This is a genomic window from Pseudomaricurvus alcaniphilus, from assembly GCF_011440395.1.
GTDB lineage: Bacteria > Pseudomonadota > Gammaproteobacteria > Pseudomonadales > Cellvibrionaceae > Pseudomaricurvus > Pseudomaricurvus alcaniphilus.
The window spans coordinates 57672-115342 of record NZ_JAAOIX010000001.1 but is presented as its reverse complement, the minus strand read 5'-3'; the positions used below and the strand labels follow the sequence as shown (position 1 = coordinate 115342).

Sequence of the window (57671 nt, the reverse complement as noted above, 5' to 3'; positions counted from 1 at the left end):
GCTTGAACAATTCGCTGGTGCCCAGGGCAGGTACCGATTGGCCGTCGACGCTGACATCACCACTGGTGGGTTTTAGTTGACCGCCAATGAGCTTCAACAAGGTGGTTTTGCCACAGCCGCTGCCACCCATAATAGACACCACCTTGCCCCGCGGTACCTTGAGGGTGATGTCGTGCAAAATGGTGCGTGCACCGTAGGCAAAATCGACATTGCGAATATCGACGAGAGTATCTGAGCCGCTGCTGGCAGTCATGGTGAACCAATGCCGGGTTATTTATAGCTGCGAGTATGAATCTCTTGGCGGCGCGGCGCAATGGCCCAGGCAGGCTCGGGCATCAGTGTGACTGATTGAATCAGTAAAGGAATGGGGGTAAGCCAGGCAGGCAGACCGAGCACTGGCTTAAGGGGGCTTAATTGGCTGCCCCCCTGTAGTTACTTGTAACTTGTGGCTTACTTGATGTTGCTTACCTGATGTTGCTTACCTAAAGTTACGTACTTGAGGTTACCTGCTTGATCACAGCTGCTTGATTTTACTTGCTTGCCGCCAGGCTGGTGACATTGCCTGCATCTGCGCTCGCTACAGTATTCATTTCGAGCAGAGCTTCGGGCTTGCCCTTGCAGGCCTTGGCCAGCAGTTCGCGGTGCTTCGCAAACAGCAGTCCAATCTCTTCCGCAGCGGCTTCATCCACAGACTTCACTTCCCGCTCGATCACGGCCGTGACGTTGGCTGCAAACTCAAGCATTTTATCGTGTTCATCCGCTGCTTTCTTATCGTCAAACATCTTTCCGTCTCTATCGCACTTCCAAACAGCAATGACTGCCATATGGTTCTCCTCGTTAAATACTGTATATAAATCCAGTATACTGATAAAAATTGCTCGCGCAACAAAATCTTTATTTTGCCACCATCAGCGCCTGTTCATGCTGGGAAAGCTTGCTGGATTTCTTGTCACTATTGAGCAGTTCGTCCAGCGTCAATTGATAACTGGGCGCAAACACTCGTAAAAAGTAGTCGACCTCCGGCAATTGATAACTCTTTAAGCGAGTGACAATATCATCGGCAGCCTTGCTGAACTCCTGATTCCCAGTGGCCAACTCCGCCTGGCACTTCAAGTAGGCGGAGAGTGTATCAGCCGCCTTGATCAATTGTAACTGCTCCCGCGGCAACCCCCCTTCCAGCATTACCGCGGCAAAATCCTGCTTGAGCTCCTCGGGCAACAGGCTCAGCAACTCATGCTCGGCCTCCCTTTCAATGGTCTTGTAAGCCTTTTGGATCGCGGATGAATGGTACTTGATTGGCGACGGCATATCCCCGGTAATCACCTCACTGCAGTCGTGGTAGAGAGCGGCGGTAACCATGGCGTGGACGTCCACTGCACCGCCATATACCCGGTTGCGAATCACCCCGAGGGCGTGGGCAATGGTTGCGACCTCCCAACTGTGCTCCATCACGTTTTCGGGGATGGAGTTGCGCTTCAGGCCCCAGCGCACAATCCAGCGAATTTTACTGATATAGGCAAAGAAATGACTTTTCATGCAAGCTCCCTGTAACTCTCTCAATAAACTCTCTCAATAAAAAGAGGCCAACCAACCCACACCCGGACCAATATGAACCACAACACCTATAGACCCGAGCCACTAAACACAAAGACACACTACTGTATATAGAGACAGTATAACGCGATCCCCACGGCAATCAATGGCCAATCGAATGCCGAGATAGATTCCCCCGTCCCGGGAAAGCAGGCGCCAATAATCTCGTGGTAACTGGCAGGAGAAATGTTACCCTGTAACCCAGTATTGAAACCGACCAGAGAGAAGCCGAATGGCCAAGCCCAACTATTCCTTTGAAAAACGCCAGCGAGACATTGCTAAAAAGAAGAAGAAAGAAGAAAAACGCCAACGCAAAGCCGGCACCGAGCCTGAGACTGAAGAAACCACCAGCCCCGAGCAGAGCGAGGCGATAAAAAACATAGTCTGGCCAACCCAGGATAAAACCGAATAAGAAAGCTCTAACTTCTCCTATTTGATCCTGCACTCCTTTTTTACGAATGCCTTTAGTTGAAATATGAGTAATCTGCCCGTCATCGATGGGGGGAGCCCATTGCGGATCGGCCATATCCCCCCGACCACATTTGGCGGCTGCGAAACTCAACCATTTTTTGCGCAAAAAGACGCGCAAAAAATTGGGATTCAGACAGTCCTTGCCGACTACCCCAAATGTGGTCGGGGGGATAAGCATGGCCTGATTGATCCGCAACGGGCTCCCCCCACCGCTGACTACATTGTGCTTTTTAACGGCAGTGTGATTTTTTATCAGCCAGCTACAGCTCATTTTTTGTCATCCCCGTGTAGGCGGCGGTCCGGCATCCCGGGATCCAGTACGTACTTAAAATCAATGGATCCCCGCCTGCGCGGGGATGACCTTAAATGGGCTGTCTTGCAATTACCAGAATCTCGCTCGATGCCTGGTCAAGGCTCGGTGGGTGTGCCCTGCCAGACCAATCAGGTCGCGTTTAGGCTCTCCGCGCTTTTCGGGTTTTCGCGGACGGATGTTTGAGCGCTAGCGAGTTTCCGGGAGCGCGAAAAGCGCGGAGAGCCTGCGGCCGGTCTGGCAGGGTACACCCACCGGGCCGCCGCGCTAAACCATGTTTTCTTACCAACAATTTGCCAAGCAGAGTACAGCTACTATTGAGACATTAACAAGAGGCCGGGAGCGCGAAAAGTGCGGAGAGCCCGCGGCCGCTCAGGCGGGGCTCACCCACCGGGCCGCCGCGCGACACCCTTACCATTAGCGACACCCAGACCATTACTACCCCTCCCCAAAGCACAACCGTGTCAAAGTCCGCATGCATACTTACATCCACTAACACCGTCAACCACTAGCAGAACCCCGCTAACGCACAGCACCACACCTGACAAATAGACAAATACCCTGCCCCTCGACAGCAACTTCTCAACCAGCACCAACAGCCCCAGACCCACAATCCATACCAGATTCATAGCACCGCCGACAAATAACAGTGTCATAAGCGCCCAGCAACAACCGGTACAATAGACCCCGTGCCGCACACCCATCCGAAACGCACCCAATTTACCCGGCTGCCAATGGTTGGCCATAAACTGCACCGGCGACTGACAGTGGCGCAGGCAAACGGTCTTGAGGGACGAAAACTGGTACAGCCCGGCGCCCAGCAACAGCGCTCCGGACAGGGTCGCACTGGTACTCCACATCATCATACTGTGCACCACGCCCAAACGCTCCAGCCACCATTGCAGCAGCACCGCCATCACACTGAATATTAACCACACCGACAAATAGCCGCCGGCAAAGTTCGCGCTGGCAACCATTGGCGCCTGCCCTGCCCCGTCTGCGGCCGTTGAGTTTTTACGCACCACCCGCGCGTACAACAAAATCATCGGCGCAGCGCTGGGCAACATCATGGCAATCATCATGACCCACCACATCAGCAGCATAATCAAGGCATAGTCGAGGTTCCATGGCATTTGCATGGGGCGCAAGGTTTTGCTGGTGGGAAGCTCCCAAGTGGTCATGGCGAGAGTACTCATCCCGGTACCGGCGCCGGAGAGAATATAGAGCCACGCTAAAATAATGACGATGACCAGCGCCGCCAACGTAAGCCAGCGTGACTGGCGCAGGATGCGCTCGGTGAGTGTAGCGCCCGGCGGGATGGCTTGCATGAGCAGGTTTTTTTAATTAACTACTGTCTGATCACACCGTAATTGTTCAAATGAAGCTCGTTAAACTGGCCGTGGGTATCGGTAAAGGCAAGCTTGATGGGACCGTTGACACTGGTTTTTCCGCTGCCGATCTCTGCCCGATCGTACTCAAAACCATTGTCGATATGAATCTGCACTTTGTGCTCGGCGCCAGTGACCGGATTGACAATGGGCTTGCCAGCAGAATTGACCAGGCCGTCCACCATAACTTTGCTTTTGCGCCTGGGGATATCGATCCTGAGGTCGATGGGCAAGAAAGCCGGCTCGAGAATTTCATCGATAGTTGCGGCAAATACATTCCAGATAGTGGCGCCTGGCTCGGTCTCCTGCCCGGTCATAATGGTAAGCAAGGCATTGCGCTGGTCTTCGGTGCTCTCCTCGTCGATGATTACGAACACCCTGCCCTTGCCTTCATGAATCGGCCCCGGCCACCAGAGGGCAGTTACCGCGCGCAGGCCGCCCAGAGGTGTTTCGGCGAAATGCCCTGATTTGATGTGCATACTGTGGAGGGCTTCGCAGTTGCCGTAGGTGGGCAGTGCATTGAATTGGCAAGGACAGCCATAGGCACAATTGCAGTTGGTAAAACTGTCGCCGTTTATTTCCCAGGGAATCATTGTTTTCGCCTCAGTTTTTGCAAGTTATGCATTTTCGGTTGCAACAACCCCAACCTTAGCTAATCACCTTATGTTTGAAAAACTACGCTTGATACCGGAACCTGGCAAGGGTGTTTAATAGACCGAGTGTGGATATAAACGCAACTGCTGAGAACCAGCCGTTGTTTAGGATGAAAACACCAACTTGGGCTGAATACACCAGCCGGTGCACTTAGCGGCGCAACAGGTTGTCCAGTTCTGCTAATAAGTCCCCGGGCGGGCGCTCGGTATTTATCTGCAGCAACTGGCCGGCGGCCAATTCGTCCGGCGCTGAAAATTTCGCCAGCTGGTCCTGGTAGATGGCCCAGCCGGCGTCTGAAATCGCCTCTGGGTCACGGGCCCGCTGCTGCAGTCGCTCCTTAACCGTGGCGGCACTGCAGTCGCAAAAAACAAACACCACATCCAGCCCCAGCTTTGTCGCCAGCTGCAGTACATCCCGTCGATCCTCCAGGCGCATATAGGAGCCATCCAGCACGACGCCGGGAGCGCCGGATTGCACTGCCTGCTCTGCGCGCAACAGCAGCTCGGCGTAGGTGTCCCGGGTCAATTGCTGGTTGTAGATGCCCTCACCCGGCGGAGCGCCTTTGCGGGCAGTCACGGGGAGCCCCAGTATTTCCTTGCGCACGCGATCGGTGTTCAAGTACACATAATTGTGGTGCTCGGCAAATAAGCGGCCCAGTGTCGACTTGCCAGAGGCGGTCAGGCCAAAAAATACCAGGATAGAAGGCAGGCTCACCGTCAGTTGCCCTCTGCCGCCAGGTAGGTTTGCGCCAGCTCCAAATAGCGGCTGGCCCGCAGTTGGCAGCGCTGCTTCAGGGCGGGATCGTCAGCGCCAGCGCTGAGCAAGGCAACCTTGACCAGCACACAGGCTCGATAACACTTGTAAAAATTGAGCACTTGCAGGATGCCCGGGTCGTTGCTCTGCTCAACCAGACTCTCCACAAACAGTGCGGACAGCCGCTGCAGGCCGTGGAAATCCAGGTCCATGGCCAGGAAGGCGATGTCGCAGGCGACGTCTCCGTAACGAAACCGCTGGTTGAATTCGATACAATCAAAGATATGGATGGGCGTGTCCAGGCAGATATTGCCGGAGTGTAAATCACCGTGACAATCGCGAATATGGCCGTCGGCAATGCGCTGGTCAAATAAATCACTGCGCCGTAAAAATGCCCGGTTCCAGGCTTTAATGGCAGCAAAAGCCTCGCTGTCCAGGTTGGCTTCGGCAATAAACGGCTCTATCTGGTCCGTATTTTCCAATACATTGGTCGCCACCTGCGCGCAGCTGCCAAAACGGTCGATGTCACGGCCGCGATCCGCCCGCTCATAGAACGGCACCAGGATCTGCACCAGTTGTTGAATGTGGCTTGCATTCAGCTCGCCCCGGGCAATGACATTGGTCATCATGCTCTGTTCGGGCAGGCGGCGCATTTTTACCCCGTATTCCACCACCGCACCAGGCCCGTTGAGGCCGACAGTGTTTGCCTCTTCATTGATAGTGACGACATCAAGGTAGATGTCCGGACACAGGCGCTGGTTTAATCGCAGCTCCTCGCGGCAGTAGTGCTCGCGCTGTGCCAGGCTGGAAAAATCCAGGAAGCCAAAGTTGACCGGCTTCTTGAATTTGTAAACGTATTGCCCCGCTAATACCACGTAACTGATATGCGTTTGCAGCAGCTGGATATTCTCCGCCGGATGATCGTAGGCCTGTGCTTGCAGCAGCATCTTCAGGTAGCCTGGCAAGTTATTGCCGGAAGCCATCATAACGTCACTCTCTAATCCGGGTGTTTGGTACTGAGCGTCGCGCGCCAATCAGTTCGATACCACAAATCCGCCGTCAGAATAACATGCAGGCAGAGCAACAACATAAAATTCCAGGCAAAGGCATTGCTCAGCGCAGCATACAAGGTGGGGCTGAGCTGGCCGCTGAGGACATTCGCCAGACCGATCAATATGTCCAGCAACAACAGCAGCCACAGCCATAACAGTCGCCGCCGCACACGCCGCCGCAAACCCGGCTGGCGCAGGGGAAGCCGCTGCAGCAACGCGGTGAACAGCACCTGCGCGAAGAAGGTACAAACAGAAAAGACTGCCACTCCCCAATGCCGGGGCTGGCGGTACAGTGCGCTATCCTCCCCTAATAACAGGACGTGAAAAATCAAGCCCGGGCCGGCCAGCAAGCCCAGTACAACCAGGGCGTTATGCCAGTTGCGCTGCCTGCTACCCAGTTGCCGTAGCCACTGCGCATTGAGCAGCCAGTACAGCATCAGTAACAGCGCCGCCGGAATCATCAGGCCTTTAAAGACGAAGCTGGCCGGTGGTGAACGGCCGGTGGCACTGATGGAGGTACAGCTTTCTATATAAGGAATGCACCAGGCCACCTGGCCGGCGTCGGCAGCGAGCAACCAGGTCAGGTTGATGGTGAGCAGTGGTAGCAAGCCGGCCATATACGCCAGCGGGTAAAGGCGCACTGTTTGTTCTCCTGGTCACTCGCGGTGGCAGCGGGCATCGCCTGGCAAGCAATGTGGGATGTGCTGCTTATTTTCCTGTTTTCGCCTTGATCAGGTCGATCAACACAGTGTCAATTTGGCCATTTTCGTCAAGCTGGTTATCCCGCTGAAAGGCTTTTACCGCAGCGATGGTATTGCTGCCCAGCAGGCCATCGGCCTTGCCGGGAGAGTAACCCAGGGCGCTGAGCCTGCGCTGCACATCGGCTACGTCCGCATTGCTGAGCGGCCGGCTCAGGCGCTCGAGCCAGGTGCCGAAATCGGCGGCTAAAACCGGCAGTGGGCGTCCACTGGCCATTGCAATCAGCCGGGTTGCATCTGCCCCCGGGTTGGCGGTCACCTGGCGTATATCACGGGTTCTGAACTGGTTGTAGACCGCGGCCAGGTAGTCGCGGTCCTGCAGGTAGAGAACCCAGTAACGTGCCAGGGCATGATGCACAGCCTGGTGCTCCATGGAACCTTCTTCCGCGTCCAGTTGTTGCCAGTTCATGCCCAGCAGCTCCGCCACCGGCGGTTGGCCGTGCCAGTAACGTTTCAGGATCTCGCCGCGCCAATTGGGCAGGCCGCGCAAGAACTCGCCTTCCAGCCGGGAAACCTCGTACAGCGCAGCCAGCCCCTCATCCAACCAGGGTGGTATATCGCCAAAGTTGCTGCGCACCAGCAGGTGGGTAAGCTCATGTTTGAGAGTGCCGGTAAACGGTCCTTGCACTACGGATGTAACACTTAAATCATTCCTGAAGGAGTAACCGATGGTGCCCTGGGCAACCTCCAGTGCGTGCAGTTTATCGCCGATGGTGCGCATTTGCCGGCCATCGGGTACGAGGTAGACACTGATAAAGTTGGCGGGCCTGCGCACTTCATAGGTGGTCACAAAAAAATCCAGCGCTCGCTCCAGCAGGCGGCCAATTTCCTGCAGGTCGGCATCACTGTGATTGCTGACACTGCCAATGACAAAGTGGGGACTGGCATACACCGCTGGTTGATAGCCCAGTTTGCGCAGTCGCTGGTCCATGGCGGTGGCAGCCGGGCCGGAGTCGCCCAATTTGAACAGCCGGGCCTGCAACTCCGTGGCGGGTATCTCGCCCCGCGCTTGCAGCGGGTCACCGCCAATGGCGCGGTTGGGACCGTCGACGAAATAGAACATCTTGCCGCGCACCCCCGCGTCTCCGCCGCCGGTTGAACGGCTGCTGAGAAACGCCAATTGGTGGGGTTGGCGCAGATCGGGGCAGACGGTCAATTCTTCATGGATTGCGCTGCGGTTTTGGCTGGACAGCTCGTACACCTGGAGAATATTCAGCAAAAAGGCGCGGCCGAGATCGTCGTCCCCCGGGTGACGACAAAAACTGGTCGCCAGCATGTAGTCCACTTCAATGGTTTTGCCAAAGTCCGTGTCCCGATACTGCAGCAGTTCACTGATCACCTGGGCGTAATTGGCGGCGTGCCACTGCTGACGAATCTCTTCCAGGTTGGCGGCCAGTAGTGGCGCAGCGCCAAGCCATAAGAGGAATAGTGCCGACATTGAGCGTTTCATTGAGCCCCCTCCCCGGAAGCTGCATCGACGCCGTGTCGCAACCTGGCTTCCTCCAGCAAACGGGACATCTGGTCCGCGGATGCCGGCTTTCTGGTACTGGCCGAATCGAGATTCAATTGAGCTGGCCTGGAGGATTCGGTCAGCGGAGCTGCGGTCATAGTGACCGAGGTGTAGATGGGCGCATCCGCAACCTCGATGGGATGGTGAACCATAATCGTAATCAGCATTAACACTGTGCCAAGGGTAACCAGCACAATGCCAGGGGATTGGGTGAGCAGTTGTACCTTCAGGTTACCCGGCTGATTAGCAGGTTCGGAGCTGCCGCTGCCGAGACTTAACTCAGTGGTCGGTTCACGCAGCTTGCCCAGTATAAACACCGCACCAATCAGGGCCAGTATCATGCCCGTTACAAACCCCAGGTAGCGCACCCATACCCGGGCCATCAGCAATACATTCGCCTGGTGGTAGCGCTGCTGCAGTACGTGGGATTCAAGCAGCACCAGCGAGCGCCACTGCTTTTCGACCAGTGTCACTGAAGTGTTTGAGCTGGCCAGTAATTCACTGTTGTCGAGCTGGGGTACTTGCTGAATTTTGCTGTTGAGCTGGTAGAGCTGGTGCATGGTTGCAGCAAAAAAGAACAGGGCCAGAGTCAGCACCAGGCCGGTCATAACCGGTAGCAAGCGCAACTGCCAGCTGTGATCCTGGTTTACCGGGGTTACGGTTGAACCGTTTGTGGCGGGACGGCTTGTTACTGGACCGCTAGTTACTGGACTATTTGTTGCTGGACTATTTGTTGCTGGACTATTGCCCTGCTCCACGTTTTGCACGCCTCCGATTAAGCTGCGCGGGTTCGCTGCAGCCCTGCTCGTCAACTTCTGATGCCAGTCCGGCGAGTATGGATGTCAGGCCGGGTAGTCAACTGCCGCCGGCAAGTACCGACGCCTGTCGAGCATTGTTTCAGGCTTTTGGCGAGTTGTACTTACCCTAACCAATATAGTCACATTTAGCGCTGGTTTCTAGAGGCGTTTCGGCGTTATCCTCACAGACAACCCGTACTGATCGACTTGCCAGTGGTGACAGGTTCATCTGGGGGATGAAGAGATCGGACGGGTACCAGTTAACAGTCCTGGCGATTGTGGTTTTTGCAGGTGGCACATCCCAGGGCATTCAATCTACAATGAAGCTATGAAAAGAAAAAGCACTCTCCAGTTAAGTGCGGTGGTCTGGTTACTGACAAGCCCGGTCTTTGCTGGCCAGGTAATCTCCGACCCGGTATTTACCAGTCAAGATTTTACCAGCCGAGTGCTGGCGCAAAGCAAACCAGCCGCAATCTCTGCGACCGGCATTTCTGCGAACGGTATTTCTGCGAACGGTATTTCTGCGAACGGTATTTCTGCGAACAGTATTTCTGCGAACAGTATTGCAGCGGCGCCAACCTATCCCGCTTCGGGCACTATTGATTCGGGTTCTGCCAGTGCAGCTTTACCGGCTCCCCATTACATAAGCCCAGAATACATAAGCCCCGAATACATAAGCCCCGAATACGAAAGCTCAGCTAATAAAAGCACAGCCTACCAGAACCAGGGCCACTCTAATCTGGACTATTCAAGCCTGGACTATTCAAGCCCTAGTTCAGCTTACCCTGCACTAGCCTACGACGATCAGGTCACCCTGCCCGAGGCCTCGGACATAACCGGGGCAAATCATGCAGGAGCGGACGGAACAGGAGCGGACAGCGCTGGGCCAGCCGGCTCCGCTGACCAGACCGATGACCAAAGCTGGGTCGACGACACCCACTCCTACGTCGCCAATTCGGCCCACGAACTGGCCAACTGGATCGACCACTTCTTTGGCTCCCCCCGGGACGATATCGAATCGGCTTATTCCTCGTTGCGACTGACCTTTGAGAGCGAATGGGAGGAAGGCCAGGGGCGCGACAACGCAGTGCGCCTGCGCGGCAAGGTGCACTTGCCCAGAATCAACGAACGGTTGAGTTTGATTTTTACCGATGAGGAAGGTGAGATTTCCGCCACCGACGAGAATGTCAATCGCGTGGCCGGTGAGACCGAAACCACCCGCCTGGCCTTGCAGTACAAGGCCAAGGAAAAAGGCCGCGCCCGGCTCGACTACCGGCTCGGGTTGCGCTCTTCCCTGAAGCTGCGAGCCAGCGCCCGCTACCGCTACGAAATCCCCTGGGGCGAGCACATTACCCAGCGTTTTGTACAAACGCTGTATTTTATCGACGGCGAAGGCTTCGGCAGCCGCTCGCGCTATGAGTATGACCATCTATTGGGCGAGAACTATTTGTTTCGCTGGTCGAACAATGCCCGCTTTTACGAAAAAAGCGACGGCGTTGAATGGTCGTCCCGATTCCTGCTGGGCCAGCGACGCAATGAAAAGTCCGCCATGTCCTATTTTACCTGGGTCAACGGTGACACCCGGCCGAGCTATTTGACCACCTCTTACGGGCTCGGCGTGCGCTACCGCAAAAACTTCTATCGCCCCTGGCTGTTTTACGAACTGGAGCCCGCCTACGCCTGGAAGCGCGAATTGCCCGAGGATGACCGGGAGGGGGTGCTGATCTTTAGTGTGAGACTTGAAATTGCGGTTGAGCAGTTGCCTAAGAAGAAAAAATAGGTTCACCCTCCCCGTCCGGCGCCGCTCGCTGGCGTCATGCCAGCGCTGCTGCCAAGCCAGCAAGTAACATAAAAATTAGACTAATAGCCTATTGCTGCCAGTGCAGTATCTCCAGTAGAATCCGCGCCCGAGCCTCGGCCCTGGTCGTTGCACGTGTCGCCCCCACATAACTGGTTTGAGTTCGTCATATTCCAGTAACACACCATTATTAAACTTTGTGGCACCAAACTGGTGCAGGCGACGAGGCGTGGTTACCACGCTACCTGTCTAACGTCTTGAAAACACTGCGCTACACCCAGTCTTGTGTTTGGCACGTGGCTTGCAGTGCTTGCCATGTAAGTCAAGCAGCTCGAAACAATTAATCAGTACCCTAATGGAGGGTAACCCCACAGGAGTTTCCCATGCCCAAGAACAGTTCTTCCGATCTGGATTTTCGCGCCTATCGCCAGGCGTTGCTGGAACAAGGCTCTGCGTCAGACCAAGCGTCAAAGCAAGGCCCTGGTGGCAACCGGCTGGCTATGTTTGACCTGGATCGCACCCTGGTGGCGGGCTATACCTTCCATGCTTTCGTCTTTGAGATCGCCCGTCGCGGCCGCCCCAACAGCCGGATGGTGTTGAAGAATATTCGCAAAATGCTCGAATACGGTACCCATCGCATCGATTTCACTGAAATGCTGGCCCAGGTCGCTGAAGAGCTCACCGGCGCGGATTGTGAAGCGACCACCCGTATGTCCCGCGAGGTGTTCACCAAATACCTGCAGAGCTCAATTTACCGTGAGGCCGCAGAACTGGTGGCCGCACACCGCCGCCTGGGCCATCGCCTGGTTATGGTCACTTCGGCGACTCGCTATCAGGCCGAACCCATTGCTGAGTACCTGGGCTTCGACGATCTCTATTGTTCGGAGCTGGAATCCAGTGATGGCAAGCTGACCGGGCGTTTGCTCGGCAAGCCCTGCTTTGGTGAAGGCAAGGCTGAGGCCGGGCGTCAGGCGGCCAAGCACTTCAATTGCTCGCTGCAAGACGCCTGGTTCTATACCGACAGTACCGATGACCTGCCGCTGCTCAATATCGTCGGCCGACCGGTGGCGGTTAACCCCCAGCCTGCCCTGGCCAAGATTGCCCGCAAGCGCGCCTGGCCGGCGCTGTCGTTCAAGAGCCGGCGCGCCGCCAGTATCGCCGGCGCCGTGCGCACCGGCATGCTGTGCCAGGGCCTGGTCGGCTCCGCGCTGGCCGGCGCCGCGACCTACGCCCTGACTCTCTCTCCGCAGGAGGCTCGCAACCGCATGACCTCAATGCTGGGTGATATCGGCACCCTCTACGCGGGCATGGACCTGGAGATAGAAGGCCAGGAATTCCTGGAGGCGGCCCGCCCGGCGGTATTTATCTTCAACCACCAGAGCTATCTCGATGCGGTCATCCTGGCGCGCCTGCTGCGTCACGACATCACCGCCTTCTGCAAAAAGGAATTGGCCAATACACCGGTGCTGGGATCGATTATGCGCGCCAATGGTGCAATATTCGTCGACCGCGAAGACGCCCGTGCCGCTCGCTCACAATTGAAGTCAGCCGCGGAAGTCATTCGCGCCGGTCGCTCGGTCGCCATTGCACCGGAAGGCACCCGTTCCATGTCCCAGCAGGTGGCTCCGTTCAAACACGGCGCTTTTGTGCTGGCGCGACAGACCGAGGTGCCGGTAGTGCCGGTTATCCTGCACAACAGTGGTGATGCCCTGCCGCGCGGCAAGATTTGCGTCAACCCGACCACGGTGAAGGTCACAGTGCTGCCGCCGACCCAACTGCACAACTGCAGCCGCGAGGACTTCAACGCTCGCATTGGCAACCTGGAGCAACAGTACCGGGAGACCATTGCCGCGGCTGCGGTATAAGCTGTGCCGCTGGCGCCCTGTTCAAGCAGGGTGTTCGGCGGCCGCCTCTAAATCACAGACCTAAATCACCGACGCCTTGAACGCCTGGCCTGGGCTGAGTGAATTGAACAGCTGCGCCGCTGCGATCAAGTCGAAGGTGCGGCTGTTGTCATTGTCGCCGTCGACAGCCTGGCAGTCCCAGATCAGGCCATCGGCCTCCTTGAACTTGCCTGCCTTTAATTCGTCGGCATAGAGTCGGTGGACAATATTGTGCTCACTCATGCCACAGGCCAGCAAGCGGATTAACCAGTCGGCTTGGGGAGCTTGCATGGGGGGCGCACCAGCGCTGGATTGTGCCGTTACCTTGACGATCACCTGCAGCGCATCCGGCGTGCCGTAGCGACGGGGAAATGCTTGTTGCAGCAGGCAAACGGCGACAAAAATGCCGCGCTGTTGGCTGACCTCGGCGAAATCGGTCCAGGGCTCGTCCTCCTGCAAATCCGCCACCAGGTTCTGCCTGACCCCCGGGCGCATGGCGTCGCCAAATACTGCTTCCAATACCAGCTCACCGGCCTTCTGGTTGCCGAGGTCCTGCAATACCATCAGCACCATATCCAGCAGGTCTGCGTCGGCAATATCACCCAGGTCGTCCACCTCGGCCAGCGCCAGCAGCTCGCGCAGGGCGTCGTTTTCCCAGCTGCCAGGCAGGCTGTGGACTTCTTTGATCGACTCAATGGTTACCGCGTATAAATTGGGCATAGAGGCCTGGCCTTCAGTTACTCAAGGGGCTGGCGGCAACAATGACGCCGTTGTTGTCCGCGTACACATAATGGCCGGGGGTAAATGTCACCCCGCCGAAAGTCACAGGTACGTTGAGGTCGCCAATGCCCCGCTTCTCGGTTTTCAAGGGAATGCTGGCCAGCGCCTGCACGCCGAGGTCCAGCTCCATCAGGGCGTCCACGTCGCGCACACAGCCGTAAATGATCAACCCTTGCCAGCCATTTTGCACGGCGGTCTCGGCGATCATGTCACCCAGCAGCGCCCGCCGCAGGGAGCCGCCACCGTCGACCACCATTACCTTGCCGGCCCCCGGGCGGGCGGCATTCTCCTTGACCAGCGAGTTATCCTCGTGGCATTTAATGGTCACTATCTCGCCGCCAAAGCTGTCCCGGCCGCCAAAGTTGCCGAGCATTGGCTCCAGAACTTGTACCTGGTCGGGGAATTGGTCACACAAATCCGGGGTGGAAAAGCGCTCTGAAACGGGGTTGGTCATGGCTGCACTCGCGATTGGGTTTAAAGCGCAGACCTTAGCACTGCTGTACCTGCGCTGTAAATCGAGGGCTTAGGGGACAGCATTGGTTCAATTGCTGGCGGCCTGCAATAGCTCCCCGCTGACCTCGCACTCGCCGGACTCAGTGGAGACAAAGGCGGAATCGCCGCTCAGCATCAGGGAAAACTCCATGGTGCGTTGAAACAGCCCGGCCAGGTTATTGACCTGGTCCCAGTCAAAGCGATAGACGGCTACCGGCAGCTCGGCAAAGCCGGCTTTGTTCTGCTCCCACCAGACGCCGGACTTGCTGTTAAAGCTGTAAACTTTGACTTGCCTGGCGCGGCGACTGGCCTTCTTGATCCGCTCCACGGCCGGCTCACCTACATCGATCCACAGCAGCAACTGATCGTCCAGCGACCGCGCCCAGATATCCGGCTCGTCCGCCTCCGACAGGCCCCGGCAAAAAGTCAGTAAATCTGTGGCGTTGTGGCAGTAAGCCAGCACCCGGGCCGCCATTCGCGGCAGGCTCTCGGAGGGGTGGCGGGCAACGGTGAGATTGAGGGTGTCGTAGTATTCCCGGTTCAAATCGGAGAGGCTGATTTTCAGTTTGTAGATGGTTGGCTTTAACGCCATAGGTATTTCCAGGGGGCCATAGGTATTTCCAGGGAATTGGGGTAATGGTGTCACTCGCCCTTCTTCATGCGCTCTTTCAGGTCGGCGAAAGGGTTGTGGGTGGCGGGGGCCTTCTCCCGGGCAGTGGTGCTACCGTAGCGAATCAGGTTGCTGAACTTGGTGTGTTCCTCGTCATGACAGTAAATGCAAAGTAGCTCCCAGTTGCTGCCGTCAGACGGGTTGTTGTCGTGGTTGTGGTCCACGTGGTGCACGGTCAGCTCGCTCAGGTTGGCGCGGGTAAATTCCCGGCTGCAGCGGCCGCAGATCCAGGGGTAGAGTTTTAACGCCTTCTCGCGATAGCCTTTTTCCCGCTGGGCGATATAGGCCCGCTGCTCGGCCAGGACGCGATCGAGCTTGCTGGGTCCGGAAGTTTTCGATGCCATAGGGACACTCGGTTGCTGGGTTTTTGCCATTGAATTCGGGTATGCTAGCACCCTTCATTAGCAGCGACCACAACCGCAGCCTTTATTACAACCACAACTGTCACAACCACAACTGTCGTAACCACAACGGTCACAACCACAAGCCCAAGGATCCAGCGTGCAAGCAAAATATTCCGAACACCCCGCCATGTTCAAGAACAAACCCTTCAGCTTTATACTCTCCATCGTATTGATCCCGGTGCTGGTGGGTATGGTTATACTGCTGGTGTGGTACCTGAAGTGTAAATCCACCAAGCTGGAGTTGATCGGCGATGACCTGATCCTGGAAAAGGGTCTGCTCAGTAAAGATCGTACTGAGCTGGACGTAGACAGTATTCGCACTTTCAACGTTTACCAGAGCTTTGCTAATCGCCTGTTCGGGGTCGGCACCGTTTCAGTCTTTACCGCCGGCGACGACCCGGAAATCGAAGTGGCTGGCCTGCCCCGCCCGGACGAGTTGCGCGACCTGGTCAAAGCAGTACAAAAAGACTGAGGGCGCACTGCGGGAACCATGCTTGATCGAGTTCATTTCCTTGCGCTCGATCAGGGCCGTTTGCAGGTTATTGATCGCTGATTAAATCCGGCACGACGTCGGGCTGGCTTTCGTAGTAATTTATCTTTAAAACGAAGTCTTCCATTTTCGGCAGGTAGATTACGATGCCACTTTTATCCGGTGAGTTCAGGACTTCAAACTTTACCGGCTGGGTAATGGGTTTTAGCTTTACCTTTTGGTCAGTGGAGCGCCCGTACACCGTGACCTCTTCGATATCAGCGTCACCGGGTGGCAGGGAAATCCCCACGGCCACGGTGTCGCTGCCCGGCATTGATTCCACGCTCTCGACCCGAGCCCCAAGGCTGGCTTCTTGCTGGCCAACTTCCGGCCGGATCCAGCTGGACTCTACTGAAGAGTTGCTCGGTACCTTTTCAGCCGCGACTGCGCTGGCAGCGGGTGCGGGTTGAACCCTGGCCGTTGCGATGGCGACCGGGTTTTGCCGGTCGGCTTGCGCCGTTTCATCGCCGGGAGGTGACATTGCAGTACAGCCTAAAAAAGCAGCTGCACTAAAGAGAGAAGGTATCAACAGCCTGGTTCTGAGCATCATTATTCCCTATTTATTACTGGCAGTTACTGCCGAGTATACCCCTCCCCGATTCACAAATGCACGGTCCAAATCGAACCTGTTTAGGGGTCACAAACACAGCGCGGCTCAACGAAAAATAATTTTGCCGCTGGACCTGGCCAGGCCGGCGGCCTGGGCCAGAAAGGTCGCTACCAGCGGCACGCTTTGGGCCGCATCGAAGCGCTCGCGATTGAGTTGCGCCGCCCGGGCTTCATCACTCACCTCGAGCAACAACTCCCTCAGGGTATCCAGGTTGTAGGGTTCGGCATCGGGCTTGAGGGCGATGGGCAACACCGGAACCGAATCGTCCAGCCCCAGGGCTTCCCGGGTGTAGTTGCAGGCCGCGGCAATAGTCCGGGCTTTTTTATCCCTGACGCTTATATCCCTGGTACTTTTATTTACGTTGTCGCTATCTGAGTCAAGGCCCAGGTCGTAAGGCGGTTGCCAGTTCCCGGGCGGAGGCAGGCGATCGTTGTGACTGGTGAGCAACAGTAGCGGTGGCTTTTTCCGGCCCAAGTGCTGCTGGAAATACTGATCCCACTCCACCATTAGCGCCTTGTCCAGCGCCTTGGCCGGCTGGTTGGCCTGGCACAGCCACAGCAACATGTCCGCGCTGGTGGCCTGCTGCAACAAGGCCCGGGCGACGGGTTTGCTGCCATCCAGCCCCGGGCTGTCCACCAGAATAATGTCCAGATCGTCAGTCAGGGCCACTTGATAGTGGTGAAAACCCGCGGTGGAGGGCAGCACATCCACCTCCGCCACGCTCTGCGCCCGCAGCGCGTTGACCAGGGAGGATTTGCCGGCGTTCACCTGCCCTACCACCATCACCGTCAGTGGCCGTGTCACCGGCTCGGCCACTGGCTGCAGTGACGCCTGGTAGGCCGCCAGCTCCGTCTCGGCCAGGGTCAAGCGGCCGCTGTACAAATCGATCGCCACCTGGGAGACTTGCTCGAACAACAATTGTTTCATGTTTTTCTGCATGTGCAGCGACAGGCCGCTGCCCACTTCCGACATCAGGGCCGAGGCCAGGCGGCTGGGCACACTGGCGCCGCCGGTCAGCAGCGCGCGGGCAGCATCGATTACCAGGGCGTATTTTTTGTACAGCTTGTAAGTGGCATCGGTGGCGCGGCTAACACCCATAAACTCCGACACCTTGACCTGTCGCGAGAGAGGTACATTGGCCAGTACCTGGGCGCGGTATTTGCGGCTGCAGACTTCCAGCATCAGCATCAATTCCGGCACGGTAAAGGCGTATTCGGCGTCAGTTTTACCTGGGTGATAAGTGCGCGCAACCCAGGTCAACTGGTTGAGCATGGCGCGGGGAACGTCTGCCCAGGGCAGCTGCGTTAATTCCTGTTCATTGATGTTCGCTAGCGCGCTTTGCCAGACCTGGACTTCGTACTCGGACCAGTCCTGCACGGCCGGCAGGTGCTGGTCGGTCGCCCCATCCAGCCGCTCCGGCCCTGTTGAAGCGTCGCGCCCCAGCAGCCAGTGCAGCGCCGCCGTGGCCAGTGCCAAAAGCAGTGAAGCGAGCCCGAACCAGAGCATCAAGCCCTGCTGCCACAGGTGCAGCAAGCCCATTACCAGCAGCACCAGCAATGGCAACAGCACCGTGACACTGGCCAGCAGGTAAAACTGCAGCGCCTTTTCTGCCAGTACCCTGCGCAGGAGAGACATCACTTCGGGTTTGCTTTGCCAGTCGGGGTTGATGCCGGCTCCGCGGCGGGTGTTAGCGGCGGTTGGTCCTTTGGATGCAGCTGCTGCCTGTCCTGCTCGATTTCCCGGCCCGCGGCCTTGCCCTCCTGCATAGCTTCGCGATACAGCGCTTGCAGTGCGCCATCGCTCAGGGGTGTTTTGGTTTTCTGGTGGTACAGGTAACTGCACGCCGCCCTGCCGATGGCGTAGGTACTGGCGTAGCTGACGGTAACCGCGAGCGCCGCCCCGGCAAGCTGACCGTAAGCGGGAATCAGTTTGGCCAGTTGGCGCATGCCGAGGCTGGTGCCATAGCGCAGCGCGAAGCTGCCGCCGAGGGCGGCGCTGAATTCCGAGAAGTTGCGCTTGTCCCACTGGATGTCATAGTGGCGGGCGAGACTGTGCAGCATTTTGCCCTGGATCGCCGGCACACTGATCAGCCCAACCGCCGGAATGGCATCGCTGGCGGCGGCGGTTCCGGCGTACCACAGCACCTGGCTGCGCAAACGTTCGAAATTAGCCCGCTCCAGATCCCGGTGTTGCCGCTTTTGCAGCCACAGGCGCAGTTCGGGCAAGCGCGCGCTGAGCATCTCCTTTAGCTCGGCCTCGCCCAGGTCATTGAGGCCGCCATCGCTATTTACTTGTGTACGATCCATCGGTGAACTATCCACCGGCAAAGAATCCAGCGGTGAAAAATCCACCAGGCAGTGATCCAGCTCCGCCCCCCACACCTGCTCCACCTGCGCCTGCTTGTCCGCCAGCGCTCGGCGGCGGTCGTGCTCACTGTCTATATCGCTGGCGCCGGTGTGCACCACCATCACGTGCTCGCGCTGAATCTGGCGGGCCGAGTTGCGGATCTGGCGCAGTGCGCTCAGTACCGCGCTCTGTTCGCCGTCGCCAAGCCGTATGACGATCAACAGGGCATGGCTGGTCTCACCGAGAAACTGCAGGTCCTCGCTGGCGTCGTAATCCGCCTCCCCCAGCCCGCGGGTATCCATAAAACGCAGGATGGGCAGCTCGGCCGGGTATTGGTAGGCCTGCGCATCCCGGGTGCAGGGCATAAAGCCGTTGCCAATTTCAGCGGCACTGGCGCCGGTCATTTTCTGGACGATGGACGATTTGCCGGCCCCGGTCTTCCCCAGCAACCACAGGGTGGGCAGCTCACCGCCGCCGGCCTGCCAGGCTTTGGCCAGCGCCTCGTCCGCCGAGGGGTTGATGATGTTGCGATAGATGGACTGAAATATTTTCTTCATGGCACAAGGCCCTGGCGGGACATTCCCATGACCATAATTGAACCGGTGAGCAATTGCCAGTGATCTCGAAGCTTAGTTAGAACCCTGATGTAACTGCCTGATAAATTGCGGGATTTCACTGGGGTGCAGCACGGTATGGTGAGGGTCTATGCCCAGTTCCGCATCCAGCGGTTGCGAGTGCTGGATCCAGACCGAGGTGATGCCGGTATTGTGCGCGCCGGCGATATCGGCCGCCAGGCTGTCGCCCACATGAATGGCTTCGTGGGCCTCGCAGTTGGCCAGCTTGAGAGCTTTCAGGAAGATTGACTTGGCCGGCTTTTGCTCCGGCTCTTGGCCGCCGATAAGGATGTGATCCACATAGCGCGCCAGGTGTACGGTCTTCACCTTCGGTACCTGGGAGAACTCCGGCCCGTTGGTGATCACCACCAGGGTAAAAAGCTGGCGCATCTCGGTCAAAAATTCGGCAATCCCGGGGTAGAAGTCAAAGTGTTGCAGCCGGTCCCGGTCAAACTGGTCCTGCAGGCTGCGGGCCTGGTCCTTGCTGACCTCGGTTATACCCTGCTCGGCCAGCAGGTCGCGAATCAGTTGTACCCGAAAGGCCCCCTCGCTCTGCTGTTCGATAATGGGCAGGTAGCGTGCCCGCTGGCTCTCGCTCCACTCCCGGTAAATACCGGCCACATAGGCGTGGGCCACAGCCGCGGCATCCACCCCCGGCCCAAACTGGGCCAGCAGCGACTCGCCCAGCAGGCGCGTGGCTTGCTCGTTGGCGAAACGGGTGTCGCACAGGGTCTCGTCCATATCGAAGAAAAGTGCTTTCAGCAAGGAAACCTCCAGGGATTCGGGTTTTGGGTATCTTTCGGGTTTTGGGTATCTTTCGGGTTTTGGGTATCTATAGGTGTGTATAATAGCGCGCGCAGACGTTTTAAGCAGCGCCCTGTCCGCCCCGTTTACCGGGCCGGGTCGCTACCAGGTTCCAAATTCAATCCCAAAGAGTAATTCAATGTCCAAAAGCTATGAAATCCAGGGAGTAATTCACTCCATTGGCGCCACCACCGAATACGGCAACAACGGCTTCACCAAGAGAGAGTTTGTCATCAAGCTGACCGGCGAGGGAGAAAACTCCGCCTACCCCAACCATGTCGCTCTCGAGCTCATCAAAGACAAGTGTGCCCTGATGGATGCCTACAATGTGGGTGACGAGATCAACGTGCACTTCAACTTTTCCGGCCGGCTCTGGTCTGGCAATGGCAAGCCGGAGCGATGCTTTACCAGCCTGCAAGCCTGGCGCATCGAGGCGGTGGATGCCGGCATGAAGGACCAGGGCCCCTCCTACGCCCATTACGATGCGGCGGACTTTAACCAGTCCAGCGGCGCCAGCTACGACGATGACGTGCCGTTTTAGGATTTGCGTTCAATAGCAGTACAACGGCCCCGGCTTTTCAGCTGGGGCTTCAACGAGCGGACTGGTAAGTTTATCGGCTCGCTGCGCTTCCCTGTCGATGCAAGAAGTCTGTGACCGGTTTGACCAACAGCGGCGTCACATCTGCAGCGTTCGAGCTGTGGGCGATGGTATTGGTAGTGATCAGGGCGTCCAGCCCGGCGGCCATTAATTTCTCATCCGCACCGTCGGCAAAAATGCCGTGCACCGCGGCGCATTGAACCCGCTTCATGCCATTGGCCTGCAACTGCTGCAGGCATTGCAGGATGGTGTGGCCGCTGGAAATCACGTCATCGATGATAACCGCGGTGCGCTGCTTATACTCCTCCAGCGGCGGCAGCACTATCTCCACCTTGCGATCCCCGTGGCGATGCTTGTTTCCGATGATAAAGGGGTGACCGCTTAGCTGGGCAATCTCGGCAACCCATTGCTCGCTTTCTGCATCCGGCCCAACCAGCAACACATCGGGCATTTGCCCCAGGCGCTGGGCCAGGGCTGGAGCCCCGTGCACCACCTGGGCCGGTATTGTGTAGATTTCATCCAGTGAGTTGTAGCGATGCAGATGCGGGTCGACCGTCACCAGCCAGTCAAACTGGCGGGATAACTCCCGGGCAAAAATTTTTGATGTCACCACCTCGCCATCCTGGAAACGGATGTCCTGGCGCATATAGCTCAGGTAGGGCGCCACCAGGCCGACGCTGGCAGCACCAAACTCCCGCAGCGTCGCCGCCAGGAACAGCAGCGGCAGGTATTTACCATTGGGGTGGGACAGCTCGGCCACGATCAGGCAGGGCCGCCCATAGACCGCCGAGGTTATCCGCAAATAAGACTCCCCGTCCGGAAACAGGCGGCTTTCCAGTTTCCCGGCGTCCCCGTAAAGGGCCGCAGCCAGGGGCGCTGTCAGGGGCTGCGGTTGCAGCTCAAAGACAATGGGGACGGGTGCAGAGGAACTTGTTGAACCGGACAAAGTAGCGGACATTATCCTGCGGCCTCCTCGATGGTAAAGATGGCACTTTGGTTGCGATAGTATTCCAGCGCGTAGTTGCGTTCACCGGTGCTGTTGCTGAACAGGGTGAACAGTGGTGTACCGGCGGAGATGGTCGCGCCGACACGCACATGCAGGCGCACCCCGGCCGCCGGAGTGGAAGGTGCACCGGCCAACTTGGCCAGCTGCGCCAATTGCCGATTATCCACCTTGCGGATGGTGCCAGCGGTGAGCGCGTATTCAATGTGCTGGTAAGCCGCGTCTGGCAGGGTTTTCATGCCGCCCTGGGCGATGGCGATGCGCTGGAACTGCAGCCAGGCCTGTTCGCTGTCGAGAATCTTTGCTGCCTTTGCATAGCCGGCTTCGACACCGGCGCCGTCGGCCAGGTCAAACAGGTGGGCGGTCAGGAGCAGCGCCCGTTCGCGCAGGTCTGCCGGGGCCTGGGGCTGGCATTGCAACACCGCCAGCAGATCCCGCGCCTCCTCCACCGGGCCGATGCCCAGCCCCACCGGCCGGGTGCCGTCGGTAATAATACAGCGCACAAAAATCCCGCAAGCCGCGCCCACCTGGGTGAACAGCGACGCCAACCGGTTGGCGTCCCGCTCAGTGCGGACTTTTGCCGTCTCCCCCACCGGGATATCAATAATGACATGGGTGGAGCCGGCGGCAATTTTCTTCGACAGCACCGAGGCAATCAACTGGCCCTCGCCGTCCAGGTCCAGGGCGCGCTCGATCCGGATCATCAGGTCATCCGCCGGACTCAGGTTGACCGCCCCACCCCAGGCCAGGCAGGCACCGGTGGCAGTAACCGTGTGCTGTATTTCGGCCAGTTCAAGATTGACCGTGGTCAGGGCCTCCATGGTATCCGCCGTGCCCGCCGGAGAGGTTATGGCTCGCGACGAGGTCTTGGGCATCACCAGGCCGGCGGCACTGGCGATGGACACCAACAGGGGTGTGGTGCGGTTACCCGGCAGGCCGCCGATACAATGTTTATCAAAGACTCGCCGGTGTTGTGGCCACTGCAAGCGTTTCCCGCAGGCAACCATGGCATCGGTGAGGTCGATGATTTCCTCCACATCCAGGCGGCTGCCGGCGCAGACGCTTAAAAAGCTGGCGATTTCGATATCGCTGTAGCGGTGGGCACTGATGTCCTCGATGATCTCTGTGATCTCGGCTTCGCTTAACTTGTGGCCGAAAATCTTTTTGCGCACGCTTTGCATGGATTCCAGCACCGGCGCATGGCCAACGGTGACATAGTCACCTTCTGCCGCCTGCAAGCGCTCCAGGGCGGCCTTGGAAAACCCCGCGTAGCCCTGTTCCAGGACCGCCTCGTCCACCACGTTCATGCTGGCAATAACGGAGTGCTCGCCGTGAATAACCGCGACTCGGGTGCTGGCGGTAAAACCTTCGGCGCGGCAGACGTGGCAATCCCGGCGCATATACATCACCGGCTCCTGGTGGGTGTCGATGCCCATGTCCTTGACGATCAGGCTGTCCATCAATTCAACTCGCAACTAGTGCTTGTGGTCAATGCGGTGCGGGGCCCATACCCGGCGCAGAACTCAATTGCCACGCTCCATATCAGGCTGGTAATTGCCGAGCATTGCCAGGTGATTGAGGCGAGCCCGTTCGAGCAGCGCCTGCTGTGCCGCGGCGATATTTGCCGGTTTGCCGCCCCAGGCCTGCAACGCTGTTTGCTGCAGGGCGCGGCCGTAGGAAATACTTAGCTGCCAGGGGGCATTGGGCCACTGTTGGTTGAGGGCATTGAGGTTGGCGGTGGCCTCCTCCGGGCTCTGGCCGCCGGAGAGAAAGTTGATGCTCGGTACCGCCGCTGGCACGGTCCGCCGCAGCACTTTCAGGGTCGCCGCCGCCACCTCATCCGGGTCTGCCGTGCGGCAGTCCTGGCCCGGCAGGATCATATTGGGTTTCAGGATCATCAGCTCCAGCACCACCCCGTGGCGGTGCAGGGCCGCGAATACCGCCTGCTGCACGGCCTCGGTCACCTCGGCACACCGATCGATATCGTGACTGCCGTCCATCAGCACTTCCGGCTCTACGATCGGCACCACCCCCTCCGCCTGGCACACCGCCGCATAGCGGGCCAGCATCTCGGCATTGGCCTCGATGCCGTGCCGGGTCGGCGCGTGGGGCTCGATGGCATACACCTCGCGCCATTTGGCGAAGCGCGCGCCCTGGGGTTTATAGGCTTGCAGGCGCTTGCCAAGACCGTCGAGCCCTTCGGTGATCAGGTCCCCGGGTGACAGGGCCAGTGGAATCTTGCCTTTATCCACCTTGATACCCGGCACAATCTTTTCGACCCAGGCCGCCTCAGGGATGGTCAAGCCGGCGTCGGTCTTCTGGCCGAGGGTTTCCTCGTAGAGGATGATGCCACTGATGTACTCGCCCAGCCCGGTGGTGGTCACCAGCAAGCTGCGCCAGACGCGGCGGTTTTCTTCGGTGCTCTCGGCATTAATGGCCGCGAAGCGTTTGGCGATGGTGGGCGAGCTCTCATCTGCAGCGAGAATACCCCGTCCCTTCTGGACCATGGCGTTGATGGTGTCTTGCAGTTCGGTCATGTATTGCATGGCGCTGCTCCTGTGGCGGGTAAACCAGACTCTTCCTTTAATAATGAAACAGTTTGCGGCGGATAGTAATTGCTCAAGTGGGAATTGTTAGATCAAGCCTGCATAAAGCCGAGTCAGGCTAGTTTAAACCGCGCTAAAAGAGGGGCTACTTAGAAGTACCACAGATGCTCGCTGTTAGGGTGTTCGAAGACAAATTAGAATGCGCCGCAACTAGCTGAAACTTTTTTGGTCCTACTTTTTTCCCGTAAAGTACCGCCAGGAAGCTGCACTTGCCCATATCCATTGCCAAGATACCGTCGTTTGTGGACATCTTCGAGGCGATTCGGCACTAAGCTTGTGCCGACAATGTAAATAAAACAGCGTGTGCAACTGGCTGCAGTAATGGCCAATTGTGCGCTGCTGCATTCCCAGGGACCGGTCCGTGACCCGGCAACCGGGGCATCAACCGAACTCCGCCAACTTATAACATTTGGATGTATACATATAACCAAAAATTGGTTATATTAGAGTCTTCTAAATAACCTTTTGCAGGCAGTGCCCGGCAGTGGTCTTTCCCCGGTTAATACCTGTCGGCGGCGTCAGCCTCGAACACTCGCGCTGCCCGCCAACGCCGTCTACCGATACCACGCTGGCTGGGCCGCGCACGACCACTGCAGTGATGAGGCATTTGCTGTTACTGTAGCGGGGTGTTTCTGTCGCACGGCAGAGCCAAAGCATTACAAATGATCGTCCGTTTATAGACAGGGAAAATGAGCCATGCGCCCCGAGGTTAACGCTTTTTTTGATCCGCAAACCTATACCTACAGCTATGTGGTCACTGACCCGCAAACCTCCCACTGTGCGCTGGTGGATTCGGTGCTCGATTACGATGCGGCCTCCGGCCACACCTCCCACGAGTCGGCCAACAAGCTGATTGAGCACGTGCGCAGCCACGACCTCACGGTTGAATGGATACTGGAAACCCACGTGCACGCCGACCACCTCAGTGCGGCGCCCTATCTGCGCGAGCAACTGGGCGGCAAGCTGGCGATCGGCGAAAAAATAACAGTGGTGCAGCAAACCTTTGGCAAGCTCTTCAATACCGGCCCTGATTTTAGCGCCGACGGCACCCAGTTTGATGCACTGCTGGCCGACGGGGCGGAATTCAAGGTTGGCAATATCGCCGCCCGGGTTATGCACACCCCGGGCCATACACCGGCGTGCCTGACCTACGTTATAGGCGATGCAGCGTTTGTCGGCGACACCCTGTTTATGCCGGATTACGGCACCGCACGTTGCGATTTTCCCGGCGGAGATACACATGCCATGTACCACTCCGTACAAAAGATTTTCTCGCTGCCGGACGCAACCCGTATGTTCCTGTGTCACGACTACGGCACCGAGGAGCGCAAGGAATTCGTCTGCGAGACCACGGTAGGCGAACAGAAGCGCCACAACGTTCACATTCACGCGGGAGTATCCGAGCAGGAATTTGTCAGCATGCGCGACAAGCGCGACGCGACGCTGGGTACACCCAAGCTGATGCTGTCGTCGGTGCAGGTAAATATGAGGGCCGGCAACCTGCCGCCCGCCGAAGCCAATGGTATCCGCTACCTGAAAATTCCACTCAATGTTTTGTGACCCTGTTTGAGCATCAACACGGCCTGTGAATGAACGCTCGCTGGAAAATAGCCCCAGCCGGAGATGTAAGCCTTGGCGAAACCTGAAGCAACCCGGCCGGCGAGTCGGCTGGCCAACCTGCTGCCCTGCAGCAATTGGCTGAAAGGCTACAGTGGCAACAAGGCTGGCCAGGATGGCCTGGCCGCGGTCATTGTCACCCTGATGCTGATTCCCCAGAGCCTGGCCTACGCCATGCTCGCCGGACTGCCGCCGGTGGCCGGGCTGTACGCCAGCATTTTACCGCTGCTGGCCTACACGCTGTTTGGCACCAGCAGCACGCTTTCGGTGGGGCCGGTGGCGGTTATCTCGCTTATGACCGCCACCGCCCTCGCCCCCCTGTTTGCCGCCGGCAGCCAGGAATACATGGTTGCGGCCATGGTGCTCGCCCTCTTGTCCGGTGCCATTCTAATGGTCATGGCGTTGTTGCGACTGGGGTTCCTGGCCAACTTTCTCAGCCACCCGGTGGTGTCAGGGTTTATCAGCGCCTCGGGCCTGCTGATCGCCATCGGCCAGTTACAGCATATTCTCGGCATTGCCGGCGGCGGTCACAACGTCCTGGACATGCTCTGGGGGCTGGCGCAGAACCTGAGCCGCACCCACGGGCCGACACTGGCGATCGGCACGGCCAGCTTGATATTGTTAATGTTGGCTCGCAGCCACCTCAAGGGCTGGCTCAGCCGGCTGAGGCTTTCGCCAATGCTGGCGGCCAATCTCAGCAAGGCCGGCCCGGTGGTTACCTTGCTATTGGCCATAGCCGTGGTTTCACTGTTTGACCTGGCGGACCGGGGGGTTGCCGTGGTCGGCGCGATACCCCGGGGATTTCCACCGCTGTCAGTCCCGACTATGGAGTTACAACTGCTGCCGCAATTGCTGCCGGCGGCGCTGCTGATCAGCCTGGTGGGTTTTGTTGAGTCGGTATCCGTCGGCCAGACCCTCGCCGCCAAGCGACGACAACGCATTGACCCCAACCAGGAATTGTTCGGGCTGGGCAGCGCCAATATTGCCGCGGCGGTCAGCGGCGGCTTTCCCGTAACCGGCGGTTTTTCCCGCTCTGTGGTTAATTTCGATGCCGGTGCCGCCACCCCGATGGCCGGCGCCTTTACCGCGCTGGGCATTAGCCTGACGGTATTATTTTTTACCCCGTTATTTCACAACCTGCCCCAAGCGGTGCTCGCCGCGACCATCATTGTCGCCGTGTTAAGCCTGGTGGATCTGGGCGCGTTTATGCGCACCTGGCGCTATTCCCGCGCTGATGCCCTTGCCATGATCACCACCGTGGTCGGTGTACTGCTGGTGGGGGTGGAAGCCGGGATACTGATGGGGGTGGGCCTGTCACTGGGGCTGTTCCTCAAGCGCACCAGCCAGCCCCATATTGCGGTGGTGGGCCAACTGCCGGGCAGCCAGCATTTTCGCAATATCAATCGCTATGCCGTGGTGGAGAGTCCCCAGGTGTTGTCGCTGCGAGTCGACGAAAGCCTGTATTTTCCCAACGCCCGCTACCTCGAAGACCGGGTGGCGGAACTGACCGGCAGCCACCCGGACATCAAGCATGTGGTGTTGATGTGTTCGGCGGTCAACCTGATCGATGCCAGCGCGCTGGAAAGCCTGCACACCATCAAACAACGCTTGCACGATGCGGGCATCCAGTTGCACCTGTCCGAAGTGAAAGGCCCAGTGATGGATCAGCTGCGCAAGTCCGACTTTCTCGAGCACCTCGGCGGCCAGGTTTTTGTCAGCCAGTACGATGCGTTAAAAACCCTCGACCCGGGCACGACCCAAGCCGCGCTGGAAAAATAGAGGGTTTCGTACACGACGGGAGAACGATTATGAAATTGGCAAAGCACCCTCGCCGCCGGCGTGTGCTCGCCCTCAGCCTTGCCGTATCCGGCCTGGCAGTTGGGCTTACTGCCATGGCAGCCAGTGAGATTGATGCCGACCAGCAAACGGCACTGGCGCTGGTGCAAAAATTTGCCGGCCAACTCAAGCCCAGGCTAAAGGCCGCGATTAGCGCCGATGGTCCGGCCCATGCGGTTGCAGTTTGCGCCACTGAAGCGCCGCAAATTGCCGAGAGTTTGAGTGCTGAAAGTGGCTGGGTTATCCGCCGGGTTAGCAGCCGCAACCGCAACCCCGCTGCCGTGCCCGATGAGTGGGAGACCGCCATGCTGAAACAGTTTGAAGACAAGCTGGCAGCGGGTGCGGATCCGTCGTCCTTGAGCCAGGGTGAAGTTACCCCCGACGGATACCGTTTCGCCAAAGCCCAGGTTGTTGAGCCTTTGTGCCTGATGTGTCACGGCCAAACGATCGCAGCGGATGTGTCCGCGGCACTGGCCAGCTACTACCCGAACGACATGGCCACCGGGTATGAGCTGGGCCAGATCCGTGGCATTTTCAGCCTGATCAAGCCGCGGTAATCGCCTCAATCGGGTAATCGTTGTGGCAGCATTGATGGCTAGTATCGCTGCAGGTTGAATAGAATCTGCTGTTTGGCTGTTATAGGTCCTCGCTTGGGCTTGGTTATGTCAAAGACTTTTATGAGACTATTTTTATTTAACAATTTGCGGTTTCTGGTGGCCCTGCAACGGTCGATAACGGTTGGACGCTATTGCAATAACGATTGGACGACAGTAAAATAACGCCTGGACGAACACATGCTCTCCTTTGGCCGGGCTAACTTTTATGTACCCTCGTTATTCTGAACACAATGTCAAAGAAGCTCTGAGTGATACTCCCGTGGTGTTCATCATGGGCCCACGCCAAGTCGGTAAAACCACCCTGGTGAAAACGCTGATCACGGAAACGGGGGCTGACAACTGGACCTTTATCACCCTGGATGACCAGGCCCAATTTGAGATCGCCCGAGCTGATCCCGTTGGCTTTATCCGCAATCTACCATCTACTAGGATTGCTCTCGACGAAGTACAACGTCTTCCCGAGCTGTTTATCTCCATCAAGCAGGCCGTTGACGAGCAGCGAACGCCAGGCCGCTTCTTGCTAACGGGTTCAGCCAACGCCTTGTTATTGCCCCGGCTGTCGGATTCCCTGGCAGGCCGGATGGAATCGGTGCGCCTTATGACGCTATCGGAGTGCGAGATTCACGGAAGGCAGCCTGACTTTTTGACCAAATTACTTGATCAGAAAGCACCCACTACCCAGAACATCCGCGTGCGGGAACATCTGCTGCATCGTCTCGTGAGTGGCTGCTTTCCAGAACCATTACAGCGTGCCAGTGAGCGGCGTAGCCAAGCCTGGTATCAGCAGTATCTAAACACATTAATCCAAAGGGATATCCGCGACCTGACCCACATCGATCACCCCGATCTTATGGCCAAGCTGCTTAAGCTCACCGCGTTCTATGCTGGAAAGCTGGTAAATCTGACCGAACTGGGTGGCAAGCTTGGCCTGGATCGACTGACCATCAAAAAGTACATGGCGTTGCTGGAGCAGTTGTTTCTGGTAGAACAATTACCCGCCTGGCACTGTAATGAATACAAACGGCTGGTGAAGACGCCAAAACTACACTCCGTGGATACTGGCATGATGTGTGCCATGCGAGGTCTTAATCGAGAGCGTTTGCTGAAGCAGGCGGGCGACTTTGGTTCAGTGCTGGAATCCTTTGTCTATAACGAATTGCGCAAACAGGCAGTGTGGATCGAGGAACCGTTGAACTTCTATCATTACCGTGACAAGGACAAGGTGGAGGTCGATGTAATCATCGAAAATGCGATGGGCGACTGTTTTGCCATTGAGGTTAAGGCAGCCGCAAGCTTGAGTGCCAAGGATTTTTCCGGGCTGAAGCGTTTTCAAGGTGTAGCCGGCGATCGATTCAAAATTGGTGTTCTGCTTTACGATGGTGATCACACGACCGCTTTTGGCGATAATCTCTACGCTGTCCCGCTGGGAGCGCTCTGGTCATGATGGGTCAACTACCCGAACGACAAAGCCACCGGGTATGAGCTGGGCCAGATCCGTGGCATTTTCAGCCTGATCAAGCCGCGGTAATCACCGCCAAGCTACTGCTGATCGCGCCCGGCCTCGTTTGAGGCCAGGCGGATTCAGCCAATCACCTGGAGCGGGCCGGCTTGTCGCGCATATTACGGCGCTGATGCCGCGTATCAAACGCCGATTCACGCCGCTCTTTTATGTTCTTCAGATGCTTGCGCCCTTCTTTCTCGGACATGGGTACCAAAGCGCCGCCTTGGGTGGACGAACAGAATATAAAGCGATCGCCACCACTGTTGAACTGCGCGTTACGCCCTTGGCCCACCGCGATGTAGCCGCAGACTGTGGAAAAATCCGGTACATCGGCGGGAATATCCAGCTGGAAAGTCAGCGTTTCGGTCTGGCCCTGGCCCAGGTTCAAGCGCTGCGGGTTGGGGTTTTCCACGCCGTTTCTACCCACCTGGAAACGAGTGACCTGATAAGTCGGCGGGCGGTAAAACTCCACCGTGCTCCAGGCTTCCCCGCGGAAGCGGCGCGCGGTACCGCGATAGCGCACATCGATGCTGTACTCGCACAAGCCACCTCCGGGCGGAATCACACAGGGCTGGATGGCACCAAACTGGATGGGAAGTGGCGTCAGGGGGAAATCACCGAAATCCGCATGTTCGAACGCCGCCACCGGCATTTGCGCCGAAACAGATTGCTGATACCCCTCGGCATTGGCAGACAGACGATAAGTAGCCGGGCTCAAATTATAGGTAATACCGTCAAAGCGAAACTCGCCGGCGTCATCCGGACTAAAGCCGGCGACAATAAAACAGCCGAATTCTTCGCAGCGCTCCAGGTACACGATTGGGTAAGGCGGGATATTACCCGGCAGCGGATCGGCACTGAGTGCGTCGACCAAACGGCCACTGATGGAACCCACTACTTGCAGGGGCAACAAGCCCAGATCACCGACGCTATTCACCACCTCAGGCAGGGTTGCAAACGGCGCGCTGGTAAAGTTTTCGTAACCAAAAGCCACAGCCTGGATTTGATAGGTCGTTGCCGCCAGGGGATTGCCGAACTGATCAGACTGGAACGAAAATTCACCGCCAGTGCCCACTTGCTGGCTGCCAATAAGCTCGTCACATACCTCGCCGTTACAGCGCAGCAAGTGCGCCAATGCGTAGGGCAGCTCGGCCCCGGGCAGAGGTTCACCGCTGTTGGCGTTCACCAGCCGCCCGTCGATGGAAGTGATGGTGAGCAATTCGTCGACGGTCAACGTGTAGCTGCCCTGACCACCACCGATAAAACCGGAATCGCAACAAGTGGTTACGCCGAGCACGAACACGCCATCGTCGGGCAGGTTAAATGAAAAGCGCGAGTTGAGCCCGCTACCGCCGTCATCATTGATGGCCAGCAGGGCGCACTCCGAGTTAAACAGCCCCAGGAAGGGATCTGACAAGCTGCCAGCCCCTGTAGCTACGCCCTCCAGGTCAACCACCACCGCTTGCCCGGCAACCCCCTGGAACTGGAAGAAATCAACATCGGGCTGCTCGGGAATCGAATCGAGGCTGCCCGTCACGGTGGTAGGAAAATCAAAGGCACCAATTTGTTGAGCGGCAAAGCACGGGTTATTGGGCTCGGCTTCGTCAATGGCTAGCGCCGCGGCTGTGGCACCGTAAACCATGGTGACTAGCATCAGCAAAATGCGCAGCAGCGATGAAAAACAGGCTGCAGGCGAGACAGAGATCACGGTAGGCATGGGTCCGTCCTCTTGGGTACAGGCTGTTTGGACTTCCCGAGGGAATTGGGAGAGCGGCTACCAGCCTCCGCACTGTTGGCGCAGCAAACGGTATACAGGAGGTTTGAGCGCGGTCGGTGCTACTTTTATTGTATTGGTATGACTTTTATTTGGCACGAAAAGGCTACGACACAACTGAACATACTCCTTTCAAGCCTGGCTCGCTATTGATATGAAACTATGAGAGATGGGATTGTCGATAGATATTTCGGTGGTTAGAAAAGGCAACCGGGGGCTATAGAGCCCCCGGTTGCTGTGGTACGGTTTACCTGTTGCAGCAGTTAACGACTACATGGTTGTGTAGTGGTATGGGCCGGTCCAGCGATAGCTCTTGGAACCGACTTTTAACTTGTGCTTTTTGGACGTGGAGGCATTCTTGTTGGCCAACAGGAACACTTTAACCTGCCCTTGCTGGTCCTCAATGGATACCGCCGTGTAGTTCTTATCGTCGTGCACCACCTTCAGGCTGGCAATGTTGCTGTTCGAATTGACTGACAACTCGCTGACTGGGCTGTAACTGCCGTGGGGCTCTATGACCGTCGCAAAAATTGTATCCTTTGCCTTGCGGCGAAGCATGATGGCGGCATCCCGGCGCAGGTTAAACTCGGGATCGTTGGCGCCCAGGCGGGTCAGCAACAACTCGTCGGAGGTGTTGGTGGCTGACGTCAAGGTATAGTATTTGCCGTTGCCCAGCCATGCGAACTGGGTAGTGTCGGTCGCGGGTTTGCCTTTGCCTTCGAGGTACAAATGTTCGTAGCCATTGGTTTTACCCAGTGGCTGCAAGCTGGACGGTGAGTCGTAGTCAAAATTCACCTTCAGCACATGCCCCATGTAGTAAAACGGCAGGTCGTACTGGTTTTCGCGGTCGGAAGACACTTTCATAATGTCGAGCACGAATGGCTTCTCAAAACTCGCGTCCTTGATCATCGCCATAGTCCGGTGCATGTCTGTGCCGGGGTAGGCGTTTGACTCTTTGCCACTCACCACCTGAACGTCTTTACCGGAGCCGGCAAAGAGATAAAGCTCGGAGTGGTGTTTGCTGCCCGTCTCGTAATCGCCGTTAAAATGGGAGGTCTGGTTCAGGGTAAGGGTGTTATGGGCAACGGTTTGCTTGGCCCAGGTCTTGTTTTCCTTCAGGTAATTACCGCCGCCCTTCTGCTCGATATTGACGAAACGGGCGAGGCCGTAATCCTGCAACACTTCATCGCCCTGCTCGTAGAGGGAGAAAGAGAGCTTGTCGTAGTGACCGTGGCTCAACCCCTGTGCCGCAGCTTTGAATACCAGGGTCAAATCCTCGTCGCCGTAGCGAAGTACACCGATACTGCCCTGCTTGCCATCCGGGCCATCGCGCAAATTGACGGATTTCTTGACGAAGGGTTCGGCTTTACCCTGCTGGATACCCAAAGCCACCGACAGGCCGGACTCGTCCAGCAACACCTGGCCCTGTTTCTCCGCTATGCTGAGCAATTGCGGATTCTGGTCACCGTAGTGATAGGCGAGATCGACCGCGGTCACCAGTTCACGGGAGTAATAGGACATGCCTTTCTGGCCGTCGTTTAACGGAAAGAATTCGCCGTCCGCATCCGCCAGGTTCAGCAGCGCATCCACCGCTTTCAGCAGTACGCCATCCTTGTGCTCAAGCACCTTGAACTCGGGCCTGGCGTTGTGCAAGCCGACCGCAAAAATCAAAAACGGCGACATGGCGTAGCGCTGGTAGTAAGGGCCTTCGGTATAGTAGCCGTCGGGGGAAAACGGTTCTTCCAGGTTGGCAAAAAAGCCCTTCTTCTGCCCTTCTACCTTGATGATACCGCCATCGTTGTCCTTGGTGCCGATGGGCAGACCGTCGTCCTCGATGCCGTACAACGCACGCTGAATCAATTCCTCATCCTTCATGACCAGGCCGATCATGCCCACCGCGGCATTGCCCCAGGTGCTGTGGTTGTGTACCCGATTGAAGAACTGGGGATTTTCCAGCGAGATAAAGTCGGCGAAGGGCCGAAACAGGTTTTTCTCCAGCGTGCTGCGCTGCTCCTGTGGCAACCACTCATAAATGGCATCGTAGGCCTGGCTCATATACACCAGCCAGTTGCTGTCGTTCAGGCACTGCCAAAAGAGCTTGCCGCGCGAATAGGATCGCTCCTGCGGGTGCAGGGGCAGGTTTTTGTACATAGCCTCATATTGCATCAACATATCCCGCACATAGCGGGCGTATTTTTCGTCCTCCAGAATCTGGAACAGCGCCCCGGCTTTCTGCGCTATTTGGAAATTGCGCTTGTGCCTTTCGTGGGTGTAGCCGCCGGAGAAATCCTTGGGGATCGGGGTGTCTATGCCCAGGGCTATTTCGGCATCGACTTCTTCCTGCAGGCTTTTCAAGGAGGCATCAAACAACGGCACTTTGCCCAAATTCGCCCGGATTTTCTCAACCCCGGCTTTGGTTAAAATCAGGTTGGGGTGGCCCTCGGCTAGCGTTAGCGCCGGAAATGCAAAGCCAATAACCAGTAAAAAGATTGCCATGCTGTTTTTTAGATTCATTTTTCCGTGTCTCTTGAGTACAAATTCCGTAAATCCATGCGCCCGGCGCGAGCAGTACAACCCTACCCCTGCCCTAGCGGGCGTGCGCAACTGAGAAGCATTAATTGAAGATTGTGACGACTGAGATAACCGGCGGGCAGGTACTGTATTGATGGTTGGCTATCATGGAATGCTCCCCGGTTATTTAGTTAGAGTGGATGCAGTGGGGGGAATATAACCAATTTCGAGGGGTTTTGTAAAGCCAAAACACCCAGACTCTCTTATATTTGGTAATACAAGTAGTTTTTACATTTTTGCGTTAAATCTAACCGACTGATTTAGCTCATTTTTTATTCGGCAGCTGGCAATGGCGCCCCAACCGCCGGCTCCAGCCTGCCAGGTTTGCCCGGATAAAGGGGCAAAAAATGCCTTGCGCTGGAGCCCGCAGCAATGGAGTTGGCGGGCGTTGTGAAGTTTTACAGGTGCTGTGTTATGACCAAGAGTTGTTACCGGATGCCAGCAGCTGTTAAGCAGGCGCCAGCTTCGACAAAAACTCCAGATGGCGGGCAGCGGTCTCGTGGGTAGCTTCAATCATGGGAATATGCCCCACCTGCTCCAGCACCAGCAGGGTTGCCGACGGCAGCTTTTCCTTGATGACATAGGCACAACTGACATCCAGTAACTGGTCCTCGCTGCCCCAGACAACCATCAGCGGTACCGTGATTTGCTGCAGTTGTTCATTGAGGTAAGGCATCTCGCCTTCTGTGCCCAATAACTCCCAGAATATGCCGTCATAAAAATCATGGTTGGTTTTCATATCGAGGAACATATAGTTCTTCACCGGCCCCGGAAACTTCAGCGGACGATGGCTAATCCGCGCAAACAGGTCATCCATTTGCTCAATGGTATTAATGACCAGCGGGTTTTTGCCCTCCACAGCGTTTCTCTCCAGCCAGGATTGCCGAGTACCCTTGACCCCGGCCGAGTTCATCAACAGCACCGACTTCAGTTGCTCGGGGTATTTCAGTGCAAACAGCGTGGCGATATAGCCGCCCATGGAATTACCCACCAGATGCACCGGCCCCAGGCCCAGCTGGCGGAAAAAGCCCTGCAGGCGGTCGGTCTGCAAGGTCACGTGATAGCTCAGCGACGGGTCTTTGCGGTTATCACCAAAGCCCGGCAGGTCCGGCACGATAACGCGATAGTGCTTGGTAAACAGGCGCCCATAAGTCAGCCAGTTATCCTTGTTTGCGCCAAAGCCGTGCACCAGCACCAGCACCTCTTTACCCTCGCCGCCAGAATCCAGGTAGTGCCACTGGTAGCCATCGACGCTGACGGTCTTGGTCCGGTAACCGCACATCCGCCTGGCGAGCTTCAGGAAAACCTCCACCAGCTTTAAAGGCGCGAACAGATAAGCCAGAAACAGCAGCGCGAATAGAGCCAATACCAGGTAAAAAAGTTCCGACATATTCAAGTTCCTTTCGTTGTTCGGCCACACTATGCCTCAACTGCCGATATAGCCAAAGAAGATTTTGGCTGTAGCCGGCCCTTCCCGGCAATGCCTGACAAAATGGCGACCAGTACTTTTGCCCTATTCCCAGCATGCAAAGTTTTGACCTAAACTATCACCCGGGTTGCATGGAGCAGCTGAATCAGGGATTGATGAATGAAAGTGGCGCATATTATCGTGTTTTTGCTGATGTTTGGCCTGAGCCTGGTCATTGGTTTCGGTATCTACAATAGCGGCCGAATAGCGGCTCTCGAACAAACCGGCAAAAGCCTCCTTGGGGCAAGTAATAAGGCCGGTGCTGCTGCCCCCTCCCCGGTGACCAGTCCTTCCCTGGCAGCAGTTGCATCCTCTGCACCTGCCCTGGCCCAGACAACCGTCCCCACTCTCAGAACCACCCTGCCGCTGCAACCGGCGCCAGGCATTTCCTCCGCAACCCGGGTATCGGTGCCCGACCAGAAGGTGCTGGGGGCGAACTTGCCGCCGGCCCAGTCGAGGAGCGACAACCTGCGCCAGCGCCGCGAGGACCAGGCCATATTCAACAAGCTGCAGGAGACCTGCAACAACTGGACTCGCTGGTACAATCAGGATCAGAAGGAAGTTTCGCGACTCAACATGAATTCGGCCTGCAAGCAGTCTGCCGATTTTGCCCGCAGTCACCTGAACCAAAGAATCAGACCAAACTATGTCGCTTATAATGCCAGCAAGCCAAAATCAGGGGGTGGCGCTATTTTGATCAACGGCGAGGAAAGCTCGTCCGACTCGTCAGGTTGTGAAAACTTGAAAAACAGGATCAAGCGGATAAACAATCAATTGCGAGCCGGTTACACCATGGAGCGAGGAAACCGGCTTAGAGCCCAGCGGAGAGAGTTGGAAAACAGGGTTCATGAGGCGTGTTGATGCAGTAGCAGCAATATTAGGGATGTTTGGCCAATAACCGTCGAGAAATGCTCTCTAGGCCACTGCAGCTGCAAACTCCATATACAAATCACCTGGCAATAGAACATCCAGTTTCCAGGTAATTCCCATTGGTCTATCTGACTCATGAGACACATAAGTTGCAGGCCCTAGAAACCAAAAGGCCCGCTCATTCGTATTTTCTCGGGCAAACAACATAACCGATGATCCTTCTTTAACATGGTTGCAATATCGCTTGCCAGTTGTACTTGTCGAGGTGGTTGAGGACTGACTTTCCCAATGAATCAACTCACGGCTGATTGCATAATCTCGGTATCTAGTCGTTGGGGAAAAATTTCCCTCTGATTTATCGAGTGTAAATGCGAAAACATCTGACTTCTCCGCCTCAACCCACAACACACCCTCGCGCCAAGGCCGAGTCTTTGCCGTATTCCCGACACCTAGCGCAGCCAGCATTTCAATTCTCGTATACTTAGCGTGAATCTGCAGAGGTACATTTACATGCGTTCTAACGGAATGGTGCACATGATTAATCTGCAGTTTTAAAAAAGCAAACAACTCATGGAGTTCTACAATTACTTGCGGATGCTGCCAAAGTAATTCAATGCCTCCAGCAAGCGACATATGCTTGTCTAAAACCTGATCACACATTGAGGCGACTAGCATCCTCGTCATTCTCTGCTCGCGCACAGATAAGCTTTCTAATTCAGGATGTTCTAGATCACTCAATAGACGAAGATAAAAGTCCAACCGCTCCTCATCATCAATGTGCAACATACGCCCAATAGCACGCCTTAAAAATGGCTCGCTTGGTCCTGGTGCCAGCACCTCGAGATCAACCGCCTCCAAAAAATCTGACCAGGATTTATTTGCTGTATAAATATCTGTTAGCTCTAGACCGGATTCTTCCAGGAAAGTCGACATGCTTGGCTTGAAACCAGAAGCAATTAGCGAGCGCAATTCTTGCACTTTTTGATTCCAACCGATTGGTAAGGCTGATCTAAGGCTTTCTAATACAGTTTGAGTAGCAACTGCATCAAGCTCCATATGACAACCCACAGGTAGGTATGGGAAAGCATTTTCTACTTGTGACTTAATGTATTTTCTAGAACCACCCAGCAACGCTGAGAGTCGCTTATCAAAGCGGAACTCTCGTCTATGTGTACCGACAAAGTCTAGGACGGTGCAAATATACTTATCCCTGCTCTTTCTCAATCCTCGACCGAGCTGCTGTAAAAATAGCGTAGCACTTTCCGTTGGTCTCAGGAGGAGAAGTGTGTCAACAGCAGGTATATCCACACCTTCGTTAAACAAATCTACCGAGAACAAAATTTGAATTTTTCCATCTGCCAACATACGTAACGCGTCACGCCGCTCATTTTCTGGTGTGTCACCCCAAATGGCGGCTGCAGCGACCCCTGCTTTAACAAACTGATGCGCCATAAACTGTGCATGCTTAATGCTGACGCAGAAACCAAGTGCCTTCATTGTATTTGAATAGTCAACGCGCTTGGATACTTCGTTTATAACAAGACGAGCCCAGGCATCACTTGAGGTATACAGATTGCTAAGCTCCTGAATATCGTATCCAGTTCCTCTCCGCCACGGTATTGCCCTTAAATCTAACCCATCGTGAATTCCGTAGTAGGAAAACGGAGTTAAGCGATGTTGATCGATTGCATCCCACAATCTAAGTTCTGCAGCGATGCGGCCGTCAAACCACTCCAGAATGGAAAGTCCGTCGGTCCGCTCAGGGGTCGCCGTCAAACCCAATAGCTCAACTGGATTGACATGCGACAATAAGTTTTTGTAAGAGGGGGCGGCCGCGTGATGAAATTCGTCCACGATCACTACATCAAAATGATTTGTAGCTAAATTTGAAAGTCCTGCCGCATTCAAAGATTGTATTGATGCGAAAACATAATCAAAATTAGTTGGATGATGCTTTCCGACCCATTTCTCTCCAAAAGCAGGTTCGCGTAATGCATACCGAAAAGTGGCTATGCTTTGATCTAAGATCTCCTCTCTATGTGCCACAAACAAAAGTCGGCACCGTGCCATTGTATCCCTTAAACGCAAATAATCGATCGCAGCCATTACTGTTTTACCGGTACCTGTAGCAGAGACTAACAAATTGCGGTGATGGCCCTGAATTCTTGCAACGGTCACTTGTTCGAGTAGGCGCTCCTGAAAAGGCTCCAACCTGAGTTCAATTGGGCTTAAGATAATATTAGGGGTGGCGATCTTGGGGGGATCAGTTTCCTTCACAAACTCATCGCGTTTGTACGAACGAAAATCACCACCCGTCCAATAGGCTTCAAACACGGAAGTTATTTTTCGTACCACATCTGGATTGCGAAGACCAGAAACTCGCACGTTCCACTCCATACCGCTTACTTGAGCAGAATGGGTCAGGTTTGATGAACCAATGTACGCTGTAGACGCTCCAGAAAAACGGTGGAAATGCCAAGCCTTGGCATGGAGCCTAGCAACTGTCGTATCGTAGGAGACTTTAATCTCGGCGCCTAAATTTTGAAGCAATTCCAATGCTTCGACTTCAGTAGAACCTGTATAGGTCGTTGTCAACACTCGCAGACTGGGTTGATTCTCCGAGCGCAAACAATGTCTTCGTAAACTCTCAATAAATGGCCTTATACCACTACGGCGAATGAACGCCATAACGATATCAATTCTATTCGCTGACGCTATCTCTGTGGCAATCTGTGCACCAACACGTGGTTCACCGGGTGCATTGGTGAGGAGCGTAGTATCTAGTAAAGGCGTTAAGGGCCGCCCCATTTCAGCAATAGAACCATCAGGATTAAAGGGAAGAATAGCAGATAAAAACTCGTTGGTATTTATCGGAACGTCACCGAGTACACCTGCCTTAGTAACAGAGCTTTCAATGTGAGAGACTATTTTTCGTGCTAATTGAATACCAACGTCGATACGATCTTTATCAGTGACAGTAGACAACGCTCTTTCCATGACCTTGCCAATATGTAAAGCTAATCGATCTCCAATTTCTGCTGGGTCTATTTTTTGAGTTTTGACATAAATCGATTCACCATCCAGAGACGCCAACTCTCTACCAATTAAATCGGTTATTATCGACTCATAAAGACCCACTTTATCCTTACCGTCACTCATATTAAATGCCTAAATATTGGATTGTTTAGCGCTTAAGACCGAGGTGCTTGCAATTAAACTTTTACACAGATTTACTAGAGGAATATCTGCAGGTGCCCATTGAATTCTCTCAAGCTCATCGAAGCCAAGCCAGCAAAACGCATCGTGGTCAATCAACTTTAACTCGCCGCTTAAGTGCTCAACTTCATAAGCCAATAAACGAACAACCTTTGTTCCATAATCAAAGACACTCATACCAACAAAGGCGCCGACTCGTGTAGTGATGTCAAGCTCTTCCTTTAACTCACGTGCTAGACAGCGCTCTGGAGTTTCATTATCCTCTAACTTACCTCCTGGGAACTCCCAATAACCGGCGAGGTGCATGCCCGCTTTACGGCGAGCAGCGAAAACTTTTTTGTCTTTGATTATTATTGCTGCAGCTACGTCAATTTGTTTTTTCATATCGTTTGTATTTAGGCTTGTTTTACTCCAATACCGTTTCGGAATTGCATTAAATTGCAACTACAGATACTGGTCATTAGCTAAAACTAGCAAGGTAATTTTGCGGATCTAGATTCACGTATTTGTCTACGGGCCCTGACAGCTGATAAATTCGTGCGTTCTGTTTGAAATTGTAAACACGATAAAGGCTGTAATGGTCAGGTCGCGTTTTGGAAAACGCAAGTTCATTCTTGCTAACGAAGAATGGCTGGTATTTACCGCTACTGGTTGTTTTTACTTCAATATATAGCTCTTCATCCCTCTCGTGGTTAAAAGAAGTCACATCATACCCTAAGCCATCACCACGTACTCTACTACTCCACTCCACTTCGTTGGCCAAATCCGCTCGGCCTAACTGTTTTAATCGATAGCGCTCGAACTCAACAACAAAGGATTCACCACATTGTCCTAACTGGCGATTGTTGCGTTCACGATCAGTGAAGTTGGTGTTTCGTGCCAAGTATTGGCGTTTCGATTCTTGCACACTCGGGATCCGTTCGGGTAACTCTGGATCAAATACTCTATCCCAATCTATCTGTGTCGGTACCTTCAGGGTTACTGCGTCGGCCGCGTAAATCATAGATTCGATATCTGAAGGATTCGCTGCCAAGTGTGCCAACACTACCTGTTTAAGTTGTTGCTGATAATTAAATGCGGGTTTGTAGCCCTGAATGTAAGGCTGCCCCAATTCTACTAGTACAGCACTAATATTTTGGTGTTTATATTCGATTGAACCTTTACTGCGAGTTCTGAGTTTTGATGCTAAAGCACGGCGATGTTCAGTTTTATTGTATTTTTGTCCAGCGAGTTCATTTTTTAGCATGAGAAAGTAATCTTGCACCGTGGCCTCACACTCCAACCAGTTCCACCCCTCGCCAACACCCAGTAACTGGTCTCGATCCTGGACTGTTAGGTTTTTCAGTAGAGAGGTTTTTAATAACTCTCGGGCCACTCCATTAGCAAGCAATTCAAATAACTCATCGTCCAAGTAAGCGAAAGCGATATGCTCGACTATAGTGCCGGGACCACTTGCAGTAGTCAGAGTGCGGTAGTCATCAGTTTTACCAGGCTTGAGATGATGGTGCCAGAAACCGCTGCTGCGGAGGTGGAAGAATGGCAAATGCGGGTTGTCTCGATCACTGGGTCCGGCAAAGTGAAGAAAATGATGAGTGAAAGTGGTCTTCAGTGCTTGATCGAAAGCTATGTGATTCTCGGTAATAGTGCCACTTTCGATTAGATCAATCACCGCCAATAGCATCGCTACTTTGTGCGGACTTTTTTCTCCGCCGCCGCGGGTATTAAGTTTGAGGTTTGAAAACAGGTTCTCAAATCTGAGTAAACTCATTGTCTACTCCAATAATCAGCTTTCTCCGCAATAACCCACCGTACCCCACCCCGAGGATCTTTACCCTCCTCTTGATACCGCGGAATCAAATGAATATGCAAATGAGGTATTGTCTGACCTGCCGCCAGACCATCGTTAATCCCAATGTTATAACCCGCGGGTTGAAACTCAACGTCAAGTTGAGCCTTAGCCTGCTCCAACAATTCTAACAAGCACTGCTTCTCAGCCTCGGACGTTGCGAAAAAGGATTCAATATGACGCTTGGGGATAATCAAGCTATGACCAAGGGTAATGGGGTAGCCATCTCGAATAGCGAAGGCATAATCATTTAACGCAACATTGCGCGGGTGCGAGGGATTTTGTGCAATGTCGCAGAAAGGACAGGGTTTACATTTGCTCACATCTGGACCTCTACACATAGCAAGGCCAAAAAAGTAACCGGTGAACAACGGTAGTCCATAGATGAATAAGTTTCATGCGATGCAAACATGGTAGAAATCAATTTCAAACTCACATACTCCGTTATTTCCTGATACACCTATTTTTGTTTCGCACGTAATTCTGATCATTCCTTGCTCAAAAATAACGCTGATTCATTTGATGTCTTCTATTATCTCCGTAGTTTGAGTGGGGTTTTTGGGGGCGATTTACTCTTTAGTCTGCGCTCAATAGTGCCATAGCACGGCTGTGTGGGCACCATGATTCGTAGAATTTATTCGTCCGTTAACGACCAAACAAAAGGCACTTCGAGAGACCACCGTCCACCGCTGCAATACCAGCAATGGCTATTTTTTTATCGAATCACCCCCCTACCCCCCTCAATACTCCGAATACTTCTTAGAACTCCCCCTAACCTTATCCGCCGGATACCTCCCCCGGTTCTTCACAATCTTCCTGTGCCCCTGCTCCACCAGGTCGACACCCATCTTGTCGGCCATTCTCAGCAGGTACAGAAACACATCGGCCATCTCTTCGGCCACCGGTGCCAGTTTGTCGGGGGGCAGTGAGGCGGACTCGGCCTCGCTGAGCCACTGGAAGTGTTCCAGCAACTCGGAGGCTTCCACGCTCAGGGCCATGGCCAGGTTTTTGGGAGAGTGGAACTGGTCCCAGTCGCGCTCTGCGGCGAAGTCGCGCAGCAGTTTTTGTAAATCCTTAATATCACTCACTTTGGGGCTTCACTCAAAATGGGGTTTCCTTTATACGTCGAAGGTCTCGGCCAGCTCAACGGATCCGCCGTGCTGGAGGATCGGGCAGCGTTTCGCCTTGCTGACGGCATCCTCCAGGCTGGCTGCTTCGATCAGGCTGTAACCGCTGGTGGGGTTGCTGCCGCCGTCGTCGCTGACCGAGCCATCGCTGTGCACGGTGGTGGACATGCCGACAGGGGCGCCGCCATCGATGACCTCGTTACCCAGGTCGCCCAGCCACTGTCCCCAAGCGTCCATGGCGGCTTTCTGGTCGGCTTCAGATTCCGGCATGCTGCCGCCGTGGTATACAAACAAATACTTGGCCATGTTGGTTCTCCGTTATTTTGAGGCTATCCATTAATGTGTGCTTGAGGGTTGCGCCAGGCACGAGCTTGAGCAGCCGCTGCGGCCTTAAGAGTATCAATAAAAGCTTGACGATACATTCATTGGCTAAGACGCTGAAATTTAGCCCACGAGAGAGGAATATAGCAAGGGCTGCTGGAATCTATACTGGCCGCAGGCTTCTATATTCTAAGCCCAATTCCAGACTCAGCCGGGCCGATTTTTCGCCACAGCCCGGCCGGCGCTCGCCGCCAGGCGCCGCTCCCAGTCACCGCCACTTTCGTCGCTGCAGGCCTGCTCGCTGTCGAACAGCACCTGCTTTTTCAGGGCCGGCAGCTTTACCCCGGCTTTCAGCAGCTTGGCCTGGATCAACTTCTGCAGCCTGTCGCTGTTGCCATCCTGCTGGGCCCGCTGCCGTTGATCCTCGGTTTCGAATACACAGGTGATCAGCAAGCTGGCGGGAAAGTTGGTGTAGTTGGCCCGATGGGTCAGCCACTGAAAGCCGGGCACTTCATCCAGCGCCTGTTCACAGACGGCGTTGAGGGCCAGGCGAATGTTGTTGTCGATTTTCTTCTGGGTCTTGCTCTGGGGTTTGGCCATTGGGTACCGCTCAGGTTAAAAAGAAACGATGGTATTGTTGCCGCACTTCGATCTGGTCTTCCGGTACGCCCAGTTGCGCGGCTTCTGCGGGCCACAAGCGTACCCCCGCCTCCACCTCCTCGAGTATGGCCAGGGCCTGCCGGCGAGGTAAGTTAAAGCGCTTGCCGAGGGCGATAAAATCCTCCACCTGGTAGTCCTTGCGTTTACCGTTCAGGGTCATCTGGTGCTGGGAGGTAAAGGCGCCTTCTGGATTGTAGGCGAAGGTCAGGTCAAAGGCCGGCGCCAGGCGCCACTGGCCGCTGGAATCCATCAAGAACGCAATGTTCTTGACGTGATCGTCCTGGTTGCGGGCGACGATATTAAACAGCGCGCGGCGATACAACTGCTCGATGGCGCTCATGCCCAGCCCGAGGTCGCGGCTTACCTGCATGGCCTGCTCGACGCTGTAGGCGCCGGGCAAATTGAAATCGTAGTGGGCCATGGCGCAGAGGGATTGCATGTGCAGCTTCTTGCCCGTGGCGGTGCGGTCGAAGCGCCGGGTCATAAAGTGATGGCGGTCGTTTTCCGGCAGCAGGCGGCACTCGCTCATTTGGATGCCGGCGACGGTGGCCATGCGATAGTAGGCGTATTCCATCAGGCCGTAGCCTTGGCTGTCGGCCAGTTCCTTGTCGCGATTATTGCGCACACCGTCGAACTTCAGCAGCCAGTGCTCGAAACCGGGGGCTAAATCCAGCTGGCCGGAGCGCACTTCGCCGCTGCTTTCGTTGTAGGCGACGACGGCCTTGGCCCGGGCCCCGGCCGCCGAGACGCCCACGTGCAAGATGTCGCGCAGGATTTCCTCGTCCACGGTTTCATCCCTGCCCAGGGTGCCGCGCAGTTCGCCACGGGCGCTGAGTATGCGGCTGACCAGGTCCACCATGGCGGCCAGGTCGAGGGGATGGTCGAGGCGGCTCGGGCGGCGCACTGCCGGGTGGAACTCCAGTGCCCCCATGGCGCGCTTGCCGATGTAGCAGAGCCGGTCCAGCGGGGTAAATTCCTCTCGATCGATCCCTTCGCGCACCAGCCACTGGTCGATCAGCGCGTTGCCGAATTTGTCGGGCAAGGCGTCGGCCAGCAGGCCGGGCAAGCCGCGATATGTGGCGGGGTTGAGGTCGGGAAACTGGTAGATGGTGCGGGCCAAAGGCATGGTCAAGGGGGCCAGCTGAATGCCGCTGTCACAAAACTCGGGGGTGTATTCAAACAGGCTGTAGCCGCGCTTATCCCAACTGACCGCACCGATCATCACGCCCCAGAGCCAGACTTGCGCTGTATCGATCCTGGGCGCCATGGCTAGTCATCATCCCCGAACGAGACCGGGTCCTTAAAGCCGCGCCAGCCCTTGCCGTTACTGGTTGCGGTGGTGGCTTTTGCTTTAGCGCTGGACGTCCTCACCCTCTGGCGGGGTTTACCGCGGGGGCTATGCGGTTGGCTCCGGGCCAGGGGGGAGTCGGTTCGGTCTGGAATCAAGCGCAATAGCCCCTCCTCCAGCTTTAATACCTGCAGAACCTGAATCAGTGCGGCGAGTGAATCGGATTCGCCTTTTTCCAGCCTGACCTGGGTGCGCAGGGAAATACCAGCTTCAAAGGCGCACCGTCGTTGGGTCAGGTCGCGGGCGATGCGCTCCTGTTTAATGCGCTCGCCCAGCAATCGCTTGCATGAGTCCGCGCTGAGGGCACTGGAATTGACCATAGATTAAATGCCAGCTTTGTCGTATTAACCTGGGTTTATGCTTTAACACGACTAATTTGACACATAAAGCATGGCATGGCAAAAATTATATGCCTTTAAAGGCTATTTAAGTTAATAAATTACGATTAAACGACTATTGAGTCATATTATTCGAAGTCACGCCGTTTACAGCGGATTTATGACATGGAGTCTCTCAGGGATAAGCGATGGAATCGCGTTATCGAATGCTACTTTGCAGGGTGAACCAAACAACCGGGAGAGCATCTAAAAATCTGGCGGGGTAACTGCGCTGCCAATCGGCAGGGCGATGTGCCCACCGGAAAATATAGTTCACTCGAAATTCTTCCGTTAATTTATTGTTTTTACAGTCTTTTAGCTGCGTTTTCGAATCCTGGGCTGGGCAGCACAAACAGGCCTCACTGTGATATAGTTGCCCCATTAGTTAGCCGTTAATTTAGCCGCAATTTTGCACCTGGCGAGACCCTTTATGTCCAAACTGTTTCAAAGTCTGCTTTTTGCCCTGTCACTGGTCAGTATCACACTCTTTTCTACTGCCGGCCTGGCCAAGACAGTTGATTTTAATTTTAGCGCCGACCAGTCAAAAACAGCGGTTGATATCATCAGCAAGCTGTCCAGCCGCCACTACCGCAACCAGCCGTTTAACGACGAGTTGTCAGCCGAAATGCTGGATCACTACATCGACAGCCTCGATCCGGTCAAGGCCTTCTTCCTGCACGCTGATATCAAACGCTTCCGAAAAGAGTATGCCACCAAAATGGACGACGCCCTTAACAAGGGTGACCTCAATCCTGGCTACGATATTTTTGTCACTTTTTACAGCCGCGCAAATGACCGTCTGGATTGGGTGATCGACAATCTTAAAAAGGAAGACGGCTTTGATTTCGACTTCACCGTGGATGAGTACATTCCCCTGGATGAAGACGACATGGTCTGGGCTGAGAGTGACGCCGAGGCGCGCGACTGGTGGCGCAAGCGGGTCAAGTCGAGCATCCTGAGCCTGAAATTGAGCGGTAAAACCGTGGAGGAAGCCAAGGAGGTTTTGCTCAAGCGCTACCAGGCCCAGCTTACCCGTTTAGAGCAGCAGGACGCCGACGATGTGTTTGAGAGCCTGATTAACGCCCTCACCTTGCTCTACGATCCCCACACCAACTATCTGTCACCGCGCACGGAAGAAAACTTCAATATTTCCATGTCATTGTCACTTGAGGGCATCGGTGCGGTGCTGCAGGGCGAAGATGAATTTACCAAGGTGGTGCGTCTGGTCACTGCAGGTCCGGCTGCCAAGCAGGGTGAACTGCAACCGGCGGATCGCATTGTGGCGGTAGGCCAGGGTAAGGACGGTGAAATGGTGGACGTGGTTGGCTGGCGCCTGGACGACGTGGTCAAGCTGATTCGCGGCCCCAAAGACACCATCGTGCGCCTAAGCGTGATTCCGGCGGGAGCCGCCGATGAGAGCGTGCGCAAGGAGATCAGCATCAGCCGCGCCAAGGTCAAACTGGAGGAGCAAGCCGCCAAAAAAGGTATTATCGAATTGAGCGACGGCGAGTCAGTTTACAAGCTGGGCGTTATCAACCTGCCGGCCTTCTATATTGATTACGACGCCTACCGGCGCCGCGACCCGGATTTTAAAAGTGCCACCCGGGATGTAATGAAGCTGCTCAAGGAGCTGTCCCTGGAGGATATCGACGGACTGATCGTCGACCTGCGTAATAACGGCGGCGGCTCCCTGCCTGAGGCGACCACCCTTACCGACCTGTTTATCGATCAGGGGCCGGTGGTGCAGATTCGCCAAACCAGCCAGACCATTTCACGCCACTACCGCTCTCGCCGCCGCGCCATGTACCGCGGCCCCATGGTGGTGCTGACTAACCGTTTGAGCGCCTCGGCCTCGGAGATTTTTGCCGGCGCCATCCAGGACTACCACCGCGGCCTGATTGTCGGCAGCCAGTCATTTGGCAAGGGCACGGTACAGTCGCTGACCCCGGTTCACACCGGCCAGTTAAAAATAACCGAGTCCAAGTTTTACCGGGTGTCTGGTGAAAGTACCCAGCACCGCGGGGTGATTCCGGACGTTGAGTTCCCCTTCCTGATCGATTCCGCCGAAGTTGGTGAAAGCTCCTACGATACCGCCCTGCCCTGGGACCAGATTCACGCCGTGCCCCACGAGCTGTACTACAACTTTGACCCCATTCTCGACCAGATCAAGCAGAAGCACCTGCAGCGCAAGGCCAAGGATCCTGACTTTATCTACCTCGGGCGCCAGGTCGAGCAACTGCAACAGCGCAAACTGAAAAAGCAATTGTCCCTGAATGAAGCGGTCCGACTGCAGGAGCAGAAAGACCTCAAAACGCTTTCATTGACCTTTGAAAATGAGCGCCGCCAGGCCAAGGGGCAAGAGCCCTATGCCTCCGTGGAAGAGTGGGAAAAGGACAGCGCCCAGGAAAATCAGGCGCGGGTGGATGCGGCGACTGCCAGCAACGAGCTGAACACTGACAACGATACCTACCTGGCCGAAGCCGGTTATATCCTGATTGACTTGATCAACTTGCTGCCCAAGCAGAGCCCCAACAAAGTGGCCAACTTCTAGTCGCACTGACTGTTTGCTGCATCCCCCGCGCCCGTGGGGGATGCTGCAATTAATCCCGTTTATTTCAATCTGCTCTCCCATCTGCGGGAGACTCACTATTCAGCAAAAAGAGTTTTATCTATGAGGGTTGTCTCCTTCAACGTCAACAGTATTCGCATGCGCATGCATCAGTTGCGCGCAGTTATCGACAAGTACTCTCCGGAATTTATCGGCCTGCAGGAAACCAAGGTCCAGGACGACGACTTTCCGCTCGAAGAAATCCAGGCGCTGGGATACCACGCCAACTTCACTGGCCAGAAGACCCACTACGGGGTGGCCCTGCTCTCCAGGCAGGCGCCGCTGAGCATCGACAAGGGTTTTCCCGGGGATGGAGAAGAGGCGCAGAAGCGCTTTATTGCCGGCTGCTTTACCTCGCCGCTGGGCGGCGAGATCACCGTCATCAATGGCTACTTTCCCCAGGGTGAAAACATCGAACACCCGGTCAAGTTTCCCAATAAACGCGCATTTTACGCGTCATTGAACCAGTACCTCGAGCGCAACTGTTCGCCGCAGCAGCAGTTGATCGTGATGGGTGATATGAATATTTCACCCACCGACCTGGATATCGGTATCGGCGAAGACAACCGCAAACGCTGGTTAAAAACCGGTAAATGCAGCTTCCAGCCAGAGGAGCGCCAGTGGCTGGCGCGCTTGCAGGAATGGGGTCTGACGGACAGTTTTCGCGAGATTTACCCCGATGAAGCCCAGACCTTTAGCTGGTTTGATTATCGCAGCAAAGGCTTTGAGCGCGAGCCGAAAAGGGGGCTGCGCATCGACCTGATCATGGCGACGCCCTGCCTGCAATCTCGCTGCAGCGATGCCGGGGCAGACTATGCCATCCGCGGCATGGACAAGCCATCGGATCACGCGCCGGTGTGGAGCGAGTTTGTCTAGCGCCGGGCAGCAGGATAGCTGTTAGCTGTCCTGCAGGTTTTTCTGTGACGGCTCTGCCGTTGTCGCATCGGTGGCAGGCTCTTCTTCGCTGCTGACCAGGGTCACTGGGAGGCGAAACATGTAACGCATCTCTTTGTAGTTTTCCTTGTCGTAGTTGGCCTCAATGGTGCCGCCGAGGAATTCCGCCAGGGATTTGCAGATGGGAAACCACAAACCGCTAAAGCGCGTAGCCGACAAAACTTTATCCAGATCAACTGTGCCCTCGACACCGGCTTTCGCGCAGCGGTCGACAATGGTAATTTCCAGTTGGCCAATGTCGTCGTTGCAAACGCGAAAATCAAAGTCGATAAAGATCTCTCCCTTGCCCGAATACTTAATGGCATTGCCGAGTAAGTTGGCGAAAATCCGCGCGATCAGCTTGGGGTCACCTTTCACCGCCTCCGGACACTCGGGGTAAATGCGGTAGTTGAGCTCTATGTCGTGTTCGTAGGCGTCGGGCTGGAATTCGTCGACCCAGCGCTCCAGGGACGCTCGCAGCGGAAACACCACCACCTCAGTATCCACCTGGTGGGTATTGATGTGGGTGAACATATCGAGATTGCGCAGTAACAGTTTTTGCGTTTCCAGGGCCGCAGCAACTTCTGCTGTGGAGGCTGTGGCCCCCACCTCTGCCTCGTTTACCTCTGCCTCTGTTGTCTCTGCCTCCGTTGTCGACTCTGTCGTAGAGAGCAGCTGTGCACCATCAGGACGACCGCTGTCGGTTTCTGCCGGGCCTTCTCCTGGCGCCCTCTCGTCAGGCACTTGCTCGCGCGGCACTTTATCACTTAAAACCTGCCAGGTTTGTTCCAGCTCCCGCCACAGGCTTTTGAGAAACTGGGTGTTTAGCTCAACCGAGGCATTGATCTTGTTTTGTTCGATCTGGAGCGCGCGCGCCTTTTGTTTCAGCTCCAGGTTACTGGCCAGGCGCTGCCAGTGAGTGGTGCTCAGCATTTCCGCCTGGTGGTCCAGCGAGAGAATAAATACCACCATCATCAGGCCGTACATATAACCGTCGAAGCCCCCGCTGTAAAAGGCTGCCAGGGCTGGCGGAAACAACGCTACCGCGAGGTAGATACGGCTGAATTCGCGAAATGGCGCCGTGACCTGGATGGTGGTGGAGAAGAAAATAACGGTGTAGAGCCAGAGAATCGGCGTCTCGCTAACCATGCCCAACACCAGGGTCAGGGTGACGAGAATAGCGCTCCACCAGGCGGCCCCGATCAGGGTGACAATAAAAAACAGGCTGCGCCAGCGGGACGGGCCGCGGGAATAAATGGTTTCAAAGCGAATCAGGATATAGGCGCGGATCAGCAGGGTAATAATGAGCCCGGCGGTGAGGACTACCGCAGTGGTGGGGGCGACAATGTGAATATCCCCCAGGGAAAAGCAAAGCAAGTAAGCGAGGAAGTTTACGATCAGGCCGCGGCGGCTGTATTTCGCCATGCGGGTATCGGTTTCCCGCATAATGACACGGTCTTTTTGTACCTTGCTCTCTGGCTTGAACAGCATTCGTTTACCTGTTGATGATTCCTGGCCAATGGCCAATCAAGAGTGCGATAACGCCAGGCGCGCTGCCGTGTGAGGTGCGGCGCAGTGGCTCGAAAAAGCAAATAAAGTATTAGAAAAACAAAGTGCTAGCGAAGCTTTTTGAGGTTATTTGTCAACAACTTCCACCAGCACGGTTTTGATGATGAAACCCAGCAACCCCAGCCCGAGGGCAACAAACAGGATAAATGTGCCAAAGCGCCCCGCTTTCGACTGCTTGGCCAGGTCCCACATAATAAACGTCATAAAGGCGATCAGGCCGCCGACCCCAATGACTAGGGACCACTTTTCAAAGACTTCTATATCCATTTTTCAGCTCTGCTACCCGCTGCCGATGGTGAATGAATAGTACCAAGAGTACTGGAAAAACAAAAAGACCGGCAAGTTGCCGGTCTTTTTATTGTACTTGAAAAGGTTGCTCCGATAGACGGATTACAGCTTGCTTTCAAGTTCCGGGACGGCGCTGAACAGATCCGCGACCAAACCGTAATCGGCCACCTGGAAGATCGGAGCCTCTTCGTCTTTGTTGATGGCAACAATGACTTTACTGTCTTTCATGCCCGCCAAATGCTGGATGGCACCGGATATACCAACCGCAATGTACAGATCCGGGGCAACAATTTTACCGGTTTGACCCACTTGCATATCGTTGGGAACGAAACCGGCATCAACCGCGGCACGGGATGCACCAACAGCAGCACCCAGCTTGTCGGCCACTTTGTAGAGCATCTCAAAATTTTCGCCATTCTGCATGCCGCGACCACCGGATACAACGATTTTCGCTGCAGTCAGCTCAGGACGGTCACTTTTCGCCAGTTCTTCGCCAACAAAGGTAGAAACGCCGGCGTCGGTAGCAGTGCCCAGCGGCTCGATAGTTGCCGAGCCACCTTCTGCCGCAACTGCATCAAATGCAGTGCCGCGTACAGTGAGAACCTTGATGGCGTCGGAACTCTGAACGGTTGCAATCACGTTGCCGGCGTAAACAGGACGCTTGAAGGTGTCAGCACTTTCGACGCTGCTGATGTCAGAGATGGCCTGGCTGTCCAGCAGTGCTGCAGCACGGGGGGCAATGTTTTTACCGTTGGAAGTGGATGGTGCCAGGATATGGGTGTAATTCTTGCCAATTTCTGCAACCAGCAGGGCCACGTTCTCAGCCAACTGATGGCCGTAGGCGGCGTTGTCAGCCACCAGCACCTTGCTGACACCGTCCACTTTGGCAGCCGCTTCGGCGGCACCGCCGCAATCTGCACCAGCCACCAGAATGGTGATGTCGCCACCAATAGCCTTGGCTGCCGCTACGACATTAAGGGTAGCGCCCTTCAGGCTGGCATTGTCGTGTTCCGCAATAACTAGAATACTCATTATATTACCTTCGCCTCGTTCTTCAGTTTGTCTACCAGGGCATCGATATCAGCCACTTTGATGCCGGCCTTACGCTCTGCCGGTGGCTCGACTTTCAAGGTCTTGACGCGTGGCGCTGCATCGACACCCAGATCAGCCGGGTTGGTGATATCCAGCGGCTTCTTCTTGGCTTTCATGATGTTTGGCAGGGAAGCGTAACGCGGCTCGTTCAGGCGCAGGTCGGTAGTAACGATGGCCGGCAGGGTCAGGTCAACAGTCTGTAGGCCGCCGTCAACTTCGCGAGTCACCTTGGCTTTGCCGTCGGCGACGACTACTTCGGAGGCAAATGTGCCCTGGGGCAGGCCTGCCAGTGCAGCCAGCATCTGGCCAGTCTGGTTGTTGTCACCATCGATAGACTGCTTGCCGAGAATGATCAAATCGGGAGCTTCTTTATCAACGATTGCTTTCAGGCACTTGGCGACAGCCAGGGGTTCGAGTGCAGTGTCGGTTTCTACCAGGATGCCGCGATCGGCTCCCAGCGCCATGGCGGTTCTTATCTGCTCCTGGCATTGCTTTGGCCCCATAGAAACTGCCACGATCTCAGTGGCCACGCCTTTCTCTTTCAGGCGCACTGCCTCTTCAACGGCAATTTCACAAAAAGGGTTTATTGACATTTTGGCATTCGCTATGTCAACGTCAGTACCGTCAGACTTGGGACGGACTTTTACGTTGTAGTCAACAACGCGTTTCACTGCAACAAGAATCTTCATGGATATCCCATTCGCTTTAGTTGAGGGTTAGAACCTGGCAACAACCTGGAGCGTACACCAGTGTTTCCATGGCTCGGAAGCCTGACCTGGCTCTGCAAATCAGAGCACAATCGGTCTTTATGAGCGGCGAATATACTGACCCTTCCACCCCCTAAAATCAAGCCCCAAAGCGCTCTATAGCCCATTATTACTGGGCTCTAGCACACCCTCGCCACAAAAGGCAACGTCCGAAATGACAGCCTTAATACACAGATTAGGCCGCATTCACAGCGCCGACAAAAAAACAGGTAGTAAGCAAGCATATTTCTTGAGATAGCATTAATTCGCCATTGGTCTGAGCTGCGCCGGGCTATATAATTATCGGCTTACAATAGCTGCTGGCGCAGTTTGTGCAGGCCCGAGAGGTGCCCAGGCGTCCATTCAGCAACAAAATTTATAAACGACCGGGAGTGAAGTCTGTGGAAAGAGAATCGATGGAGTACGATGTCGTCATAGTCGGTGCGGGGCCGTCAGGTCTTGCCGCCGCATGTCGCATCCGCCAGTTAAACGAAGAGATCAGCGTCTGTGTGGTTGAAAAAGGCTCTGAAGTGGGAGCACACATTCTCTCCGGTGCTGTATTCGAGCCAAAGGCGCTCAACGAACTCTTCCCGGACTGGAAAGAAAAAGGCGCCCCCCTGCACACGGAAGTTAAAGGCGACGACATTTATGTGCTAAAAAACGCCGAGAAAGCCCAGAAGGTACCTAACCTGTTTGTGCCCAAGACCATGCACAACCACGGCAATTACATTATCAGCCTGGGCAACTTGTGCCGCTGGCTGGCCGAGCAGGCCGAGGCGCTGGGGGTCGAGGTATATCCCTGTTTTGCTGCCTCCGAGGTGCTCTACAACGATGATGGCAGCGTCAAGGGCATTGCCACTGGCGACATGGGCGTCGGCGTCAACGGTGAACACAAGGACACCTACACCCAGGGCATGGAGTTGCACGGCAAGTACACAATTTTTGCCGAGGGCTGTCGCGGACACCTGGGCAAGCAGTTGATCGCCAAGTTCGACCTGGCGGCGGGCAAGGAGCCCCAGCATTACGGCATCGGTATCAAGGAAATCTGGAAGGTCCCACCCGAACAACACCAGCAAGGGTTAGTGGTTCATACCGCCGGCTGGCCGCTGGCCGAGAACGGCGCCGCTGGCGGCAGCTTCCTCTACCACATCGAAGACAGCCAGGTGGTCTGTGGTCTCATTACCGACCTGTCCTACAGCAACCCCCACCTCAGCCCCTTCGATGAGTTTCAACGCTACAAGCACCACCCGGTGGTCAAGCAGTACCTCGAGGGTGGTGAGCGCCTGTGCTACGGTGCCCGCGCCATCGCCAAGGGTGGCATTCAATCGCAGCCGAAGATGCACTTCCCCGGCGGCCTGCTGGTCGGCGACGACGCCGGCACCCTGAACTTTGCCAAGATCAAGGGTAATCACACGGCAATGAAGTCCGGTATGGTAGCGGCCGAATGCGTGGTTGAGGCGCTTAAGGCCGAGCGCGCCAACGACGAGCTGGTGGAATACGGTGAAGCCTACAAAAACTCCTGGGCCTACAAGGAGCTTTGGGCGCAGCGTAATTTTGGCCCGGCCCAGCACAAATGGGGCAACATCATTGGCTCCGCGTATGCCTTTATCGATATCAATATTTTCAATGGCAATGTGCCCTGGACGCTGTCTGATCCGATCCCCGATCACGCCCAGATGAAGCCGGCGGCTGACTTCGCCCCGATCAAATACCCCAAGCCCGATGGCAAGCTGAGCTTTGACAAGCTGACCTCGGTGTTCCTCTCCAACACCAACCACGAAGAGGACCAGCCCTGCCACTTGACCCTGAAAGATCCGAGTGTGCCGATCAGCCACAACCTGCCGCTCTATAACGAGCCGGCCCAGCGCTACTGCCCTGCCGGCGTCTACGAAGTGGTGGAAGATGCTGATGGCAGCAGCAAGTTCCAGATCAATGCCCAGAACTGTGTGCACTGCAAAACCTGTGACATCAAGGATCCGACCCAGAACATTAACTGGGTAGTGCCGGAGGGCGCTGGCGGGCCGAACTACCCCAATATGTAGTCTCGGTTACTAAATCCCCGCCTGCGCGGGGATGACTGAAAGCAGCGTTTGTGGACCGGCTCCAGCTGGCCAGGCCACGAAAAAAACCAGGTTTCTCGCCTGGTTTTTTTCGTGGCGCCTGCCTGCAACCGAATTAAAAAAACTACCCGGCAGATCCGATGCTGTAGCGCTCCCCGCAACTGGTGAATACCAGCTCGTTGTTGGCATCCACCTCGCACAAGTCCACCAACTGATAGAACACGTTGCGGTTGAGCAGGCCGGGTAAGTTGTGGTGTACCAGCGCCATCGGTCGGGGCTCTCCCGCGGCGGTCTGCTCCACCCACAGCGGATGCTCGGGGCCAATCAGCACCTCGTTGCCGATATTGGTGGTCAGTACCACCGCCTCGACTCCCGCCTCCTGCTCGGTGCGCAGGGCGACAAAGACAAACGGGGCCTCGTCGACTTTGATGCGCCACTTTTCCACCGGTGTGACCAGGAAATACTCGTCCCCTTCCCGCTTTAAAATCGACGCAAACATCTTCACCATGGCGGGCCGGGTCAACTGCCCTCCCTCGTGGAACCATTTGCCCTCCCGGTCGATGCGCATGTCGAAGTCGCCACTCAACTGCGGATGCCACTGTTCCACCGGTGGCAGGCTGTGTTCGTATTCGGCCTGCAATGAGCGCAGGGATTCGAACAGGGTATCGGCGCTGGCGCTCATTTGGACTCCGCTCAAGGCTGGGACAAGAAATGGTGTGGCTCTATCCCGCTGGTTGCAGCAGGACAGTTCCTTGAATTACAAAAACATTATCCCACTTATTGCCGGTAGGCAGAACCCGGCGCGCTCAACTGCATGGCGTAGTTGCGGAAAGCTTGCTGTAGCAAATTGTCCGGAGTCTGTCGACCGAGGCTGAACCAGCGGTTGCTGGCCTGAATGATGGTGCTGTCCAGCAGCTCGTCGCCGCGCGCCGCATAAAGCAACAATTTCACCGCAACATCATCCCGGCCGAGATCGTGCGGGGCGTCCAAGTCCACCAGCTCAGCGAGGCTACCGGTGCGGTCGTTGCGCCGCAGCAGTTGTGGCACTACGTAATAATGAGGTGCCCGGCCATCGGGCAAGGTTGCAGTTGTGACGCTAGCGGCAGTCTCTACCACCAGGCCCACCTCGGCGAATACTTGCGCCAGTGCCTGTTGCAGTTGCTGTTGTAATTGAAACCCCTGCCGGCTACTCAAGTCCTGCCCCTGCGCGGGCATAACCAGCAGCACCGAGCGCTCCGAGATAACCCACTGACGCCGCGTGGTTTGCTCGACCTTGACGGCGAAGGTCTCGGCTGCGGGGTCCAGGGTACCGCAGGCCAATGGTAAACAGAGCCAGAGGCAAGACAGCAGGCTGAAGCCAATGCGTCGAGGGTAGTTGGAAGTTTTGGAGTGGGTCACCGGTCTGTCACCTGTCATTTGTAGTAGTTGGACCTCGAAGTCATCCCGGCACAGGCGGGGATCCAGAAACCGGTTGAAATCTATGGCTGCCAAAACGCCGTACCGCCGCCTGCGCGACAAAGACGGTATATTGGCAAATTCGTAGTTTCCGGTCGGCCACTAGTTAGCTGTCGGCCCGGGCGGCCGGGACTTTAACGCTATGACCCTCTCCTTACGGACGACTCACTACCCCAGCCGCTCAGGGTCTCGCCAAGCAGGCTCGGCCCACGCCTTGGTCAACTTCCCCTGCGCCCCCCTTCAACAAGAGCTCCTAGCCCCCCTGCGCCCGCACAGAGCGATACCAGGCCGCCGGGTCAATCACCTCGCCGGTGTCGTCCAGGGGTGGATACTCGAGGCCGTTGTCGTCGCAATATTTGCTGATTACCGGCTGGCACCACTGAAACAGTTTAGCCTGGTATTCCGGCGCCGGCAGCCGGCATTGGTCGTAGAGCCCGGCCGCCTGTCTTTGGCGCTGGGCTTCGGTAAGGATGATGGCGCAGGCAACGGAGACGTTAAACGACTCGACCATGCCCATCATGGGAATGGATACTTCCGCATCGGCACTCCGTAGCGCCTCCGCACTGACCCCCTGCTTTTCCGTGCCGAGCAACAGCGCCGTCGGCCGGGTGTAATCAAACTCGCGGAAGTCTATGGCCCGGTTGGACAGGTTGGCAGCAACTATGGCAAAGCCTTCGGCCTTGAGCTGGCTAATGCCGGCACCAATAGTGTCATGCAGGGTAGTTTCTACCCACTTGTGACTGCCAAGCGCCGTGCCACGGAACGGCCGAAAACCCAAGGCGGGCTGGACACTGTGAAAGCGCGGTATGCCAACCGCATCGCAAGTGCGCACTATGGCTGACAAGTTGCGCCCCTTGTGAACTTCGTCGGCGATCACCGTGAGATCTGGTTGACGTTGCTGCAGGACCCGGCAGATGGTTGCATATCTTGCGGGTGTCATAGGCGTGTTCCGCTGTTATAAATGGCAGCGGCGATTATAACGACCGTAAAATTTTTATCACAAAAAATTAACCTGAACGTTTTCCACAGAATCTGTGGATAACCTCGTGAATAACTCATGGTAAAAAGCGCAAAGCCCACAGGCTATGGCCCCTTCTTCAAACTGATCAATTTTTAACCAATCAGAATATATCTTTATTTTTCAATAAGTTATAAAGGTCAATAGCTTTGAAAAAGAAATTTGAAAATATTTTTGTTGCTTTCCCTGACATTTTTCCGCGTGCACATTTGGTGTGCATAAAGCGTTAGTATCTCTTAACCGTCGAGGGGTTGCAGTCACGAAGACTTCACTTCGCTGTCATTCAAATGTCACGAAATCGTGCAGTAAATCGCCGCCGCCGAAGCCAAA

The 57671-nt window shown here is 55.7% G+C and carries 53 protein-coding genes (1 of these 53 only partly in view); 13 read left to right on the top strand and 40 right to left on the bottom strand.

The features are described from left to right. The 3 genes from G8764_RS00510 to yfbR form a co-directional block, all read right to left on the bottom strand. Positions 1-253, bottom strand: partial view of an ABC transporter ATP-binding protein gene (locus G8764_RS00510; protein ID WP_166160825.1) — the 5' portion only. 566 nt of this gene lie to the left of the window's left edge; 253 of the gene's 819 nt are visible here — the first part of the coding sequence; its start codon is at positions 251-253; the stop codon falls past the left edge of the window. A 277-nt stretch (positions 254-530) separates the two neighbouring features. Then, entirely contained in the window at positions 531-824 is a 294-nt protein-coding gene (locus G8764_RS00505; protein WP_166160824.1) for a YebG family protein, read from the bottom strand. Positions 825-894: 70 nt separating this feature from the next. Then, on the bottom strand, positions 895-1536 hold the full coding sequence (gene yfbR, locus G8764_RS00500; RefSeq protein WP_166160823.1) for a 5'-deoxynucleotidase: 642 nt from the start codon (positions 1534-1536) through the stop codon (positions 895-897). A gap of 289 nt (positions 1537-1825) precedes the next feature. Here yfbR and G8764_RS00495 point away from each other — a divergent pair, with 289 nt between their 5' ends. After that, positions 1826-2005 carry a hypothetical protein gene (locus G8764_RS00495; protein ID WP_166160822.1) on the top strand — a complete coding sequence of 60 codons (180 nt, stop codon included), beginning with the start codon at positions 1826-1828 and terminating at the stop codon, positions 2003-2005. 833 nt (positions 2006-2838) lie between these two features. Here G8764_RS00495 and G8764_RS00490 read toward each other — a convergent pair. The 7 genes from G8764_RS00490 to G8764_RS00460 all read right to left on the bottom strand — a co-directional run bounded on the left by G8764_RS00490 (position 2839) and on the right by G8764_RS00460 (position 9115). Next, positions 2839-3702: a DUF2182 domain-containing protein gene (locus G8764_RS00490; protein ID WP_166160821.1), complete on the bottom strand. Its 864-nt coding sequence runs from the start codon at positions 3700-3702 to the stop codon at positions 2839-2841. A gap of 20 nt (positions 3703-3722) precedes the next feature. Further along, entirely contained in the window at positions 3723-4355 is a 633-nt protein-coding gene (locus G8764_RS00485) for a DUF1326 domain-containing protein (RefSeq protein WP_166160820.1), read from the bottom strand. Positions 4356-4566: 211 nt separating this feature from the next. Then, positions 4567-5130, bottom strand: a complete 564-nt coding sequence (locus G8764_RS00480) for an AAA family ATPase (protein ID WP_166160819.1) — start codon at positions 5128-5130, stop codon at positions 4567-4569. A 2-nt stretch (positions 5131-5132) separates the two neighbouring features. Continuing rightward, the gene (locus G8764_RS00475) at positions 5133-6155 is read right to left on the bottom strand and encodes a phosphotransferase (RefSeq protein ID WP_207951616.1); all 1023 of its coding nucleotides are present in this window, start codon (positions 6153-6155) and stop codon (positions 5133-5135) included. A gap of 11 nt (positions 6156-6166) precedes the next feature. Continuing rightward, positions 6167-6862: a hypothetical protein gene (locus G8764_RS00470; RefSeq protein WP_166160818.1), complete on the bottom strand. Its 696-nt coding sequence runs from the start codon at positions 6860-6862 to the stop codon at positions 6167-6169. Positions 6863-6929: 67 nt separating this feature from the next. After that, positions 6930-8429 (bottom strand): peptidoglycan-binding protein, encoded by a 1500-nt coding sequence (locus tag G8764_RS00465; protein WP_166160817.1) that lies wholly within the window; start codon positions 8427-8429, stop codon positions 6930-6932. After that, the gene (locus G8764_RS00460; RefSeq protein WP_166160816.1) at positions 8426-9115 is read right to left on the bottom strand and encodes a hypothetical protein; all 690 of its coding nucleotides are present in this window, start codon (positions 9113-9115) and stop codon (positions 8426-8428) included. The genes G8764_RS00465 and G8764_RS00460 overlap by 4 nt, the downstream gene beginning before the upstream one ends. 499 nt (positions 9116-9614) lie before the next feature. On the opposite strand from G8764_RS00460, the gene G8764_RS00455 reads away from it, so the two are divergent. Together G8764_RS00455 and G8764_RS00450 are read left to right on the top strand one after the other, a co-directional pair. Then, the gene (locus G8764_RS00455) at positions 9615-11066 is read left to right on the top strand and encodes a hypothetical protein (RefSeq protein WP_166160815.1); all 1452 of its coding nucleotides are present in this window, start codon (positions 9615-9617) and stop codon (positions 11064-11066) included. A gap of 401 nt (positions 11067-11467) precedes the next feature. Then, complete coding sequence (locus G8764_RS00450) at positions 11468-12949, top strand: HAD-IB family hydrolase (RefSeq protein ID WP_166160814.1); 1482 nt, start codon at positions 11468-11470, stop codon at positions 12947-12949. Positions 12950-13009: 60 nt separating this feature from the next. Here G8764_RS00450 and G8764_RS00445 read toward each other — a convergent pair whose 3' ends face one another. The 4 genes from G8764_RS00445 to G8764_RS00430 form a co-directional block, all read right to left on the bottom strand. Next, positions 13010-13687 (bottom strand): hypothetical protein, encoded by a 678-nt coding sequence (locus tag G8764_RS00445; protein ID WP_166160813.1) that lies wholly within the window; start codon positions 13685-13687, stop codon positions 13010-13012. A gap of 13 nt (positions 13688-13700) precedes the next feature. Next, positions 13701-14201, bottom strand: a complete 501-nt coding sequence (gene rraA, locus G8764_RS00440; RefSeq protein ID WP_166160812.1) for a ribonuclease E activity regulator RraA — start codon at positions 14199-14201, stop codon at positions 13701-13703. Positions 14202-14288: 87 nt separating this feature from the next. After that, the gene (locus tag G8764_RS00435; protein ID WP_166160811.1) at positions 14289-14831 is read right to left on the bottom strand and encodes a YaeQ family protein; all 543 of its coding nucleotides are present in this window, start codon (positions 14829-14831) and stop codon (positions 14289-14291) included. A 50-nt stretch (positions 14832-14881) separates the two neighbouring features. After that, positions 14882-15253, bottom strand: a complete 372-nt coding sequence (locus tag G8764_RS00430) for a YajD family HNH nuclease (RefSeq protein ID WP_166160810.1) — start codon at positions 15251-15253, stop codon at positions 14882-14884. A gap of 157 nt (positions 15254-15410) precedes the next feature. Between G8764_RS00430 and G8764_RS00425 the strand changes: the two genes are divergently transcribed. Then, positions 15411-15785: a PH domain-containing protein gene (locus tag G8764_RS00425; protein WP_341806259.1), complete on the top strand. Its 375-nt coding sequence runs from the start codon at positions 15411-15413 to the stop codon at positions 15783-15785. Between the two features lie 67 nt (positions 15786-15852). On the opposite strand, the gene G8764_RS00420 is transcribed toward G8764_RS00425, so the two are convergent. The 4 genes from G8764_RS00420 to G8764_RS00405 form a co-directional block, all read right to left on the bottom strand. Further along, positions 15853-16323 carry a hypothetical protein gene (locus tag G8764_RS00420; protein WP_166160808.1) on the bottom strand — a complete coding sequence of 157 codons (471 nt, stop codon included), beginning with the start codon at positions 16321-16323 and terminating at the stop codon, positions 15853-15855. A 174-nt stretch (positions 16324-16497) separates the two neighbouring features. Continuing rightward, positions 16498-18087: a GTPase family protein gene (locus G8764_RS00415; protein WP_243748564.1), complete on the bottom strand. Its 1590-nt coding sequence runs from the start codon at positions 18085-18087 to the stop codon at positions 16498-16500. After that, positions 18087-19355 carry a YcjF family protein gene (locus G8764_RS00410; protein ID WP_207951615.1) on the bottom strand — a complete coding sequence of 423 codons (1269 nt, stop codon included), beginning with the start codon at positions 19353-19355 and terminating at the stop codon, positions 18087-18089. Before G8764_RS00410 ends, G8764_RS00415 begins: the two co-directional genes overlap by 1 nt. Before the next feature lie 72 nt (positions 19356-19427). Continuing rightward, the gene (locus tag G8764_RS00405) at positions 19428-20177 is read right to left on the bottom strand and encodes an HAD family hydrolase (protein ID WP_166160804.1); all 750 of its coding nucleotides are present in this window, start codon (positions 20175-20177) and stop codon (positions 19428-19430) included. 178 nt (positions 20178-20355) lie between these two features. On the opposite strand from G8764_RS00405, the gene G8764_RS00400 reads away from it, so the two are divergent. Beyond that, on the top strand, positions 20356-20757 hold the full coding sequence (locus G8764_RS00400) for a DUF3127 domain-containing protein (RefSeq protein WP_166160802.1): 402 nt from the start codon (positions 20356-20358) through the stop codon (positions 20755-20757). Between the two features lie 70 nt (positions 20758-20827). Here G8764_RS00400 and G8764_RS00395 read toward each other — a convergent pair whose 3' ends face one another. The 3 genes from G8764_RS00395 to G8764_RS00385 all read right to left on the bottom strand — a co-directional run bounded on the left by G8764_RS00395 (position 20828) and on the right by G8764_RS00385 (position 24363). Continuing rightward, the gene (locus tag G8764_RS00395) at positions 20828-21772 is read right to left on the bottom strand and encodes a ribose-phosphate diphosphokinase (RefSeq protein ID WP_166160800.1); all 945 of its coding nucleotides are present in this window, start codon (positions 21770-21772) and stop codon (positions 20828-20830) included. Then, on the bottom strand, positions 21772-23277 hold the full coding sequence (locus G8764_RS00390; protein WP_166162884.1) for a thymidine phosphorylase family protein: 1506 nt from the start codon (positions 23275-23277) through the stop codon (positions 21772-21774). Before G8764_RS00390 ends, G8764_RS00395 begins: the two co-directional genes overlap by 1 nt. Positions 23278-23340: 63 nt before the next feature. Further along, a complete protein-coding gene (locus G8764_RS00385; protein ID WP_166160798.1) occupies positions 23341-24363 on the bottom strand; it encodes a class I fructose-bisphosphate aldolase in 1023 nt (340 codons plus the stop codon). A 756-nt stretch (positions 24364-25119) separates the two neighbouring features. On the opposite strand from G8764_RS00385, the gene G8764_RS00380 reads away from it, so the two are divergent. From G8764_RS00380 to G8764_RS00365, 4 genes are all read left to right on the top strand, one after another. Further along, positions 25120-25983: an MBL fold metallo-hydrolase gene (locus G8764_RS00380; RefSeq protein WP_166160796.1), complete on the top strand. Its 864-nt coding sequence runs from the start codon at positions 25120-25122 to the stop codon at positions 25981-25983. Positions 25984-26055: 72 nt separating this feature from the next. Further along, on the top strand, positions 26056-27819 hold the full coding sequence (locus G8764_RS00375; RefSeq protein ID WP_243748519.1) for a SulP family inorganic anion transporter: 1764 nt from the start codon (positions 26056-26058) through the stop codon (positions 27817-27819). Between the two features lie 29 nt (positions 27820-27848). Next, positions 27849-28433, top strand: a complete 585-nt coding sequence (locus tag G8764_RS00370) for a Tll0287-like domain-containing protein (RefSeq protein WP_166160794.1) — start codon at positions 27849-27851, stop codon at positions 28431-28433. A gap of 265 nt (positions 28434-28698) precedes the next feature. Next, entirely contained in the window at positions 28699-29937 is a 1239-nt protein-coding gene (locus tag G8764_RS00365; protein ID WP_166160792.1) for an ATP-binding protein, read from the top strand. A 145-nt stretch (positions 29938-30082) separates the two neighbouring features. Here G8764_RS00365 and G8764_RS00360 read toward each other — a convergent pair whose 3' ends face one another. The 3 genes from G8764_RS00360 to G8764_RS00350 form a co-directional block, all read right to left on the bottom strand. Further along, on the bottom strand, positions 30083-31711 hold the full coding sequence (locus G8764_RS00360; protein ID WP_166160790.1) for a pre-peptidase C-terminal domain-containing protein: 1629 nt from the start codon (positions 31709-31711) through the stop codon (positions 30083-30085). A 327-nt stretch (positions 31712-32038) separates the two neighbouring features. Next, positions 32039-34282 carry an alginate lyase family protein gene (locus tag G8764_RS00355; RefSeq protein WP_166160788.1) on the bottom strand — a complete coding sequence of 748 codons (2244 nt, stop codon included), beginning with the start codon at positions 34280-34282 and terminating at the stop codon, positions 32039-32041. Between the two features lie 505 nt (positions 34283-34787). Then, positions 34788-35729 carry an alpha/beta fold hydrolase gene (locus G8764_RS00350; protein ID WP_166160786.1) on the bottom strand — a complete coding sequence of 314 codons (942 nt, stop codon included), beginning with the start codon at positions 35727-35729 and terminating at the stop codon, positions 34788-34790. Positions 35730-35927: 198 nt separating this feature from the next. Between G8764_RS00350 and G8764_RS00345 the strand changes: the two genes are divergently transcribed. Continuing rightward, positions 35928-36668, top strand: coding sequence for a hypothetical protein (locus tag G8764_RS00345; protein ID WP_166160784.1), 741 nt, complete (start codon positions 35928-35930; stop codon positions 36666-36668). A gap of 54 nt (positions 36669-36722) precedes the next feature. On the opposite strand, the gene G8764_RS00340 is transcribed toward G8764_RS00345, so the two are convergent. The 9 genes from G8764_RS00340 to G8764_RS00300 all read right to left on the bottom strand — a co-directional run bounded on the left by G8764_RS00340 (position 36723) and on the right by G8764_RS00300 (position 45515). After that, positions 36723-39836, bottom strand: coding sequence for a DUF3427 domain-containing protein (locus G8764_RS00340; RefSeq protein WP_166160782.1), 3114 nt, complete (start codon positions 39834-39836; stop codon positions 36723-36725). 9 nt (positions 39837-39845) lie between these two features. Next, positions 39846-40277: a (deoxy)nucleoside triphosphate pyrophosphohydrolase gene (locus G8764_RS00335; RefSeq protein WP_166160780.1), complete on the bottom strand. Its 432-nt coding sequence runs from the start codon at positions 40275-40277 to the stop codon at positions 39846-39848. A gap of 76 nt (positions 40278-40353) precedes the next feature. Then, entirely contained in the window at positions 40354-41661 is a 1308-nt protein-coding gene (locus G8764_RS00330; protein ID WP_166160778.1) for a protein NO VEIN domain-containing protein, read from the bottom strand. After that, complete coding sequence (locus G8764_RS00325; protein WP_341806257.1) at positions 41658-42062, bottom strand: HIT family protein; 405 nt, start codon at positions 42060-42062, stop codon at positions 41658-41660. The genes G8764_RS00330 and G8764_RS00325 overlap by 4 nt, the downstream gene beginning before the upstream one ends. Positions 42063-42479: 417 nt before the next feature. Further along, positions 42480-42827 carry a nucleotide pyrophosphohydrolase gene (locus G8764_RS00320; protein ID WP_425049201.1) on the bottom strand — a complete coding sequence of 116 codons (348 nt, stop codon included), beginning with the start codon at positions 42825-42827 and terminating at the stop codon, positions 42480-42482. Positions 42828-42857: 30 nt separating this feature from the next. Further along, positions 42858-43172 carry a YciI family protein gene (locus tag G8764_RS00315; RefSeq protein ID WP_166160775.1) on the bottom strand — a complete coding sequence of 105 codons (315 nt, stop codon included), beginning with the start codon at positions 43170-43172 and terminating at the stop codon, positions 42858-42860. Positions 43173-43394: 222 nt separating this feature from the next. Then, positions 43395-43787 (bottom strand): Fis family transcriptional regulator, encoded by a 393-nt coding sequence (locus G8764_RS00310; protein WP_166160773.1) that lies wholly within the window; start codon positions 43785-43787, stop codon positions 43395-43397. A 10-nt stretch (positions 43788-43797) separates the two neighbouring features. After that, entirely contained in the window at positions 43798-45114 is a 1317-nt protein-coding gene (locus G8764_RS00305; RefSeq protein ID WP_166160771.1) for a type II toxin-antitoxin system HipA family toxin, read from the bottom strand. Between the two features lie 2 nt (positions 45115-45116). Continuing rightward, complete coding sequence (locus G8764_RS00300; RefSeq protein WP_166160769.1) at positions 45117-45515, bottom strand: helix-turn-helix domain-containing protein; 399 nt, start codon at positions 45513-45515, stop codon at positions 45117-45119. Positions 45516-46002: 487 nt separating this feature from the next. On the opposite strand from G8764_RS00300, the gene G8764_RS00295 reads away from it, so the two are divergent. Beyond that, on the top strand, positions 46003-48123 hold the full coding sequence (locus tag G8764_RS00295; RefSeq protein ID WP_166160767.1) for a carboxy terminal-processing peptidase: 2121 nt from the start codon (positions 46003-46005) through the stop codon (positions 48121-48123). Between the two features lie 120 nt (positions 48124-48243). After that, entirely contained in the window at positions 48244-49056 is an 813-nt protein-coding gene (gene xthA / locus G8764_RS00290; protein ID WP_166160765.1) for an exodeoxyribonuclease III, read from the top strand. 21 nt (positions 49057-49077) lie between these two features. On the opposite strand, the gene G8764_RS00285 is transcribed toward xthA, so the two are convergent. The 4 genes from G8764_RS00285 to G8764_RS00270 all read right to left on the bottom strand — a co-directional run bounded on the left by G8764_RS00285 (position 49078) and on the right by G8764_RS00270 (position 52751). Continuing rightward, positions 49078-50604: a sensor histidine kinase gene (locus tag G8764_RS00285; protein ID WP_166160763.1), complete on the bottom strand. Its 1527-nt coding sequence runs from the start codon at positions 50602-50604 to the stop codon at positions 49078-49080. Positions 50605-50748: 144 nt separating this feature from the next. Continuing rightward, positions 50749-50949 carry a DUF2788 domain-containing protein gene (locus G8764_RS00280; protein ID WP_166160761.1) on the bottom strand — a complete coding sequence of 67 codons (201 nt, stop codon included), beginning with the start codon at positions 50947-50949 and terminating at the stop codon, positions 50749-50751. Positions 50950-51072: 123 nt separating this feature from the next. Then, on the bottom strand, positions 51073-52002 hold the full coding sequence (locus tag G8764_RS00275; protein WP_166160759.1) for an electron transfer flavoprotein subunit alpha/FixB family protein: 930 nt from the start codon (positions 52000-52002) through the stop codon (positions 51073-51075). After that, positions 52002-52751 (bottom strand): electron transfer flavoprotein subunit beta/FixA family protein, encoded by a 750-nt coding sequence (locus G8764_RS00270; RefSeq protein ID WP_166160757.1) that lies wholly within the window; start codon positions 52749-52751, stop codon positions 52002-52004. Before G8764_RS00270 ends, G8764_RS00275 begins: the two co-directional genes overlap by 1 nt. Positions 52752-53224: 473 nt before the next feature. Between G8764_RS00270 and G8764_RS00265 the strand changes: the two genes are divergently transcribed. Further along, a complete protein-coding gene (locus G8764_RS00265; RefSeq protein WP_207951688.1) occupies positions 53225-54850 on the top strand; it encodes an electron transfer flavoprotein-ubiquinone oxidoreductase in 1626 nt (541 codons plus the stop codon). 142 nt (positions 54851-54992) lie between these two features. On the opposite strand, the gene G8764_RS00260 is transcribed toward G8764_RS00265, so the two are convergent. From G8764_RS00260 to trmH, 3 genes are all read right to left on the bottom strand, one after another. Continuing rightward, positions 54993-55550, bottom strand: coding sequence for a DUF1285 domain-containing protein (locus tag G8764_RS00260; protein ID WP_166160753.1), 558 nt, complete (start codon positions 55548-55550; stop codon positions 54993-54995). A 95-nt stretch (positions 55551-55645) separates the two neighbouring features. Continuing rightward, positions 55646-56266: a DUF4823 domain-containing protein gene (locus G8764_RS00255; protein WP_166160751.1), complete on the bottom strand. Its 621-nt coding sequence runs from the start codon at positions 56264-56266 to the stop codon at positions 55646-55648. A gap of 310 nt (positions 56267-56576) precedes the next feature. Beyond that, positions 56577-57263 (bottom strand): tRNA (guanosine(18)-2'-O)-methyltransferase TrmH, encoded by a 687-nt coding sequence (gene trmH / locus G8764_RS00250; protein WP_166160749.1) that lies wholly within the window; start codon positions 57261-57263, stop codon positions 56577-56579. Positions 57264-57671 lie beyond the last annotated feature (408 nt).

What these genes read in the sequence shown, in the direction of transcription:
- G8764_RS00305 (WP_166160771.1), bottom strand. Translation starts at nt 45,114, where the DNA reads ATGGCGCCCAGGATCGATACAGCGCAAGTCTGGCTCTGGGGCGTGATG.
- trmH (WP_166160749.1), bottom strand. Translation starts at nt 57,263, where the DNA reads ATGACACCCGCAAGATATGCAACCATCTGCCGGGTCCTGCAGCAACGT.
- G8764_RS00345 (WP_166160784.1), top strand. Translation starts at nt 35,928, where the DNA reads ATGAAAGTGGCGCATATTATCGTGTTTTTGCTGATGTTTGGCCTGAGC.
- G8764_RS00300 (WP_166160769.1), bottom strand. Translation starts at nt 45,515, where the DNA reads ATGGTCAATTCCAGTGCCCTCAGCGCGGACTCATGCAAGCGATTGCTG.
- G8764_RS00410 (WP_207951615.1), bottom strand. Translation starts at nt 19,355, where the DNA reads ATGAAGAAAATATTTCAGTCCATCTATCGCAACATCATCAACCCCTCG.
- G8764_RS00340 (WP_166160782.1), bottom strand. Translation starts at nt 39,836, where the DNA reads ATGAGTGACGGTAAGGATAAAGTGGGTCTTTATGAGTCGATAATAACC.
- G8764_RS00430 (WP_166160810.1), bottom strand. Translation starts at nt 15,253, where the DNA reads ATGGCATCGAAAACTTCCGGACCCAGCAAGCTCGATCGCGTCCTGGCC.
- G8764_RS00505 (WP_166160824.1), bottom strand. Translation starts at nt 824, where the DNA reads ATGGCAGTCATTGCTGTTTGGAAGTGCGATAGAGACGGAAAGATGTTT.
- G8764_RS00285 (WP_166160763.1), bottom strand. Translation starts at nt 50,604, where the DNA reads ATGCTGTTCAAGCCAGAGAGCAAGGTACAAAAAGACCGTGTCATTATG.
- G8764_RS00395 (WP_166160800.1), bottom strand. Translation starts at nt 21,772, where the DNA reads ATGTCCGCTACTTTGTCCGGTTCAACAAGTTCCTCTGCACCCGTCCCC.
- G8764_RS00360 (WP_166160790.1), bottom strand. Translation starts at nt 31,711, where the DNA reads ATGCCTACCGTGATCTCTGTCTCGCCTGCAGCCTGTTTTTCATCGCTG.
- G8764_RS00330 (WP_166160778.1), bottom strand. Translation starts at nt 41,661, where the DNA reads ATGAGTTTACTCAGATTTGAGAACCTGTTTTCAAACCTCAAACTTAAT.
- yfbR (WP_166160823.1), bottom strand. Translation starts at nt 1,536, where the DNA reads ATGAAAAGTCATTTCTTTGCCTATATCAGTAAAATTCGCTGGATTGTG.
- rraA (WP_166160812.1), bottom strand. Translation starts at nt 14,201, where the DNA reads ATGACCAACCCCGTTTCAGAGCGCTTTTCCACCCCGGATTTGTGTGAC.
- G8764_RS00355 (WP_166160788.1), bottom strand. Translation starts at nt 34,282, where the DNA reads ATGAATCTAAAAAACAGCATGGCAATCTTTTTACTGGTTATTGGCTTT.
- G8764_RS00335 (WP_166160780.1), bottom strand. Translation starts at nt 40,277, where the DNA reads ATGAAAAAACAAATTGACGTAGCTGCAGCAATAATAATCAAAGACAAA.
- G8764_RS00445 (WP_166160813.1), bottom strand. Translation starts at nt 13,687, where the DNA reads ATGCCCAATTTATACGCGGTAACCATTGAGTCGATCAAAGAAGTCCAC.
- xthA (WP_166160765.1), top strand. Translation starts at nt 48,244, where the DNA reads ATGAGGGTTGTCTCCTTCAACGTCAACAGTATTCGCATGCGCATGCAT.
- G8764_RS00315 (WP_166160775.1), bottom strand. Translation starts at nt 43,172, where the DNA reads ATGGCCAAGTATTTGTTTGTATACCACGGCGGCAGCATGCCGGAATCT.
- G8764_RS00260 (WP_166160753.1), bottom strand. Translation starts at nt 55,550, where the DNA reads ATGAGCGCCAGCGCCGATACCCTGTTCGAATCCCTGCGCTCATTGCAG.
- G8764_RS00265 (WP_207951688.1), top strand. Translation starts at nt 53,225, where the DNA reads ATGGAGTACGATGTCGTCATAGTCGGTGCGGGGCCGTCAGGTCTTGCC.
- G8764_RS00455 (WP_166160815.1), top strand. Translation starts at nt 9,615, where the DNA reads ATGAAAAGAAAAAGCACTCTCCAGTTAAGTGCGGTGGTCTGGTTACTG.
- G8764_RS00490 (WP_166160821.1), bottom strand. Translation starts at nt 3,702, where the DNA reads ATGCAAGCCATCCCGCCGGGCGCTACACTCACCGAGCGCATCCTGCGC.
- G8764_RS00270 (WP_166160757.1), bottom strand. Translation starts at nt 52,751, where the DNA reads ATGAAGATTCTTGTTGCAGTGAAACGCGTTGTTGACTACAACGTAAAA.
- G8764_RS00275 (WP_166160759.1), bottom strand. Translation starts at nt 52,002, where the DNA reads ATGAGTATTCTAGTTATTGCGGAACACGACAATGCCAGCCTGAAGGGC.
- G8764_RS00415 (WP_243748564.1), bottom strand. Translation starts at nt 18,087, where the DNA reads ATGTCTCTCCTGCGCAGGGTACTGGCAGAAAAGGCGCTGCAGTTTTAC.
- G8764_RS00365 (WP_166160792.1), top strand. Translation starts at nt 28,699, where the DNA reads ATGTACCCTCGTTATTCTGAACACAATGTCAAAGAAGCTCTGAGTGAT.
- G8764_RS00465 (WP_166160817.1), bottom strand. Translation starts at nt 8,429, where the DNA reads ATGAAACGCTCAATGTCGGCACTATTCCTCTTATGGCTTGGCGCTGCG.
- G8764_RS00380 (WP_166160796.1), top strand. Translation starts at nt 25,120, where the DNA reads ATGCGCCCCGAGGTTAACGCTTTTTTTGATCCGCAAACCTATACCTAC.
- G8764_RS00350 (WP_166160786.1), bottom strand. Translation starts at nt 35,729, where the DNA reads ATGTCGGAACTTTTTTACCTGGTATTGGCTCTATTCGCGCTGCTGTTT.
- G8764_RS00495 (WP_166160822.1), top strand. Translation starts at nt 1,826, where the DNA reads ATGGCCAAGCCCAACTATTCCTTTGAAAAACGCCAGCGAGACATTGCT.
- G8764_RS00280 (WP_166160761.1), bottom strand. Translation starts at nt 50,949, where the DNA reads ATGGATATAGAAGTCTTTGAAAAGTGGTCCCTAGTCATTGGGGTCGGC.
- G8764_RS00400 (WP_166160802.1), top strand. Translation starts at nt 20,356, where the DNA reads ATGTCCAAAAGCTATGAAATCCAGGGAGTAATTCACTCCATTGGCGCC.
- G8764_RS00450 (WP_166160814.1), top strand. Translation starts at nt 11,468, where the DNA reads ATGCCCAAGAACAGTTCTTCCGATCTGGATTTTCGCGCCTATCGCCAG.
- G8764_RS00310 (WP_166160773.1), bottom strand. Translation starts at nt 43,787, where the DNA reads ATGGCCAAACCCCAGAGCAAGACCCAGAAGAAAATCGACAACAACATT.
- G8764_RS00385 (WP_166160798.1), bottom strand. Translation starts at nt 24,363, where the DNA reads ATGCAATACATGACCGAACTGCAAGACACCATCAACGCCATGGTCCAG.
- G8764_RS00475 (WP_207951616.1), bottom strand. Translation starts at nt 6,155, where the DNA reads ATGATGGCTTCCGGCAATAACTTGCCAGGCTACCTGAAGATGCTGCTG.
- G8764_RS00435 (WP_166160811.1), bottom strand. Translation starts at nt 14,831, where the DNA reads ATGGCGTTAAAGCCAACCATCTACAAACTGAAAATCAGCCTCTCCGAT.
- G8764_RS00390 (WP_166162884.1), bottom strand. Translation starts at nt 23,277, where the DNA reads ATGGACAGCCTGATCGTCAAGGACATGGGCATCGACACCCACCAGGAG.
- G8764_RS00485 (WP_166160820.1), bottom strand. Translation starts at nt 4,355, where the DNA reads ATGATTCCCTGGGAAATAAACGGCGACAGTTTTACCAACTGCAATTGT.
- G8764_RS00295 (WP_166160767.1), top strand. Translation starts at nt 46,003, where the DNA reads ATGTCCAAACTGTTTCAAAGTCTGCTTTTTGCCCTGTCACTGGTCAGT.
- G8764_RS00420 (WP_166160808.1), bottom strand. Translation starts at nt 16,323, where the DNA reads ATGTCACCTCCCGGCGATGAAACGGCGCAAGCCGACCGGCAAAACCCG.
- G8764_RS00370 (WP_166160794.1), top strand. Translation starts at nt 27,849, where the DNA reads ATGAAATTGGCAAAGCACCCTCGCCGCCGGCGTGTGCTCGCCCTCAGC.